General features: G+C 50.9%; 55 protein-coding genes and 1 other RNA gene (2 of these 56 cut by a window edge). 7 read left to right on the forward strand and 49 right to left on the reverse strand.

Going from position 1 to position 57,671, the window contains the following annotated elements; translation table 11 throughout:
* The 7 genes from MKY59_RS22075 to MKY59_RS22105 form a co-directional block, all read right to left on the reverse strand.
* Positions 1 to 1,685 carry the 5' portion of an ABC transporter ATP-binding protein gene (locus MKY59_RS22075; RefSeq protein WP_236416637.1) on the reverse strand. It extends 85 nt beyond the left edge of the window, so 1,685 of the gene's 1,770 nt are visible here — the first part of the coding sequence; the start codon lies at positions 1,683 to 1,685; its stop codon lies off the left edge, out of view.
* A gap of 17 nt (positions 1,686 to 1,702) precedes the next feature.
* The gene (locus tag MKY59_RS22080) at positions 1,703 to 2,617 is read right to left on the reverse strand and encodes an ABC transporter permease (RefSeq protein WP_236416638.1); all 915 of its coding nucleotides are present in this window, start codon (positions 2,615 to 2,617) and stop codon (positions 1,703 to 1,705) included.
* Between the two features lie 2 nt (positions 2,618 to 2,619).
* Entirely contained in the window at positions 2,620 to 3,552 is a 933-nt protein-coding gene (locus MKY59_RS22085) for an ABC transporter permease (RefSeq protein WP_236416639.1), read from the reverse strand.
* Between the two features lie 191 nt (positions 3,553 to 3,743).
* Positions 3,744 to 5,450 (reverse strand): peptide ABC transporter substrate-binding protein, encoded by a 1,707-nt coding sequence (locus MKY59_RS22090; protein ID WP_339273850.1) that lies wholly within the window; start codon positions 5,448 to 5,450, stop codon positions 3,744 to 3,746.
* A gap of 152 nt (positions 5,451 to 5,602) precedes the next feature.
* Positions 5,603 to 5,977, reverse strand: a complete 375-nt coding sequence (locus tag MKY59_RS22095; protein WP_236416641.1) for a DUF3397 domain-containing protein — start codon at positions 5,975 to 5,977, stop codon at positions 5,603 to 5,605.
* Between the two features lie 17 nt (positions 5,978 to 5,994).
* Positions 5,995 to 6,942, reverse strand: coding sequence for a 2-dehydropantoate 2-reductase (locus MKY59_RS22100; protein ID WP_339273851.1), 948 nt, complete (start codon positions 6,940 to 6,942; stop codon positions 5,995 to 5,997).
* A 143-nt stretch (positions 6,943 to 7,085) separates the two neighbouring features.
* On the reverse strand, positions 7,086 to 7,736 hold the full coding sequence (locus tag MKY59_RS22105; RefSeq protein WP_339273852.1) for an RsfA family transcriptional regulator: 651 nt from the start codon (positions 7,734 to 7,736) through the stop codon (positions 7,086 to 7,088).
* Positions 7,737 to 8,046: 310 nt separating this feature from the next.
* On the opposite strand from MKY59_RS22105, the gene MKY59_RS22110 reads away from it, so the two are divergent.
* Both MKY59_RS22110 and MKY59_RS22115 read left to right on the forward strand, forming a co-directional pair.
* Positions 8,047 to 8,283: a DUF2626 domain-containing protein gene (locus MKY59_RS22110; protein ID WP_095289941.1), complete on the forward strand. Its 237-nt coding sequence runs from the start codon at positions 8,047 to 8,049 to the stop codon at positions 8,281 to 8,283.
* Between the two features lie 199 nt (positions 8,284 to 8,482).
* Positions 8,483 to 9,562 carry a hypothetical protein gene (locus tag MKY59_RS22115; RefSeq protein ID WP_339273853.1) on the forward strand — a complete coding sequence of 360 codons (1,080 nt, stop codon included), beginning with the start codon at positions 8,483 to 8,485 and terminating at the stop codon, positions 9,560 to 9,562.
* Here MKY59_RS22115 and MKY59_RS22120 read toward each other — a convergent pair.
* Together MKY59_RS22120 and MKY59_RS22125 are read right to left on the reverse strand one after the other, a co-directional pair.
* A complete protein-coding gene (locus MKY59_RS22120) occupies positions 9,554 to 10,849 on the reverse strand; it encodes an extracellular solute-binding protein (RefSeq protein WP_339273854.1) in 1,296 nt (431 codons plus the stop codon). The genes MKY59_RS22115 and MKY59_RS22120 overlap by 9 nt on opposite strands.
* Before the next feature lie 226 nt (positions 10,850 to 11,075).
* Positions 11,076 to 12,410 carry a PhoH family protein gene (locus tag MKY59_RS22125; protein ID WP_236416647.1) on the reverse strand — a complete coding sequence of 445 codons (1,335 nt, stop codon included), beginning with the start codon at positions 12,408 to 12,410 and terminating at the stop codon, positions 11,076 to 11,078.
* Positions 12,411 to 12,562: 152 nt separating this feature from the next.
* Between MKY59_RS22125 and MKY59_RS22130 the strand changes: the two genes are divergently transcribed.
* Complete coding sequence (locus tag MKY59_RS22130) at positions 12,563 to 13,246, forward strand: YhcN/YlaJ family sporulation lipoprotein (RefSeq protein WP_339273855.1); 684 nt, start codon at positions 12,563 to 12,565, stop codon at positions 13,244 to 13,246.
* A 7-nt stretch (positions 13,247 to 13,253) separates the two neighbouring features.
* Here MKY59_RS22130 and MKY59_RS22135 read toward each other — a convergent pair whose 3' ends face one another.
* The 6 genes from MKY59_RS22135 to MKY59_RS22160 form a co-directional block, all read right to left on the reverse strand.
* A complete protein-coding gene (locus tag MKY59_RS22135) occupies positions 13,254 to 13,706 on the reverse strand; it encodes a pyridoxamine 5'-phosphate oxidase family protein (protein ID WP_236416649.1) in 453 nt (150 codons plus the stop codon).
* 198 nt (positions 13,707 to 13,904) lie between these two features.
* Positions 13,905 to 14,963: an LCP family protein gene (locus MKY59_RS22140; RefSeq protein WP_339273856.1), complete on the reverse strand. Its 1,059-nt coding sequence runs from the start codon at positions 14,961 to 14,963 to the stop codon at positions 13,905 to 13,907.
* Between the two features lie 88 nt (positions 14,964 to 15,051).
* The gene (locus tag MKY59_RS22145; RefSeq protein ID WP_236416651.1) at positions 15,052 to 15,348 is read right to left on the reverse strand and encodes a YlaH-like family protein; all 297 of its coding nucleotides are present in this window, start codon (positions 15,346 to 15,348) and stop codon (positions 15,052 to 15,054) included.
* A 299-nt stretch (positions 15,349 to 15,647) separates the two neighbouring features.
* Positions 15,648 to 17,495 carry a translational GTPase TypA gene (gene typA / locus MKY59_RS22150; protein ID WP_236416652.1) on the reverse strand — a complete coding sequence of 616 codons (1,848 nt, stop codon included), beginning with the start codon at positions 17,493 to 17,495 and terminating at the stop codon, positions 15,648 to 15,650.
* Between the two features lie 181 nt (positions 17,496 to 17,676).
* Complete coding sequence (locus tag MKY59_RS22155; RefSeq protein ID WP_236416653.1) at positions 17,677 to 18,177, reverse strand: hypothetical protein; 501 nt, start codon at positions 18,175 to 18,177, stop codon at positions 17,677 to 17,679.
* Between the two features lie 323 nt (positions 18,178 to 18,500).
* Positions 18,501 to 19,160, reverse strand: a complete 660-nt coding sequence (locus tag MKY59_RS22160) for a TerC family protein (protein ID WP_236416654.1) — start codon at positions 19,158 to 19,160, stop codon at positions 18,501 to 18,503.
* A gap of 105 nt (positions 19,161 to 19,265) precedes the next feature.
* Here MKY59_RS22160 and MKY59_RS22165 point away from each other — a divergent pair, with 105 nt between their 5' ends.
* Positions 19,266 to 19,967, forward strand: coding sequence for a TerC family protein (locus MKY59_RS22165; RefSeq protein WP_339273857.1), 702 nt, complete (start codon positions 19,266 to 19,268; stop codon positions 19,965 to 19,967).
* A 173-nt stretch (positions 19,968 to 20,140) separates the two neighbouring features.
* On the opposite strand, the gene thiI is transcribed toward MKY59_RS22165, so the two are convergent.
* From thiI to MKY59_RS22195, 6 genes are all read right to left on the reverse strand, one after another.
* Positions 20,141 to 21,382: a tRNA uracil 4-sulfurtransferase ThiI gene (thiI, locus tag MKY59_RS22170; protein WP_236416656.1), complete on the reverse strand. Its 1,242-nt coding sequence runs from the start codon at positions 21,380 to 21,382 to the stop codon at positions 20,141 to 20,143.
* 6 nt (positions 21,383 to 21,388) lie between these two features.
* Positions 21,389 to 22,537, reverse strand: a complete 1,149-nt coding sequence (locus MKY59_RS22175; protein WP_236416657.1) for a cysteine desulfurase family protein — start codon at positions 22,535 to 22,537, stop codon at positions 21,389 to 21,391.
* Between the two features lie 166 nt (positions 22,538 to 22,703).
* Entirely contained in the window at positions 22,704 to 23,480 is a 777-nt protein-coding gene (locus tag MKY59_RS22180; protein ID WP_339273858.1) for a lytic transglycosylase domain-containing protein, read from the reverse strand.
* Between the two features lie 206 nt (positions 23,481 to 23,686).
* Entirely contained in the window at positions 23,687 to 24,097 is a 411-nt protein-coding gene (locus MKY59_RS22185) for a hypothetical protein (protein ID WP_339273859.1), read from the reverse strand.
* Positions 24,098 to 24,132: 35 nt separating this feature from the next.
* Positions 24,133 to 24,351, reverse strand: a complete 219-nt coding sequence (locus tag MKY59_RS22190) for a DUF1540 domain-containing protein (RefSeq protein ID WP_236416663.1) — start codon at positions 24,349 to 24,351, stop codon at positions 24,133 to 24,135.
* Positions 24,352 to 24,518: 167 nt separating this feature from the next.
* Positions 24,519 to 25,025: a YpuI family protein gene (locus MKY59_RS22195; RefSeq protein WP_236416665.1), complete on the reverse strand. Its 507-nt coding sequence runs from the start codon at positions 25,023 to 25,025 to the stop codon at positions 24,519 to 24,521.
* A 288-nt stretch (positions 25,026 to 25,313) separates the two neighbouring features.
* On the opposite strand from MKY59_RS22195, the gene MKY59_RS22200 reads away from it, so the two are divergent.
* Complete coding sequence (locus MKY59_RS22200) at positions 25,314 to 27,209, forward strand: S8 family peptidase (protein WP_236416666.1); 1,896 nt, start codon at positions 25,314 to 25,316, stop codon at positions 27,207 to 27,209.
* 83 nt (positions 27,210 to 27,292) lie between these two features.
* Here the strand turns inward: MKY59_RS22200 and MKY59_RS22205 are convergent, their stop codons facing one another.
* Together MKY59_RS22205 and MKY59_RS22210 are read right to left on the reverse strand one after the other, a co-directional pair.
* On the reverse strand, positions 27,293 to 27,547 hold the full coding sequence (locus MKY59_RS22205) for a hypothetical protein (RefSeq protein WP_236416668.1): 255 nt from the start codon (positions 27,545 to 27,547) through the stop codon (positions 27,293 to 27,295).
* A gap of 86 nt (positions 27,548 to 27,633) precedes the next feature.
* Positions 27,634 to 29,166 carry a PLP-dependent aminotransferase family protein gene (locus MKY59_RS22210; protein ID WP_339273860.1) on the reverse strand — a complete coding sequence of 511 codons (1,533 nt, stop codon included), beginning with the start codon at positions 29,164 to 29,166 and terminating at the stop codon, positions 27,634 to 27,636.
* Between the two features lie 108 nt (positions 29,167 to 29,274).
* Here MKY59_RS22210 and MKY59_RS22215 point away from each other — a divergent pair, with 108 nt between their 5' ends.
* Entirely contained in the window at positions 29,275 to 30,504 is a 1,230-nt protein-coding gene (locus MKY59_RS22215; protein WP_339273861.1) for a PLP-dependent aminotransferase family protein, read from the forward strand.
* Between the two features lie 220 nt (positions 30,505 to 30,724).
* On the opposite strand, the gene rnpB is transcribed toward MKY59_RS22215, so the two are convergent.
* From rnpB to MKY59_RS22320, 21 genes are all read right to left on the reverse strand, one after another.
* Positions 30,725 to 31,133: RNase P RNA component class A (rnpB, locus tag MKY59_RS22220), an RNA gene on the reverse strand.
* 86 nt (positions 31,134 to 31,219) lie between these two features.
* Positions 31,220 to 32,335 carry a Nif3-like dinuclear metal center hexameric protein gene (locus MKY59_RS22225; protein ID WP_339273862.1) on the reverse strand — a complete coding sequence of 372 codons (1,116 nt, stop codon included), beginning with the start codon at positions 32,333 to 32,335 and terminating at the stop codon, positions 31,220 to 31,222.
* Positions 32,302 to 33,069, reverse strand: a complete 768-nt coding sequence (locus MKY59_RS22230; protein ID WP_236416672.1) for a class I SAM-dependent methyltransferase — start codon at positions 33,067 to 33,069, stop codon at positions 32,302 to 32,304. Before MKY59_RS22230 ends, MKY59_RS22225 begins: the two co-directional genes overlap by 34 nt.
* A gap of 180 nt (positions 33,070 to 33,249) precedes the next feature.
* The gene (rpoD, locus tag MKY59_RS22235) at positions 33,250 to 34,377 is read right to left on the reverse strand and encodes an RNA polymerase sigma factor RpoD (RefSeq protein WP_236416673.1); all 1,128 of its coding nucleotides are present in this window, start codon (positions 34,375 to 34,377) and stop codon (positions 33,250 to 33,252) included.
* A gap of 44 nt (positions 34,378 to 34,421) precedes the next feature.
* Positions 34,422 to 36,242 (reverse strand): DNA primase, encoded by a 1,821-nt coding sequence (gene dnaG, locus MKY59_RS22240; protein ID WP_236416674.1) that lies wholly within the window; start codon positions 36,240 to 36,242, stop codon positions 34,422 to 34,424.
* Between the two features lie 40 nt (positions 36,243 to 36,282).
* A complete protein-coding gene (locus MKY59_RS22245) occupies positions 36,283 to 36,756 on the reverse strand; it encodes a YaiI/YqxD family protein (RefSeq protein ID WP_236416676.1) in 474 nt (157 codons plus the stop codon).
* Between the two features lie 177 nt (positions 36,757 to 36,933).
* Positions 36,934 to 39,009, reverse strand: coding sequence for a glycine--tRNA ligase subunit beta (glyS, locus tag MKY59_RS22250; RefSeq protein WP_236416678.1), 2,076 nt, complete (start codon positions 39,007 to 39,009; stop codon positions 36,934 to 36,936).
* Positions 39,002 to 39,889, reverse strand: a complete 888-nt coding sequence (glyQ, locus tag MKY59_RS22255; protein ID WP_236416680.1) for a glycine--tRNA ligase subunit alpha — start codon at positions 39,887 to 39,889, stop codon at positions 39,002 to 39,004. Before glyQ ends, glyS begins: the two co-directional genes overlap by 8 nt.
* Before the next feature lie 354 nt (positions 39,890 to 40,243).
* Positions 40,244 to 40,996, reverse strand: a complete 753-nt coding sequence (gene recO / locus MKY59_RS22260; protein WP_339273863.1) for a DNA repair protein RecO — start codon at positions 40,994 to 40,996, stop codon at positions 40,244 to 40,246.
* A 33-nt stretch (positions 40,997 to 41,029) separates the two neighbouring features.
* The gene (locus tag MKY59_RS22265; protein WP_236416682.1) at positions 41,030 to 41,170 is read right to left on the reverse strand and encodes a YqzL family protein; all 141 of its coding nucleotides are present in this window, start codon (positions 41,168 to 41,170) and stop codon (positions 41,030 to 41,032) included.
* A gap of 101 nt (positions 41,171 to 41,271) precedes the next feature.
* Entirely contained in the window at positions 41,272 to 42,174 is a 903-nt protein-coding gene (gene era / locus MKY59_RS22270) for a GTPase Era (RefSeq protein WP_236416683.1), read from the reverse strand.
* Between the two features lie 44 nt (positions 42,175 to 42,218).
* Positions 42,219 to 42,635: a cytidine deaminase gene (locus MKY59_RS22275; RefSeq protein ID WP_236416684.1), complete on the reverse strand. Its 417-nt coding sequence runs from the start codon at positions 42,633 to 42,635 to the stop codon at positions 42,219 to 42,221.
* 22 nt (positions 42,636 to 42,657) lie between these two features.
* A complete protein-coding gene (locus MKY59_RS22280) occupies positions 42,658 to 43,029 on the reverse strand; it encodes a diacylglycerol kinase family protein (RefSeq protein WP_339273864.1) in 372 nt (123 codons plus the stop codon).
* A complete protein-coding gene (gene ybeY, locus MKY59_RS22285; protein ID WP_236416686.1) occupies positions 43,029 to 43,526 on the reverse strand; it encodes an rRNA maturation RNase YbeY in 498 nt (165 codons plus the stop codon). Before ybeY ends, MKY59_RS22280 begins: the two co-directional genes overlap by 1 nt.
* A gap of 36 nt (positions 43,527 to 43,562) precedes the next feature.
* The gene (locus tag MKY59_RS22290) at positions 43,563 to 45,815 is read right to left on the reverse strand and encodes an HDIG domain-containing metalloprotein (RefSeq protein ID WP_339273865.1); all 2,253 of its coding nucleotides are present in this window, start codon (positions 45,813 to 45,815) and stop codon (positions 43,563 to 43,565) included.
* A 16-nt stretch (positions 45,816 to 45,831) separates the two neighbouring features.
* A complete protein-coding gene (locus MKY59_RS22295; protein ID WP_236416688.1) occupies positions 45,832 to 46,803 on the reverse strand; it encodes a PhoH family protein in 972 nt (323 codons plus the stop codon).
* A 6-nt stretch (positions 46,804 to 46,809) separates the two neighbouring features.
* Positions 46,810 to 48,003 carry a sporulation protein YqfD gene (gene yqfD / locus MKY59_RS22300; RefSeq protein ID WP_339273866.1) on the reverse strand — a complete coding sequence of 398 codons (1,194 nt, stop codon included), beginning with the start codon at positions 48,001 to 48,003 and terminating at the stop codon, positions 46,810 to 46,812.
* Positions 48,000 to 48,293 (reverse strand): sporulation protein YqfC, encoded by a 294-nt coding sequence (yqfC, locus tag MKY59_RS22305; RefSeq protein WP_236416690.1) that lies wholly within the window; start codon positions 48,291 to 48,293, stop codon positions 48,000 to 48,002. Before yqfC ends, yqfD begins: the two co-directional genes overlap by 4 nt.
* 173 nt (positions 48,294 to 48,466) lie before the next feature.
* A complete protein-coding gene (locus MKY59_RS22310; protein ID WP_339273867.1) occupies positions 48,467 to 49,066 on the reverse strand; it encodes a hypothetical protein in 600 nt (199 codons plus the stop codon).
* Between the two features lie 19 nt (positions 49,067 to 49,085).
* Complete coding sequence (floA, locus tag MKY59_RS22315; RefSeq protein ID WP_339278453.1) at positions 49,086 to 50,093, reverse strand: flotillin-like protein FloA; 1,008 nt, start codon at positions 50,091 to 50,093, stop codon at positions 49,086 to 49,088.
* A gap of 160 nt (positions 50,094 to 50,253) precedes the next feature.
* Positions 50,254 to 51,609: an NfeD family protein gene (locus MKY59_RS22320; protein WP_339278454.1), complete on the reverse strand. Its 1,356-nt coding sequence runs from the start codon at positions 51,607 to 51,609 to the stop codon at positions 50,254 to 50,256.
* 204 nt (positions 51,610 to 51,813) lie between these two features.
* On the opposite strand from MKY59_RS22320, the gene MKY59_RS22325 reads away from it, so the two are divergent.
* Positions 51,814 to 52,299 (forward strand): helix-turn-helix domain-containing protein, encoded by a 486-nt coding sequence (locus tag MKY59_RS22325; RefSeq protein WP_339273868.1) that lies wholly within the window; start codon positions 51,814 to 51,816, stop codon positions 52,297 to 52,299.
* A gap of 84 nt (positions 52,300 to 52,383) precedes the next feature.
* Here MKY59_RS22325 and MKY59_RS22330 read toward each other — a convergent pair whose 3' ends face one another.
* The 5 genes from MKY59_RS22330 to MKY59_RS22350 form a co-directional block, all read right to left on the reverse strand.
* On the reverse strand, positions 52,384 to 52,827 hold the full coding sequence (locus MKY59_RS22330) for a GatB/YqeY domain-containing protein (protein ID WP_236416694.1): 444 nt from the start codon (positions 52,825 to 52,827) through the stop codon (positions 52,384 to 52,386).
* A gap of 16 nt (positions 52,828 to 52,843) precedes the next feature.
* Complete coding sequence (gene rpsU, locus MKY59_RS22335) at positions 52,844 to 53,017, reverse strand: 30S ribosomal protein S21 (RefSeq protein ID WP_005547957.1); 174 nt, start codon at positions 53,015 to 53,017, stop codon at positions 52,844 to 52,846.
* A 107-nt stretch (positions 53,018 to 53,124) separates the two neighbouring features.
* The gene (locus tag MKY59_RS22340; protein WP_236416695.1) at positions 53,125 to 53,484 is read right to left on the reverse strand and encodes a histidine triad nucleotide-binding protein; all 360 of its coding nucleotides are present in this window, start codon (positions 53,482 to 53,484) and stop codon (positions 53,125 to 53,127) included.
* Positions 53,485 to 53,629: 145 nt separating this feature from the next.
* On the reverse strand, positions 53,630 to 53,977 hold the full coding sequence (locus MKY59_RS22345) for a hypothetical protein (protein ID WP_339278455.1): 348 nt from the start codon (positions 53,975 to 53,977) through the stop codon (positions 53,630 to 53,632).
* 364 nt (positions 53,978 to 54,341) lie between these two features.
* Positions 54,342 to 57,671, reverse strand: the 3' portion of a protein-coding gene (locus tag MKY59_RS22350; protein ID WP_339273869.1) for an SbcC/MukB-like Walker B domain-containing protein. The gene runs 87 nt beyond the window's last position; the window shows 3,330 of its 3,417 coding nt (coding positions 88-3,417); its start codon lies beyond the right edge, outside the window; the stop codon is at positions 54,342 to 54,344.

A 57,671-nucleotide genomic window follows, 5' to 3' on the forward strand; every position in this document is an offset into this window, starting at 1 on the left:
CCGCCCGAAGCATTCTGAATCGGTCCGGATTGTTCGTCCGGAAGCAAAATGCGGCGTTTGCTGCGTTCCACCTCGGGATCCGGAACCGGAATCGCCGACAGCAGCGTTTTGGTGTAAGGGTGCACCGGATTGGAGTAAAGCTCTTCGCTTTCTGCCAGTTCCACCACTTTTCCCATGTACATTACCGCAACGCGGTCACTGATATGTTTAACCATGGAAAGATCATGCGCAATGAACAGGTAAGTCAGGCCAAGACGCTGCTGAAGTTCTTCCAGCAATTTGACGACCTGAGCCTGAATTGAAACGTCCAACGCCGACAACGGCTCGTCACAGATAATGAATTTAGGGTCTACGGCCAAGGCGCGTGCAATCCCGATCCGTTGTCTTTGACCACCCGAGAATTCGTGCGGGTAACGCAGCGCATGGCTTGGATTCAACCCGACCAGGTCAAGCAGCTCCTCTACCCGTTTTTTCCGTTCTGCTCGGCTGGAAGCCAAACCGTGGATATCCAAAGATTCACCGATAATATCCATGACATTGAAACGCGGGTTCAACGATGCATATGGATCTTGGAAGATCATTTGCATGTCTTTGCGCATTTCTTTCATCTTGCGGGGAGACAGCTTATAAATATCCGTTCCGTTGAAGTTTACGTTTCCGCCCGATGGTTCGTACAAACGCAGAATCGTACGGCCGGTTGTCGATTTACCGCAACCCGACTCGCCTACAACGCCCAGCGTTTCCCCTTCGAAAATGTCAAAGCTCACATCATTCACGGCTTTCAGGATGTTGCCTTTGCCCAGATTGAAGTATTGTTTGAGGTTTTTAACCTGCACGAGAGGTTTATTTGCCCCTTTAACAATGCCTACCGGAGTCGGTTTTTCCTTTTTAGGCTCATCCAAACGCGGCAGGGCGTTCAGCAATTTAATCGTGTATGGATGCTGAGGATTGCTGAAAATTTCATCGGTTGTACCTGTTTCGACAACCTCGCCTTCTTTCATGACCACGACACGGTCACACATACCTGCTACGACGCCAAGGTCATGCGTAATCAGCATGATGGAAGTGCCGAGCTTTTGCTGCATGTCTTTCATAACATCCAGAATTTGAGCCTGGATCGTTACGTCAAGCGCTGTAGTTGGTTCGTCCGCGATCAGCAATGATGGGCGGCAAGCCAAGGCAATGGCGATCATTACACGCTGACGCATACCACCTGAAAATTGGTGCGGATAGTGCCCCATCCGGATTTCCGGGTTTTTGATGCCGACAAGCTTGAGCATTTCCAGGGCGCGGGCTTCCGCTTCCTTTTTGGACATGTTCTGATGCTTGCGAAGCACCTCGGTAATTTGTTTACCGACTTTGATCGTTGGGTTGAGCGATGTCATCGGATCTTGGAAAATCATACCGATATCTTTACCGCGAATCGCTTCCATTTCTTTATCCGTTTTATTCAATAGGCTCTGACCTTGAAAAACGATCTCTCCATTTTTAACGATGGAAGGCGGGGAGGGGATCAGCTTCATGATGGTCTGAGCGGTAACGCTTTTACCACTACCGGACTCACCAACGATTCCCAGCGTTTCTCCTTTGCCTAATTCGAAACTAACATTTTTTACGGCATCAAATACCCCCGAGCGCGTTTTAAACGAAACGCTCAGATCTTTGACTGTTAAAATCGTCTCCATAATCCCACCTCCTATTTCTATTTACGTAATTTCGGATCCAGCGCATCCCGGAGTCCGTCGCCGAGCAAGTTGAAAGCAAGCATCGTCAATACCATCAGGCCGGCAGGGAACCACATCCGCCAAGGATACAGCGTCCAGCCTGTAAGAGCGTCATTGATCATCGATCCCAGGGAAGATCTCGGAGCGGATACACCCAGACCAAGGAAGCTCAGGAACGCTTCCGCAAAGATCGCATTCGGGATAGACAATGTCAGTGTAACGATAATCGGGCCAACCGCATTAGGCAGCAAATGACGGAACAACTGGCGTCCCGTGCTTGCACCCATCGAGCGTGCGGCGAGAATAAAATCTCTGTTTTTCAGCTGCATGATCTCCCCGCGAACGATCCAGGACATGCTGATCCAGCCGGTAATCGTCAATGCGATAATAATGGTCGTCAAGCTTGGCTCCAGAACGACCAGCAGCAGGATAACAACCAACATATAAGGAAGAGAGTACAAAATTTCGGAGAACTTGTTCATGATTCCGTCTACGCGTCCGCCGTAAAAACCCATGATCGCACCATAAATGACCCCGATCACAAGGTCAATCAAGGCAGCCGCCAGACCGACCGTCAGGGATACCCGTGCACCGACCCAAGTTCTTACCCAAATATCACGGCCGAGTTCGTCCGTGCCGAACCAATGCTCTGCGCTTGGCGCCATATTGGCGTTCAACAAATCATTGGAATAATAGTTGTAGCTTGTAAAGATCGAAGTTGGACCAATGATCGAAAAAAGAACAACAAGGATGAGAACGCCCAAGCTGATCATCGCAACTTTGTTGCTTGCCAGCCTGTACATCGCGTCTTTCCACAGCGATACGCTTTCCTGCGATTTTACCGCCGGGGCAGCATTCGCCGTTTGTGCATTTTTATTATTTGAGCCAGACAACGTTATGCCCCCTTCTTGCTTTCCAGCTTAATTCTAGGATCAACCAGTACATAGGCGATATCTGTCAAGAAACGAGCGAGCATCAACAGAACGCCGTAAAAGATCGTGATCCCCATAATCATCGTATAGTCACGGTTAGTAATACTTTCGACAAACACTTTACCAATACCGCCGATGTTAAAGATTTGCTCGATAACGACCGAACCGGTGATGATGTTTGCAGTCATTGGACCCACATAAGTTACGACCGGCAAAATACCGTTACGCACAACGTGTCTGAACATGATAGCAGGCCATTTCAAACCTTTGGCTTTCGCTGTTTTGATATAATCCGCATGCAATACTTCCAACATGCTAGAACGAGTCAAACGGGCAATGAACGCGATCGGGGATGCCGACAGCGCGGCTACCGGGAGAACGTAGTCAAGCGGGCCATCGAAGCCCATGACGTTGAACCATCCCAACTTGTAGGCAAACACGTACTGGATCAGCGACGCCAGCAAAAAGCTCGGCACGGCGATCCCGATGACGGCAAGTACCATCGTAATATCGTCGATCAGCTTGCGGTGGTAGACTGCCGCCAACAAACCTAGCAGTACCCCCACGACGATCGAAATGATGATCGCAAAGATGCCGAGACGCAACGAAGCCGAAAACGTTTGAACGATCATATCGGAAACGTCCTGATTCAGGTATTTCATGGAAACGCCGAAATCACCCTGCACGATCCCGCCCATGTACTTCAAATACTGCTCAAACAGGGATTTGTCCAATCCGTATTTCTGCTCGAGCAATGCCCGGATTTCAGGAGACACCTTTTTCTCGGAGGTAAAAGGGTCTCCCGGAATGGCTTTCATCAAGAAGAATGTTGCCGATGCCAGTATGAAAAGCGATAGCAGCACGAATAGCAGTTTTTTCAAAACATACTTAACCAACCCTTGCACACCTCCAAAAACAATATTTTGTATACAAATCGATTGTAGAATTAGACAATGCGTCTTGTCCAATCCAGTTATCGGAAATTTCAAGAATTATAAGGAAAATCGGCTCACATACAAAAAAATCGGGATATATATGGAAAACCACATATATATCCCGAAGCATTCATATAGACTTCAGAACAACTTTACTTCGCTTCCAAATATGCGCGAGTGAAGTCGATCGCTCCACTAAAATCAAGTTGTACGCCTTTCAGGTAAGGCTTAGTCAAAGATACGTTAGTGTAATAGTAGATTGGCAGAACCGCCATGTCATCCTGAACCAGGACTTTTTCAGCGTCAGCAAATGCAGCCATACGCTTAGCAGGATCAGTTTCTTTCACAGTTGCTTTAACGTCTTTATCGAACTGTTCGTTGCTGTATTTAGGATCATTGTTTGTGTTGCCAGTTGTCCACATTTCCAAGAAGTTGTACGGATCGTTATAGTCTGCAGACCATCCCGCACGAGCGATTTGGAAGTTTTGGTTTTGGCGGTTCTCAAGGAATACGCCCCACTCTTGGTTTTCCGTTTTCACGTCAACGCCAAGGTTTTGTTTCCACATATCAGCGATCGCCAGAGCAATTTTCGCATGACCGTCACTTGTGTTGTAGATCAAAGTAACTTGCGGCAAAGTTGTGTAGCCTTCTTCTTTCATACCTTCTTCAAGCAATTTTTTAGCTTGTTCTACGTCTTCTTTGAAGTAGTCGTCTTTGTGCTCATCACGGAATTCGCCGTTTTCACCGCGGATACCTGGAGGAACGAAACCGAATGCCGGAATTTGTCCGCCTTGCGTTACTTTGTCAACGATCAGTTGACGGTTGATCGACATCGCGAAAGCTTGACGGATTTTTTTGTTGTTGAAAGGTGCTTCATTTACGTTAAACAAATAGTAATACGTACTTGCAATACCTGTAGCTTTGAACTCGTCCGGCAGTTCAGCTTTTACAGACGGGATTTGATCCGTAGGAACTTCACCGTTAGGTGCACCCGTGTAATCCAATTGACCGGATTTGTAAGCTTGCAGTTCGGAAGCGCTGCTGCTAGTCAGGGACATGTTGATTTCAGACAGTTTGATTTCGCTTGCAGCATGGTAAGATTCGTTTTTCTTCACAACGATTTTTTGACCTTTAAGGAAAGAATCCATTGTGAACGGTCCGTTAACGATCATGTTTTTGTAATCCGTAAAGAACTTGTCGTTTGTATCAGCAGACTTGTGTACCGGGTAGTACGTATAGAATGCTGTCAAACCCAAGAAGTAAGGCGTTGGGTTTTCCAAAGTTACTTCCAGTGTATGCTCATCGGTAGCTTTCACACCAACTTGGGAGAAATCAGTGATTTTTTCACCTTTGAACGACTCATCAGTGCTGCGGTTGAAGCCTTCCGCACCTTTAATGTAGTAAAGCTGATAAGCGTAAGGAGATGCTGTTTCCGGTTTCAAAGCGCGTTCCCAAGAACGAACGAAGTCTTCCGCAGTGATTGGATCGCCGTTGCTCCATTTCGCTTCAGGGTCCAAGTTAAACACATATTTCAGGCCGTCTTCAGAAACCTTCCAGTCTTTAGCAACGCCTGCAGCTTCTTTGCCGTCAGCGTCAATGCGAACGAGGCCTTCATACAAGAATTTCAGAACCGTGTTGGTTTGGCTGTCTTTTGCTTGTGCCGGGTCCAACGTAGGAGGTTCAGCTGTCAGGTTAATTTTGAGCACTTGGTCTTTTGCAAGACCGGCTTCTTCGCCTGCAGAACCAGTTCCTGTGTTGTTGTTGCTGCTTGTGCCTTCATTTTTCGATCCGCACGCTGCAAGTACGGTACCGAACGCCAAAATCAGCGTCAAAAGGACTAATAGACTTTTCCTTTTCATCTAACACTTTCCCCCTAAATTGATGTGGTTTATGTTTATAGATTATACAACCACCGGTCAAAAAAATCTACATTACTTTTTCAGAAAGTAATGTTTTTTTTCACTTTTCGACAAATTCGACACCGTTTTCGAAGTTTTTGTGTTATGTATGCTCACATGATATTGATAAAATATCTAAAAAGCCCAAATACAGTAAATAGAATATAAGAGAAACTCATCACGACGAAAGCCATGCGCCAAACGACCCGGAACATTCGAACCCCATCGACCCTGCCCTTAAGCCTATTTTGGGCTCCTCCGATCAGTCCCAGCGCGATTAGTATGAGGAGAAGGGTCAAATAAAATCCAAATTGCGTATCAAATGTCAAATTGAATAATGCCGAGACCGAAAAAATCAAAAATAGAGTCGTTACGTCCATTGCGACTTTGAAAGCAGCCCGCTTGTTCTTCTTCCATGCAACCATGGCCAAATACGTAATGATAAACGGGAAAAAGGGCAGCACGCTCAATCCGATGAAAATTCCCATCAACTCACTCCTTCCGTTTACATGCCTTCAATCAGGCGATACATCGTTTCATGCATCGGAGCCGGCAAACCGTAACGCTGGGCAAGCATGACGAACTGACCGTTGATCGATTCAATTTCAGTGCGGCGCCCGGATTGAACATCTGCCAGCATCGAAGAGGTATTGGAAGCCGTCGATCGACATACGGAAAGGATCTGTTCCCACCAGTCCGGGTCCGTTTCGATTCCTGCTGCAGCAAGAATGTTCATTCCTTCATCATACAGCTGGCGCATGACAGCAATGCGTTCCTCACGCGACAGCAGTTCACCGTTCGGTATTCTCCACAATGCCGTTAGCGGATTGATGACCGCATTGATCATCCATTTTCTGTGAACCATCCTCTCGATTTGATTCGACGCAATCCCGTCAAATCCTGCCTGACACAGCATCAGGGCTACATCCGCCGCCGAACTTCGGCCGACATTCGCCGACTGATTTCCACGGGCATCCTTGCTTTCGCCAATCCAAGTTTGGCCATGCCCTGCATGATGCACATCCCCGCCATCGCGTTTTGCCCCTTCGGTCGTGACTGCGCTGAATATTCGCCAAGAAGGAAACGCCTTTTCCAGTTTTTCGATATGTCCCAATCCGTTCTGAAAACAAACTACGTTCACCGGCTTGGTTTGTAGACCGTCCATGCTTTGAATCGCTTCATCCATTCCCGTCTGCTTGACCATTAGAAACAGCCAATCGCCCGGAGCACGATTCCATTCATCAAGAAGCCCGGAAATCGGCTGTGCTTGGACGTTTTCCGGTGAAAGCACGTGCACGGCGCCGCCAGATTCGAGGGCCCGAATTCCTTGAGCGCGCAGCTGCTTCGACTGCTCTTCCGTTCTTGTCCAAAACCGGACTTGGTGCCGTACGGCTTGGAGCTTGGTTCCAAACAGCAGGCCTAGTGCCCCAGCCCCGATAATATCAATAATCATGCGACACCTCTTTTTTCGTTCATCATGCCTTTCTTCTATCTATAATAGAACAAAAATACGAAACAAAAAACCCGTCTGATCCGCCGTTTGTAACGGAGATGTGACGGGCTGGCTCAAATGAGTAGTCCAGAATCATTCACGAACTACTCAATCCGCTCCAAATTTCCATTGGCATCCATTTTGAAGCGAGTCTTGATTTCTTCTTCTTCTTCGGACAAAAAAGCAAGCCTGCGCGCACGATCCATGATCTGAATCAATGCCTTGTAATCGTCGTTCACCACACGATAATCGGTCTGTACTTCACTGACTTCTTTGGACAGCCTGTCGTTCTCCAATCGAAGCTCCATTAACTCGTCTTCTTTTTCGCGCAGTTCCTTCTCCAACATCTTCAACTGGCGGCTGGTTTCCTGAACTGTCCCTTTCCATTGCCTCAAGTAACGAATGACTGCATCCATCGATAGGGATTCTTCGGATACTCCATCCGTCTGATACGCATTCTCTTCCGTATCCATCGGCGCTATTGCGGCCACTTGCGGGCCATGCACGGCAGGCTGTTTCCGGAGATAGCTCCGTTTCTGGCGCTGCGCCTTGGCATTGCTGATGGCAGACTCATATTTCTTGCGCACACAGCTGTTCCAGCGAAATCCGCAAGCGGCAGAAGTCCTGCCGATTTTTTCGCCCACTTCCTCAAAAGCTGCAAGCTGGGTACTGCCTTCGCGAATATGCCGCAGCGTCACCTCCGCCAAGATCAAATCATCTTCTGTACTCCACGCATCCTGTCTAACTGCAGTCATGCTATATACCCTCCTAACAACATCCATAATAACCATTCACCAGCCGATGCCCGTCGTGTGAATTCAGACATAAAAGCTGCTTTACTCATTCATATGCCTCTCATAGAGTTCATAGAATTGATTTCATACTAAAATGTATTTCCACATTTATTAGCCTCCATACGTAACATATGAAAACAGGGTGAAATATAACTTGTCACCGACCGAAAAGAATTCGCTTTCATGCCCGTTTAGGTTTACACGAATTTCCTTTAACGGTATAATGTTGAGGAAGTATATCTATGAACGTACATAGAGAGGAGGACTAACCGTGGCACGCATGTTTCGGGTACTCGGCTTCTTCACGCTGACTATTGGCCTCATGGCCTTTGCTGGAGATCTCGTTGAAATGGCTTTGCTGTTTTTCCTGCAGACTGCGTTTTTCGTCATTTTGGGATATTTGAAATTTACCGAGAGAACATACATCTTGCTCTTCTGGGGATATATGATCGTAACGTTCACCGGTTTCAGCTATTGGACCGTATTCCAGATGGGACTGCCGCTTTAATCCGCCATCATGCAAGCAATCCGGCTGCTGCCGGATTGCTTTTTTGCCGTTTGTTGACGTACGTTTAGAATATTTCCATATCATCGCTACGAAGCAGCCAGCTTTTATTGAGGATAATTCCGCTTTCGGTTTCATATATTGTTCTCAGGACTTGAAGCTTGTACGATGAAACTATTCACACAGAGAGGAGAATGAACTGGTGAAGGGTCGATCCGCCATTGCTGCCCTGGTCTGTGCCTTGTTATGCATACAACTTACATCGACCTATGTTTATGGAGAAGATTACTCCCCTGAGGAAACTCGCGCCCTGCTGCAAAAAAGCCTGTCGATCGTCGAGATTGACCATGAGATTGAACGGATCGAGGAAAGGCAGCAGCAGCTCGGCAAGGAGCAACAACTACTGCAGGTTCAGCTTCGGGAACAGGAAAACGAGATACATATTCAACAGGATCGGGCCGGGGAAGTGGTCAGGTCCTATTATATGGGGGAACGCGATAGCCTGCTTATGGCCGTCTTGGGTGCCAGATCGCTTAAGGATTTATTCGTATTATATGATTATTATCAGATCATTATTGGCAGGGATCGGGCGGTTCTTGACAAATACCAGGAAAGGTATGACAGCATGCTGCAAACCTCCCTGCGGATTTCCGAAACCACCGACGAATTAAACGTTTTAAAAGCCGGTTTGCAGAACCAGCGGAAACGCGTTGCCGCGCTTCAAAACGAGGTGGATGGCGAGTTGGCCAAAAGCGATAATGCTGCGGCCATTCAGAAGCTGATGGAGGAATTGACGAATTACTGGGAAAACATCGGCATTTATGAAGTCAAACGTTACTTCAAGGCGCTCGCAGCGGCCATGCAAAATCTGCCGCAGTTCATCCAAGAGCAAAATGGGGGGATCTCCACGACAGGAACGACGTATACGATTCGAATCGGTCAGGATGAACTTAATGCATTTTTGCGCGAACAAGATCCGATTTTTGAAAACTTTGCTTTTCAGTTTGACGAGAACAAGATTACGGCCGCGGGACAGCGTGACGAACTGCAGTTAAGCATCGAGGGTCATTACACGGTTGAAAACGAGCCACAAAATTCCATCCGATTTCATGTGAACAAACTGGTATTTAACCAGTTCGAACTGCCCGATACAACCCGCCGCATGTTGGAGCGTGAATTCGATCTTGGTTTCTATCCCCAGAAGATTCTATCCTTCGTCAAAGCCACGGATGTATCGACCAGCAAAGGCGTTCTTGAAGTGAAGCTCGCCATCTCATTCTGACCCGTTCGCGTGAATTTCCAAAATACGTTTCACGTACTGTTCGGCCTTTAGTTTTCCCCGGAACAGCTGTTCCATACTCGTACTGTAATCGTGCAGCTGGGATTCGCCGATTTCGTGCATGCTTTCTCCCTTGCCCCATGTTTCTCCGTTCGTTAACTTAAATTGGTTTTCGAGCATTTCCATTTCTGCATCCAATTGCTCCTGCCTGGCAGGCATTCGGCCTGTACGGCTGGACCATTCGGCTTGAATGATAACGGATGTCATGCCTTCAATCCATTTGCTGGCATGTTCGGAAACGGATGAACCGGCTGTAATTACGAAGCTTCTGGAATGAACCATGGCAAGTCCGGCCAGCGTGACGGACGCCTTGGAATCCTGGCTTCCCAGGATTCCGCCCCCCTTCTTGGACGCTTCGCTCCCTTTCTTCCACTGTGCCAATGATGTGACAACCATCGGAAGCTGATCCGGATTCGCTGCAGTTGCTGAAGTTTCGTTTCCATCGAAAGCTGCAACATATTTTGGCATCGTGTTTAATAATTGCAGCGCTTCCCGTTCTTCTTTGTTGGGTTCGGCCCAGTTGGCAGGATTCATCCGAGTCGGAACAAGCTTTGGATGGATCTGATTCAGCCACGCACTGATCGCAAATGGATCGCTTGCATCCAATCCGAGCAGCTTTTCCTGGCTCGATGCCCCCCTTCCTTTTACAAATGCATTCCATTGCTCCGCGGTGAGCAAGGGGGAATCCAGTCCTGCTTTGTTGATAAGGAACGGTCTGGATGCCACAACATATGCATCAAAATCAAAAGGCATTGCCCATTGATAGCCATTCCACTCGGCACTCTTCCTAAAGCGCAGAACGGTGTCTCCCGCCGATTTGGCCAAAGACGTGCCATTTAGAGGATATAAATTCCCCCGTTTGGCATAATGCTGCACCTCTGCATTGTCCATCAAAATAACGTCTCCGCCTTCTCCCAGCGCAAACTCTTGATTTAAAACCTGTTTATATGTATCTGGTTCTACATTTCGGAGCTGAATCTCTACATGCTGCAATTCCGCAACCTGCTTGGCGATTTCTTGAAATGGCTTGAAATCCTCTGAAGACATGGAAACAACGATTTCTACCGGTGCTTGCTGCTCCTCGTTTCTGGATGAGGACCCTGGAAAAGAATCTTCCTCCTGTTTCTTTTCCGGATTCAATGGCGTACCTCGAAAATCAAAGCTCGGGGACAAAATAGTCAGCGACAGCAGCAGTACGGCGAACAAAACCACTTGATGTCTCCGCTTCATTAAATATTCTCCCCCTCAATGCCTAGTTTTTCCTGCAACATTCATTGTAACAAAAAAATGATGCTATTGTCCTATTGATGCTAAAAAACAGCCTTCCGGCTTTTTGCCATACTTTGAGCATAACGCGTTCTGTCCAATATCCATTCGATCTTTTTTCAGCAAAAAACCGGCTCTAGGAGCCGGTTTGGACCAATCATTTTCCGGGAAATAGTTCCATGTCATCCGATTACAGCAGATCAGCAGCGAGTTGGGCCAGCTTGGAGCGCTCTCCTTTTTCAAGCATGATGTGCCCGCTGATTCCCTCCTGTTTGAACCGTTCTACTACATACGTCAGTCCATTGCTTGCCGAATCAAGATAGGGGTGGTCAATCTGTTCCGGATCCCCCATCAGTATGATTTTGCTGCCTTCGCCGACGCGTGATACGATCGTTTTCACTTCATGCCTCGACAAGTTCTGTGCTTCATCCACAATGATGAACTGTCCGGGAATGGACCGTCCGCGAATATACGTTAACGCCTCAACTTGGATGCTGCCAAGCCCCATCAATATTTTGTCGATATCGCCGGCTTTTTTGGTATCGAAAAGAAATTCCAAATTATCATAGATCGGCTGCATCCATGGACGCAGCTTCTCTTCCTTTTCTCCCGGCAAATAACCGATATCCTTGCCCATGGGAACAACGGGACGAGCAATCAACAGCTTTTTGTATTTATGGTCATCCTCCACCTTGAGCAATCCGGCTGCCAAAGCGAGCAGCGTCTTCCCTGTTCCCGCCTTGCCGGTAATGGTTACCAGAGGAATATCGTCGTTCAAAAGCAATTCCAGGGCCATGCGCTGTTGTGCATTTCGGGCCACAATTCCCCACACATTATCATTGCTCAAATACAGCGGTTCAAGCCGGGTTCCTTCTCCGTTCACTTTAAGCAACGCCGATTTGTTGGTTCCCATCTCGTCCTTGAGAATCACAAACTCGTTGGGATATAGCATATAAGGCAATTGCAGCGGCTTAATCGGCAAGAAACGATATGTGTAAAACTCATCGATTACCGACGGATGGACTTTAAGCGTTGTATAACCCGAATAAAGCTCGCTCGGCCCCGCTGTCCGATCCGACAAGTAATCCTGAGTGACCAGTCCGAGTACATCGGCCTTGATGCGAACAAGCACGTCTTTGCTGACCAGGACCACCTGAGTCTCTGCATTCTCCTTTTCGTTTTCTTCGAGCTGATAATTCAGCGCAACCGCCAAAATCCGATTATCGTTGGATATCTCGCCGAACATTTCCTGCACCTTAACGAAGCTGCGATGATTCAGTTCCACTTTGAGACTGCCTCCGCTGCCAAGCGGCACCCCGCTATGCAAGTGTCCTAACTCGCGCAAACCATCCAGCAACCTGGACACGTTTCTGGCATTACGGCCAATTTCGTCAGCATTTCTTTTTTTGGAGTCAATCTCCTCAAGCACAACCGCGGGAATGATGACCTCATGTTCCTCAAAGGCAAATATGGCATTGGGGTCATGCAAAAGCACGTTGGTATCCAATACAAAAATCTTTTTCATTCAATCCCCTCCAAAGCGGCGTCGTTAAAGGCGTAGATCGGTTGATCTTTCAGCAGCGGCATGGACAATCATCCTCCCATACATAAATGTATTCGTGTAGGACAAAATAATTGTCAACCATTCTGAAAAACTACAGGAAAGGATGAACATTCATGAAAGGTTGGATTTGCGCGCTGCTTCTGATCTTTATACTTACAGGTTGCAGCACAACCACACGCAGTGCTTCGCAGGAGAACAACACGAATACCCGTGAACGTGCAGCAACTCGGCAAGATCTCCAGGGAGGAGCCCACAGTCTGAATACTGAAAATCGTCGGATGGAATCCGCAAACACGCACCGTGCCAATGAAAGGTCAGGCCAAACCGTTCGTGAGGCCGAAAACGTAAACCAAACGGGCAAAATGCCCCACGAACAACGCATCACTCATCTGAAAACGTTGGCCAAGAAGGTCGAAGGCGTACGTGATGCCAATTGCGTCATTTTCGGCAATACGGCCATTGTCGGCATCGATGTGGATGGCAAGCTTGATCGGGCACGGGTCGGTACGATTAAATATTCCGTGGCCGAAGCATTGCGCAAAGATCCGGAGGGCGTCGATTCCATCGTAACCGCAGATGCGGACGTCTCCGAACGAATCAAAGAAATCGGAGAGCATATCCGCAAAGGCAATCCGGTATCCGGTTTTGCATCAGAGCTTTCGGACATCGTCGGCCGAATCATCCCCCAATTGCCCAAAGACGTCAAAGTACGCCAAAATCCGAATGAAAACGTCAATACGGAAAGACATATGCAGCAACTGCATTCTTCTGACAGAAAGCAACAAAAAGCCCAGTGATCTCTCACTAGGCTTTTTTCATGGCAGCAAAGACCTGCTGATCGAGTTTCTCTGCAGCTCTTTGATCATATATTTTGACATATTGAGGTACGGAGGCCAATTCGGCTCCATAAAAAAGAGCATTACGTACCGCTTCGATGGAAATGTCGAAACAGCACATGTTGAACGGAACCTCTTGCAGCGGATCTTGTCTCACCGAGGCACGACCGTTGATGGCGTATATCGTGCTTTCTCCAAAAACGGTAACGGTAATCGCCGGGTTGCGGATGATATTGTTCACCAGACGGGAACGATGGTCAAGGGCAATACGAAGCGTAGAAGCATTCTCCGCATAAATCCAGGAGATTACGCTTGACGTGGGTCCGCCGGATTCCGCATCAACGGTAGCCAGCAGCACAAACGTCTCGCTTTTGAATTGCTGCAAAAGGGATTCAGTCAATTGTGTGACAGCTTCAGACATCGAACCAGCCTCCCCAACCTCATCATGCCATGCTTTGTTCATTTCATTGTAGATTTATTCCTATAGAGCCCGTGCTAATAGAATCACGTTAGGCCACTTCAAATGATGCAGATGTGCATGTTGCAAGTGCTTTGGAGCTTGATGATTAAAGATATTATAACATACGATAGATCAAGCTTCCAATCCCTACCGTGCAGTCTATTCCGATTTCGAAGCGGCGGTCACCTTGCCTTCAAGGGTATCTTTCAAGGCTTGTTTGGCATTTGCCAGCTCCGTCTCATTGATATAAACATAAGGGCTTTTCCATTCGCCGGTCACCGGCGTGTAATGCACGTCTTCTTTGGAAATATTCCAGTAGGTTGCAATCAGATTTTTCATCTGGTCGGATTCCACGTCGGTGGTCATGTTGTTATCGATCGCACCGATCACTTTGCTAATCTTCGTTATGCCACCTAACGATTTCAGCTGGTCAAGCATGGAATTCAGCACCTGGTTTTGACGTTGATTGCGGTCAAAATCATTCGATTCCGCCGTTTTCGGGCTGCAATTCGATTTCCGGTAACGTACAAAATCCAGAGCCTTTTTGCCATCCAAATGTTGCGGGCCTGCCACGAGATTAATATCCGTTCCATCTGCCGTATCGCGGTAACACATGTTTTTGTCCACCGTGACATCCACGCCGCCAACCGCATCCACGCCATCCCGAAATGCCTGGAAATTCAAGACTGTTGCGTAATTGATATCGACATCCAGATATTTGCTCATCATGTCCTTCATCTGGTCCTCGGCCTTTTTGCCGCTTGTTTTTTCCTGTGCCTTGAATCTTGGATAATAAGCATTCAGTTTGTTGCTTTTATATCCATCCAGGACGATGCGTGTATCGCGAGGCAGGGAAACAATGGTGGCCGTTTTGGTAGCCGGATTCATCGCTGCAACCATCACCACGTCTGACAGATAGGTTCCGGTCTCCGGGCGATTATCGGTACCCAGCAGAAGCATCGTCAACGGTTTGCTTTGAGCTTCCATGCCGGAAGGCACAGGTTTGTCAATTCCGGTGTGGGCAACTTGATTATAGATCCAATACAAGTACCCTCCTCCTGCAATGATGCAGATGAAGAGCAAACTCAATATAACTTTGGCAAAGGTACGTTTCCGTTTCTTCTTGGGCGGCTTTTTCTTTCCGTTATTCGATCCGGAAGGGCTTGTTGTTCCGGCTGCCTTCCTTCGCGGAGGAAGCCCGTTCGAATTCGAGTTCATTTCCTCAACACCTTTATCACATCTGTTTTTTGCCTTTAAAAAGACAACCGTTTCCCCGAAGGAAAACGGAAGTATATACGGGCATATGTCATGAATTACGTGCGGTGGATTCCGCTTTTTTCTTTTGTCGGCCTTCGATAAAATACCTGATCCGCACAAGCAGCATCAATCCTACGGCCACAAGCAGGCACTGGATGATCGGCAGCTTGTCGATCTGAAAAACAAGAAGCATGAATGTGCCCATCGCCATCAAAATATACAGAAAGATTTCCTTAACGAGCGGTAATTTCTGACGAACCCGAAACACCTTGTTATACACGTAAGTAATCAGCACAAAGATGACGATGTAGGCTACGATCGGGTGTGACGCGAACCATGCTTGCATGCATAGCCAGCTCCTTTCGCAAATCATGCTTGGGTGATATAAGTTAAACACATTGCTGATGAGTCAAAACCCGGTGCATCTGCCTGCCAAGTGGCCGTTCCGGTTGCGGGTCGTTCTTCCGACCTTCGTTATCACCGGATTTTTTTGATCAACATACATAAGGAGAAAATCCGGTGATAAAGGCGGACGCTTTGCTTCTACAGAATCGATCCCGCCCCCTTCACTACTTTTGCAGGAAGAAGCACCTTCTTTTTGAACCCACCATCAAACATTAACTTATTATTTTATTTTGGTCAGGCTTAAGCGTTATTTTGTGCCATTTTGCGTTGTTTCTCGGCACGCTCGCGCTCGCTCTTATTCAAGATCTTTTTGCGCAGACGAACAGATTTCGGCGTAATTTCACAATACTCGTCATCGTTCAAATATTCAAGTGCCTGCTCCAGGGAGAAGATCATTGGCGTCTTCATTTTAACGGTATCGTCTTTGGTTGCGGAACGGACGTTGGTCAATTGTTTTTCTTTGCAAATGTTAACCACGATGTCGTTGTCACGCGTGTGCTCACCGACGATCATGCCTTCGTAAACCTCGGTTCCCGGCTCCAGGAAGAGCGTTCCGCGATCTTCGACGCCGATCATGCCGTAGAACGTCGTTGTACCATTCTCCGTCGAGATCAATACGCCTTGGTGACGGCCGCCCACTTGACCGCCGATCAGTGGAGCATAGCTGTCGAACGCATGGTTCATTACGCCATAACCGCGAGTCAGCGTCAGGAAGTTGGTACGGTATCCGATCAGGCCGCGTGCAGGAATCAAGAATTCGAGGCGAACTTGACCGTTGCCCGTGTTGACCATGTTCACCATTTCCGCTTTGCGCGAGCCCAGGCTTTCCATAACGGCACCCATGCTGTCTTCCGGAATGTCGATCAACAGGCGTTCAACCGGCTCCATTTTTTTGCCGTCGATTTCTTTGACGATAACTTCCGGTTTGGATACTTGAAGCTCATATCCTTCGCGGCGCATGTTTTCGATCAGAATCCCCAGGTGAAGCTCACCGCGTCCGGAAACGACAAATGCATCCGGACTGTCGGTATCTTCAACGCGAAGGGACACGTCGGTTTCCAATTCTTTGAGCAGACGTTCACGCAGTTTACGGGAAGTCACCCATTTACCTTCGCGGCCGGCAAAAGGACTGTTGTTCACGAGGAACGTCATTTGCAGGGTCGGCTCATCGATTTTCAGAACCGGCAGCGCTTCAGGTTGGTTTGGATCTGCGATCGTTTCACCGATATTGATGTCCTTGATCCCTGCGATCGCAACGATATCCCCTGCTCCGGCTTCTTCGATCTCAACACGTTTGAGGCCTTGGAAACCGAACAGTTTCTCGATTCGCGCAGATTTGCTCTTGCCGTCACGCATAATGACGGTAACCGCTTGGCCTTGCTTGATCACTCCGCGGTTCACGCGGCCGATCGCGATACGGCCCAGGTATTCGTTATAATCCATCAGTGTAACGAGGAATTGCAGTGGCTCTTCCACGTTCTCCGTTGGGTAAGGAATGTGGCTTACGATCGTATCGTAAATCGCCATCATATTGTCATCTTGCTTGGCAGGGTCATCTTCCATGCTGGATGTACCGTTCAATGCCGAAGCATAAACAACCGGGAACTCCAGTTGATCGTCGTTCGCGCCCAGCTCGATGAACAGGTCAAGCACTTCATCGATGACTTCCGCCGGACGTGCGGCAGGACGGTCGATTTTGTTCACGATGACGATCGGCGTCAAGTTGTGCTCCAGCGCTTTGCGCAAAACGAATTTCGTTTGCGGCATGCAGCCTTCGTAAGCATCTACAACGAGCAGTACGCCATCGACCATTTTCATGATCCGCTCTACCTCGCCGCCAAAGTCGGCGTGTCCAGGCGTGTCCACGATGTTGATGAGATAGTCTTTATAAGTAATGGCTGTGTTTTTGGCCAAAATCGTAATACCGCGTTCGCGCTCCAAGTCGTTGGAGTCCATGGCGCGCTCCTGTAACGTTTCATGGTCACGGAAAATACCGGACTGTTGCAGCAATTTGTCGACAAGCGTCGTTTTCCCGTGGTCGACGTGGGCAATAATCGCAATATTGCGAATGTGTTCTCTTGAATGCATGGTTTGTATCCATATCCTTTCCAAATTCAATTCTTTATCTTATCTACTAAACTTCCCACAGGTTCGCAGGTTACTCACAAAATAAGCGTCGGTGATGTCCCGACGCGTGTCCTAACCCTTTTATTATAGTTGATCATAAGTAAAAATCAAGATATTTCGCCTTCGCCATCCCTGTGAATGGCTACCAGCCTTTTCGCTGCCTTCCGTTCCCGCGACCGAGCAGCAACCATATTCCACCAAGGATGAGAAGCATGGCAAGCACATAGATGATTCCGGAATGCAGCAAAGTGAATGCCAGCAATATGATGGATATACCGCCCAGGATAAAAGCAGCCGTGAGCACTTCCGGCGGTCTGCGGCGATCAACCATCGCATACTCCAGCAATCCGATCGCAATGCCGAGCAGCAGGACGGGCCACAGTCTTCCCATCAACCCCGCACCCCACGTATTTGTAACTCCAAACAATAGGCCATACACCGTCAGGGTCCCTGCCGGAACGAGTGACCAAGCTGGGGCTAGGCGCATGTAATACATGGCATGCAGCGCGATTCCCGGCAACAAAATGAGCAGCGGCCAGAAATGCCGGCCAATGAATCCAAAAACCCCCAACTGCCCTAATAAAATAATGAGACCTGCAGCAACAATGAATATACCGATCGCTTTTTCGTTTCGCTTTTTCAACCAATATCACCTCTTGTCCCGTTTGATGCATGTAGAAATGTAGAGCAACCGATGTTCCATACGTGACCAAAGCACGCAGCTTACTATAAGTGTAGCTCATGTTTGCGCAAAAAACTATACCGCATGTCGCTAATGGTGGCCTCTTTTGTGTTCATTCCTCATCCTTTTCAAATTTTATCCATATGGATCAGGATCCCTTTTACAATCGATTTTTATACATTTAGAAAGCCGCCCGTGTTGGGCGGCTTGGCTTTCCTACGATATACCGAGGACACAGGGCAGCATATATTTTATTCTGCTCTACGGCAGAATGACATGAGGAACTATACATTTTTCCGTACAAAGCGGTGAGCTCCTCCAATCGCAATAACAAGGCAAGCCATGGCGACCGGCAGCAGCGTATGTGCTTCTGCAGTCAATCCGTGTAACCACTGTCCCAGCTTCGGATCGCTCATCACCATTTCTCCGGCGGTATAGGCCAGAATGCCTGAACCCGCAAATACCAATATCGGATATCGTTTCAACAACCCCACAATCAGGCCGCTGCCCCAGATTACGATCGGAATGCTGATCGCGATCCCGATAACCGTAAGCGCCAGATCACCGTCCGAGATCGCCGCGATGGCGAGCACATTGTCCAGGCTCATGACAAAATCGGCAACCAGAATCGTTTGAATGGCCTTCCATGTCGTCGAGGCCCCCTTGACTTCCACTTCATCTTCATTTTGCAGGAGCAGCTTCACCGAGATCCACAACAGCAGCAGCCCTCCTGCTGCTTGAATGAAAGGAATGCCTAACAGCATGACCGCCACAAAAGTCAATGCACAGCGTAGAATGACAGCGCCGAACGCGCCCCACCATACTGCCTGTTTACGCTGATTCAATGGAAGGTCTTTGCTGGCCATGGCTATGACTACCGCATTATCTCCGCTTAATACCAGATTGATCATCAATATTTCCATCAGCATCCACAATGTATCCACGTCTCTCATCCCCCCACTTAACTTGTATGTTAAAGTTGTCCATGCTATTCTTATCGATTGAACAAGCTTAAGCTTAGGGATGGATTAATCGAAGGAGTGACGATGATGGAGCTGTTTAGTCCCGCATTTTGGCTTGCATTGTTGAATGTTGTGTTTATCGATCTGATTCTGGCGGGCGATAATGCCATCGTCATTGGGCTCGCTGCTCGAAATTTGCACCCTTCCGTGCAAAAAAAGGCGATTCTTTACGGAACGGGCGGAGCCCTTCTGATACGTATTTTGGCAACGATTGTTGTATTATGGCTGCTGCAAATTCCTTGGCTGCTGCTGATCGGCGGACTAATGCTCATCTGGATCGCTTATAAATTGCTGGCAGACCAAGGCGAGGAGCATGCCGACATCAAAGCCGGAAGCTCCTTATGGACTGCCGTCCGAACCATTATCATCGCCGATGCCGCCATGGGTCTGGACAACGTGATTGCGGTAGCCGGTGCCGCCCAGCAGCATCTGGTGCTCGTCATTATGGGTTTGCTGATCAGCGTGCCCATTGTCGTTTGGGGCAGTACGCTGTTCATCAAGCTGATCAACCGATTCCCTTGGATCATCTATCTCGGAGCCATCGTGCTTGGTTATACGGCTTCCAACATGATCACGGAGGAACGCCGGCTTGAAGCGTTCTTTGCGAAGCACGCCGTACTCAGGGTGCTGTTCATCATCATTGTGATCGCAGCCATTGTCTTCGCAGGATACCGCAAACGGTCAAAAGGACCCAAACGGGAGGATGAAAGACAGCATTCCTATTCCTGACATCAAAACACATTTGCAAAGAACGTTGGCAGCATTTGTAGAATGGACGCAAAAAGGACTGGTCGACATCATGTCGATCAGTCCTTTTTTTCGTGCTGCTTTATTTTACATCATTCGACTCGGATAACATAACGTTCGTTATGTCGATGCGTCGGGCAGTTCTACCCTAACGGTCAGAACCACTCTTCCTTGATATCGGACGACGTGTCCGCAGAACCGAATGGAAGCGGTTCGCCGGCACGCAGCACTAACGTTTCCGTCTGGGCCACAGCCTCATCCACCCATTCCGGAAGCTCCGTCAACGACTCTTCGATTCGCTCCACAATTCGCAAATTCGGATTCGTCGTCGGCGATTTGGGCACAAACAACGTGCAGCAATCTTCATAAGGCAAAATGGAAATATCGTACGTTCCGATTTTTTTGGATAAACCGATAATTTCCTCCTTGTCCATCATGACCAGCGGCCTGAGCAGGGGCAAATCGGTGGCCCGCCCGATGACGTTCATGCTTGGCAGCGTTTGGCTGGCTACTTGTCCCAAGCTGTCTCCCGTAATCAGCGCAAGCGCTCCTTCGCGCTCTGCCAGTTTAGTGGCGATGCGCAGCATGGAGCGACGCATCAACGTAATGATCAACTTGTCCTGTCCGACCTGGGTAAATGAGGTCTGAATTTTGGTGAAAGGCACCAGATGCAGCTTAATGCTTCCCGCATGTCCTGCCAGGGCGGCTGCCAGTTCAATGACTTTTTCTTTGGCCCGCTCGCTTGTAAACGGGTAACTATAGAAGTGAACGCACTCCACCTCCAGCCCACGTCTCATAGAGGACCAGGCAGCGACCGGACTGTCAATGCCGCCGGATAACAGCAGCATTCCCTTGCCGTTCGAACCAAGCGGAAACCCTCCCACTGCCGGGATCACTTCGTTGAAGATATAGGTCCCCTGATCCCGGATCTCCACGCGAAGCTCGATATCAGGATTGCGCACGTCGACACGGAGCTGCGGGAATTCCCGCAGGACGGGCGAACCCACGATGTGATTCATCTCATGCGAAGAATGGGGAAAAGCTTTCCAGGCGCGTCGGGAGGTCACTTTAAACGTTGTGCCTTCTTTAAACACTTCTGAGCGTTCATGCATGAAGGCAACGGCGGCCGTCACAATTTCATCCTTTTCGGAAGAGGTCACAATGACCGGACTGATCGACACTACGCCGAACACCTTCTTGAGCGCATCAATCAGCTCGGTGTGAGGCTCGCCCCCCAGATCCACGTACAATCTGCCGAATTCTTTGCGGAGCTGTGCAGCCGGGTAGGGCTTAAGCAGCGAGCGCACCTGATTGATAATCGTATTTTCGAAACGGGAACGGTTCTTCCCTTTCAGCATGAATTCTCCGAAACGGAGAAGCAGCATATCGTATTTCATCGGTTATTACATCCGCCTTTCCAATGGACGCAGCTGCGCCACCATCTGTTTCAGGGCCTGTGCAAGCACGGCCACGTCTTCTTCTGTATGTTCGTCTCCCAAACTGATACGCAATCCTCCGGCAGCCGTCGCATGATCTCGGCCCATGGCCAGCAGCACTCTGCTCGGTTCGGCTGAACGCGAGGAACAAGCCGATTGCGTAGACACGGTTACTCCGAGCTGCTCCAAAGTGTGCAGAGCAACTTCCGCTTTCATGCCCGGGTATGAAAAATGAACGATATGAGGTGCTCCATCCTTGCCACTGTTCAGCACAAATTCCGGAATGCTTTCGATCGTCTCCATGATCCGATCCCTCAGCACGGTCGTTCGTTTGGCAAAATCAGCCTGACGTTCGGACGCAAGGCGCATCGCTTTGGCCATGCCGACAAACAGCGCCACATTTTCAGTCCCCGCCCGTAATCCCCGTTCCTGCGAGCCTCCGGACAGAAGCGGAGTCAGTTCCACGCCGCTGCGGACATACAAAAGGCCCGCCCCTTTGGGGCCGCGGATTTTGTGGGCGGACAGACTGTATAGATCGACTCCCCATGTCGCAGGGACGGCTTCGATTTTTCCAAAACCCTGAACCCCGTCCACATGGAACAATACGCGCGGCGCCTGCTTTTTGAGCAGCCTGCCCACTTCGGCCACGGGCTGAATGGTTCCCGTTTCGTTGTTGACATGCATCAAGCTGACCAGCACCGTATCCGGTCGGAGCGCGTCCAGAATGTGCCGAGGATTTACTTTTCCTGCCGAATCCACCGGGATCCAGCTGACCTCCCAGCCCCAATCCTGTAATTGCAAAAAGCTTTCATATACCGACGCGTGCTCCGTTGCCGTGGCAATGATATGTTTGCCGCGCGAAGCATAGTGCAGCGCCGAGCCTTTAATCGCAAGATTGTTGCTTTCCGTGGCTCCGGAGGTAAGCACGATCTCGTCTGCTTTGACGCCCAAGGCATCGGCACAGACCGTTCTTGCCCGGCGAAGCAGCTGATGGGCCTTTTCACCAAAACCATGGATGGAGGAAGGATTCCCGTAATGGGCTCCCATGATCTCTGCGATCGTTTGCACCACTTCTTCATAAGGCGGGGTGGTTGCCGCGTAATCGAAATATTTCAAATGAGGGCGAACCTCCCTTTTCTCATTATGGCTATTTTTCTACAGTCTGCATTGTAACACGAACCTGTCCCAACACAAAAAGACCAAGCAGGAAAATGGCGCAATTGCCAACACTTCCCGCCTTGATCTTTCGGAACCAGCCTTCTGCTGCCTGTTATGAGAACATCTATGCGATGTATTTTTGGCGCGCCTTTTCCACCTTTGCAATGTACGCCTGCGTCTCGGCTGGCAAGCGGCCGATCACGCTCATCAGCTCGCTGTCGGTGGACACGCCCAGCTTCGTCACACGCCCTGGTCCTGCGTTGTAGGCGGCAAGCGCCATGTTCACCTGACCGCCGAAACGTTGGAGCTGAAGCGAAAGATACTTCGTTCCGGCATCGATGTTCTGCGCAGGGTCGAACGGATCGCTGACTCCCAGTCCGGCTGCCGTTCCGTCCATAAGCTGCATCAATCCTTTTGCGCCAGCCGAGGAAACGACATTCGGATTGAATGAGGATTCCGTATCGATCACCGCTTTGATCAAGGATTCAGGCACTCCGTATTTGGCGCTTACGGCCGCGATCAGCGATTCGAAATCGGTAGGCACGGAAGAACCGGAACCGGAATCGGCCGAACTCACATTCGTCGACGCATTTAATGAAACTTCCGGGCTGTTGGCGGAGGCGTATGTGTTTTCGTATGTACCCGCATCCGCAGCATATGCACTTCCCAATTGCAGCCAGAGCAAACCGTCAAGAGATCTGTTCGCAAGCGGAGCTTGCGAAGAATTGGCCGAAGGCATCGAAGCTGGGGAAGCACTCGTTCCCTTCCCAAGCAGTCCGTCCATCAATTCGGCAAAATCGGAGACGGTATCCGACGTTCCTTCCGATCCGATCGTTTGACTCAGAACATTGGACAATTGCGTCTCCAACAGTTTCCGTGATGCGCTTGAATCAATCTGCATGTATTCTCTCCACTCCCGTGTCATATATCATCAACTTTCTGCCTACATTCTACATGGTTTTACAAAATACTGCCATCGTTTTCAGAAAAATTATTCCAAACCTCCTGTCTTTTGCGCAAACATGAAAAACCCTTCTTCCGATATCGGAAGAAGGGTTTGCTCTGCGTTAATCAGGAAGGAGCAATGCAGTTCTCCAAGCCTTCGTTTTAACGGGCAAACGGAATCATGAAAAAGTAACTCAACGTGGCGACAATGCCAAGCCCCATCGACCATGCTCCAGACGTTTTATGTCCGTTCGCATAAGCATAATACCCCAACACTGCAGCGGCCGGCCCCAAAACGATGGACCACATAAACAGCGAAGCGATCCCGCAGGCCAAACCGACATATCCGGATACCTTCCCGCTGGATTCCGCAACACGATCTGCCTCGTGTTTTACCGGAACGGCTTCCTTGCGTTTGACTTCTTCTCTCCGGTATGAGGTAGGCGGAGCCACCTCTGCACCATACTCTTCACGATGTGCACGTCTCGGGAAATCAACGCGTTTCCGATCTACCGTGTCATCGCTTTTAGGCTTGGATGAAACTTCATCATTGCGGTCATGTTCATCTTTCATTTCAGTACACCTCCGTAGATGAATGGAATGAGAGCTTATTTAGGCCTAAATGTATGACAGCAAGTGGCCGAAGAAGTGCTGGCTTGATCTTGGTGCTCGGAATCAAACATCTCGCCGGCGAATTCCTCAGCATAATGACTTCTGGCATGCTGATCGATGTCAATCATGATCGCGTCTGCATGACAGAAATTGTTTTCTCCCCAAAAGTGGCAATTCGATACGCTACATTTGACGATTGGCTTGTTGTCACTCATTTGTTTTATCACCTCGAAGCTATTGTCCCCGCTGCCCGATTCGGCTATTCCGCCTGCGGAATGCCAGATGATGTCATGCCGATGCCAAGGCAAACATGAGACAACGCACAAAAAAACCGCCGAAAATCGGCGGTTAGTTCTTCATGTGTATCGGGTATGCCATAATGCTAAGCGTGATTACGCTGATTTTGCATCCGGCGCTGAGTCAGATAATCGCTCTCATAATAAGCCAGATCATCGCGCAATTCTTCGTAGGTTTTGGAAATTTCCAAAACGACGTCACGCACGGCGCGAACGGGCTTGTCACGGAAACGGATCGCGTCTTGCCCGGTATAGGCATATCTTCCATCTTCGGAATAACATTCGTTTTTGGGATAGAAGAAGCTATTGATGCATTGGTGGTACGTATGATAAAGAGCCTTTTCGGCAAATTCGACATCGAAGTTGGCACGACGCAGCACAACGCCAAGTTTTTCGTAAGAAACTTCAGAAAAAACGAGCAGATGACGGAGATCCGATAAAAATCCTTTGTAAAACGCCGTCGATTCTTCCGTCTGATTCTGATCCAATTCAGGCAAGGAATGTTGATTCAAAAATTGTTCGATCCGATCAATAGCTGGTTTTAACTTTTCCCTCGTTGACTCACAAATTTTTTGTACATTGGCTGCTGTCATAAAGATAGCTCCCCCTTAGATAAGTCCTTACATATAAATCGGCCACAAAAATGTTTCGTTTGACCGTGAATTCTCAGCTACTATCCTACCATAAAAAGGTGCCAAAAGGTATCCCTTAATCTTCCTTATTATTTCCAGCCTTTCACAACGACATTTCTGCAACATTTCTGTGCTGTTCTGCATAAAAATATGTCCTTCTCCTAACGATAACACCAAGCGCGGACAACATGGAATCGGCATGAAGCGATGATTGCTGTCCAGACCAACAGAGGAGGTATGGTTTCCCCCATGTCGAGACCGAAATGGAAAAATTGGACCCTTGCCGCAGGCGTTGGCGCACTGACCTTGGTTCTGCTTCTTCCCACAATGTATCGCCCGGACACGAACCAAAGGAATCAAGCGCTTCCCCAGGCCCCACGCGAGCACCAGGAACAAGCCAGTAAACAGCGCCTCAAAGTACAGGATGTTAAAGCAACCGATATGCTGACACGCATGGATGCCAAGCAGCATTTAGCCGCTTTGCTGGATAAAACCGCCAAAATGTCCGAAGCGGATCTGGCCCGGTACATGAACGAATTGCAGCTTTCACATGCACATATTCGGTCTGTGGATATTGTCGACGCCAAAGGATCCATCCAAAAGCATTACGGCAAAAAGCCGCAGGATGGGAGCACATTGGAGCATCAAAAGCTGGAGCATTCCATGAGCCTGGCCAAAAAAGCGGTAATGGACCGCAAAAGCTTTGAATCGTCATCCTTTTCCGTAGGAAATGATAAATATTTTGTCATGGCGCTGCCCTCCAAAGAAGGCAAAAATTCCGTGATCGCCCTGTTTAATCAACAGATCCTGAACTCGGTGGAACAGCACCAGCGCAGAAATCTGCGTATGATTCCCTATCCACGCGAAGGCAAATTCCGCGTTGAATCGGTACACCCCGATACGTTGAACGAAATCACCGTGAAAACGGGACACGACAATGCCAATGCCAGCCATTTTTATGAAAATGAAATCGTGGTCCGGTTCAGGCAGGACCCGGGAGAACGGGACATGCGCATCATCCGTGCTGACCTTCATGCCTCGAAAGCACGCAAACTGGGGTATACCTATGTCTTCCGCTCCGAGCAAATGAGCTACAAACAGCTTCATGACTATTTCGAGCGCAAGTGGAATCCCTTGTACATGGAACCCCACTACATGTATTTAACCAACGAAACCGCCGTTGAACAAACGGATGTACCGGTTCCGAACGATATTTTGTTTTCCGATTATCAATGGAACCTTCCCGTCATCGAAACCAATCGAGGGTGGAACATTACGAAAGGAAGCAAAGACGTCATTATTGGCGTTGTGGACACGGGCGTGGACCTGGACCATCCCGACCTGAAAGGCCGGGTGCTTGAAGGATACAACGTGATCGACCCTTCCAGCCGCCCTCTGGACGATGTAGGTCATGGCACTCACGTAGCCGGAATCATCGGAGCCACCGTCAACAACAACGAAGGTGTGGCAGGCATGAGCTGGTACAACAAAATTTTGCCTGTCAAAGTGCTGGACAACTCGGGTTCGGGCACTACTTATGCCGTCGCCGAGGGCATCATTTGGGCAACCGATCACGGCGCCAAAGTCATCAACATGAGTCTGGGCAATTACGCAGACGCACAGTTCCTTCATGATGCAATCAAGTATGCTTATGATCGTGACGTCGTGCTGATTGCGGCCACAGGGAACGACAATACCGAGCGTCCAGGATATCCTGCCGCTTATCCCGAGGTGTTTGCCGTATCCGCCACCGATCCGGATATGAACAAAGCTTCCTACTCCAATTACGGAGATTACGTCGATGTCATGGCTCCTGGCACAAGCATTGCCAGCACCTATCCCAAGAACCAGTATGCCGCGCTGTCAGGCACATCCATGGCCAGCCCGCATGTGGCGGCTCTTGCCGGGTTGATCCGTTCGCTCAACCCCGACTTGACCAATACGGAAGTGATGGATCTGATGCGCCAAAGCGTCATCGACCTCGGCGACCCGGGACATGACAAATACTACGGTTATGGGCAGATCGATGTTTATAAAGCGCTGCAAGCCGCTGCAGGCAAAAGCGCCCCTTTGCAATTCTGGCCGCAGCATGTACGCGAGCAGATGGACAATATTTTGAAAAAATACACGGAATCTTCGAAATAGGCAAAAATAAAAGCAGCAGCGCCCCGGGGGCGTAATGCTGCTTTTTGGTATGCGTAATGGTTCCCCGGGGCCTTAACGCTGCTTTAGCGTTTGCGGGAAGACGTACGGGCTTTGCCTTTGTTCTTCCCTGCTTTTTTGCTGCGGCGGCTGGACACGTATACCGGACCCTGCTCTTTAACGACTACCGGATACACATGATGCGGAACAGGAACGCAGTGGTGCTGATTAATGACTTCAACCGGGTGAATAATCGGCTGTACTTGCGGGTGATAAAAATCATTCACGACTTGAATCGGATCACAAACGATAGGATCGAGCTCAGGACAACAATGTCTCATCTCAAAACCAACTCCCTTTCAAGTGATACTATAGAGTATTGCGGAAGGACGAAAGTGGATTGGATGGATGTCCTGACTCCGACGAATTAAATCAGCGGCAGCCTGTCCGCTGTTGTCCTTCCCCCATGGGGAAGCATCGCGCGGATCGCCTCGCATAGGATACGAAGGCCTTCCCTCAGCGGCTCGGGACCCGTTACGGTAAAACAGATACGAAGACTTGCGTCATCCATCTCTCCCGCATAACAGGCAGAGCCCGGCAAAAAGGAAACACCAGCCGCGTGCGCTTTGCGATGTAATTCATGCATGTCGATCCCGGCCGGCAACTGCAGCCACAAATTTAGCCCCCCTTCGGGCAGTATCCAATGCACGCCGTCCGGCGCATGCCTTTCGAGAACGCCCGCTGCAGCCTGCAGCCTGGCGTACAGCTCCTTCCGCAGTCCTTGGATATATGGTTCATATTGATGTTGGATGAAAGACTGCAGCGCTTTCTGGGTAAGCAGCGGACTGCCGAGGTCTGCCGTCGATTTGGCCGCCACCAATCGGGTAAGCACGCTCCCGTCGGCGATGGCGCACGCCACGCGGCATCCCGGAGAAAGCACTTTGCTGAAGCTTTTGATGTATACGACATGTCCAGACCTGTCCAACGATTTGATCGAGGCTGGCGGAGGGGCATGAAAATGCAGATCGGCGAACGGATCGTCCTCCAGAATGAGGCAATGGTAGCTCTGGGCCAGATTCAGCAGCTCCGCCTTTCTTTTGGCGCTCATCGTAATGCCTGTCGGATTGTGAAAAGTCGGGATCGTATATATGAGTTTGGGCGGGTAAGAATCGCACAGGCGGGTAAGCAGGTCGATGCGCATGCCTTCCTGATCCATCGGAACGGTGATGATTTTCGCGCCTCGGCTCGTAAAAACATCGATGGCGCCGGTATAGGTGGGAGCCTCCATATATACCACATCTCCGGGTCCCACAAACGTTCGGGCTACAAGATCGATCCCTTGTTGGGTTCCGCTTGTGATCAACATCCGTTCCGCTGATGCTTCCAGCCCTCTCGCAGCAAAATGCTGCATAAAAATTTGCCGAAGTTCACGGTCTCCCTGGAATGAACCATAGTAGGCCATGCGTTCCGGATGGTCCGAAGACAAACGATATGCGCTGTCGATAATATCCCGAGTGGGCAGCAGCTCAGGCTGGATGGCAGACATATGAAACTCGTAGCGGACCTGCGGGGAGGCGTCGAAATGGCGCCAGAGCTGGGCACGCGGCAAATAGTCCACTAACGCCAACTGCCAGTTCAACTCTGCGCTGACCTGACCCTGTCGATGCACGTTTTGGTGTTTTGGCTGCCCCCCGTTTCCGACTTGTTCAGCTTCGTCTTTTTCAAGCGCTCTGACATAACATCCCTTCCCCTGCGAGCAAACAATCAGTTGACTGGACTCCAATTCTGCATAAGCTTTGGACACGGTAACCAGGCTGACGCCAAGGTCTGCAGTCAATTTCCTTACGGACGGCAGGCGGGTGCCTGGCGCAATAAGCCCGGATCGGATGCGGTCCGCGATCGTTAGGGCGATTTGCATGTACAGCTTGGTGCTGCTCCCCCGCTTCAATTCAATGTGCATCATCATGGCCTCCAACTGTTATGATTCTCGCTTTACTGTTATACAGCAGACCGAGTATAATAGCGAATAATATAAGTATAACAGTGAATAACAGGAGATGAGAACACGATGAATATCCCTTGGTCCAACATGGCACAAAACACCCCGTCCTCTGTCGTTCGCGACATGCTTCAGGCTGCGCAGGCACCTGGAATGATTTCGCTTGCCGGAGGCCTTCCAGCCCAAAGTTCCTTCCCGTTGGAAGCCATCCGCGATGCATATGCCCGAGTTTTCGCCGACGGCCCCGCTGCCCTTCAATACGCGGAAACCGAAGGCTATCGGCCACTGCGTGTCAAGATCGCTGACCGCCTCCAGTCCAAGGGCATTCCGGCTTCGCCGGACCATCTGCTCCTGACTACGGGATCGCAGCAGTCCATTGACCTGGTATGCCGCATCCTGCTGAATCCGGGTGATCATGTGCTTGTTGAATCGCCGACGTATTTGGCCGCACTGCAAGTCATCCAATCTTACCAGGCCCAATCCCATGGCGTTGCTTGCGATGACGAAGGCATGCTTCCCGAATCCCTTGAAGAAAACCTGAAGCTATACCGTCCAAAATTGGTTTACATTAATCCAACGTTCTCCAATCCGGCAGGTAAAGTGTGGAGTCGTGCTCGCAGGCAGCAGGCGGTTGACCTTTGCCGAAAATACGGCGTGCTGATCCTTGAGGACGATCCTTACGGTGAGATCCGCTTTAATCCGGAGCAATTGGATGCACCTGCCCTTGCTGAGCTTGATGCAGAAGGTTATGGCAGTCCATCCAACGTTATCTATACCAGCACCTTCTCGAAAACGGTGGCTCCCGGCCTCCGCACAGGCTGGATCCTGGCTGCGCCGGATGTGATCAAAATGGCAGCCCGCTCCAAGCAGGGGGCAGACCTCCACTCCAGCAGCATTGACCAAAGAGCGTTGCATGCCCTGATGGAGTCCTTCGATCTGGATGGACACATTCGTCAAATTTCCAACGACTATAAACAGCGGATGCAGAAGATGACTTCGTTGATGTCGGAAAAATCATGGGAAGGCATTACGTGGAACTCCCCGCAGGGAGGCATGTTCTTATGGTTGGAGCTGCCTGAATCGATGTCTGCAGCTACATTGTTCACCTACGGCATTCAGGAAAAAGTATGTATCGTGCCGGGCGATTCCTTCTATGCCGGCACCCCGGAAACGAACCGCATGCGCATCAACTTTACGCATACCGATCCCGATCAGCTGCCCGAAGCGGTTGAACGGATGGATCGCGCCATCCAGCGCTGGCATGCGGCTGTGCAATCCGACACGGCCGTTACGCTGTAATCATCTTATCCGGCCAAATTCTCCTGGAAGAGTTTGGCCGGATGAAATATTTATATTCATAACAAAAAAGGCGGCAGTCTCCGTATCACGGATTCTGCCGCCTTTGTGCATGTATGGCGATGAGCTGCTCATCACTTGCTTCAGCATCGTTCGTAACCGCGAAGCGATGCAACATAGCGAAAAAAAATTAAAGAAATTACATGATCCACGTTGTTGCAGTTAGGAAAGCTTACCGTAAGCCGGGTTCTGTGCTCGTCGTGGTTCAGACGGGAACTACCCTCCCACCATAAGCGACAATCATCTATCTAGGCCATACATTGCTGCATGGCTCAAGCGACCAACCTAGACACACCTCGGGCTAAGGCTGCCTAATCCGAAGATCAGGCCGTGTCCCATTAGGTCTTGCTCCAGATGGGGTTTACCAGGAACGAAGTCACCAGCGTTCCTCGGGGTCTCTTACACCTCGGTTCCATCCTTGCCTGTGCCGGAAGATCCGGCCATCGGCGGTCCATTTCTGTGGCACTATCCTTCAACTCGCGCTGACTGGACGTTATCCAGCATCCTGCCCTGTGGAGCCCGGACTTTCCTCTCGTGGCAACAAGGCCACCAGCGATTGTCTGTCAAGCTTTCCGAAACAACATTATATAGTATACAGGGATTCCTTTTGACATACAAGCCTAATGTTATTGGAAATGCTGCCTCCACAACCTCCATCTTACATGAATTGGAATACTTCCGTGTTGATTTCGGAAGCGGTCACCTGAGTAGAATAGCGTTTTTCCTCCAAATGGGTCCGCAGCCAGTCCGCCGTTTTCGCTTTCATGATTTTCTCGGCATTATGGCCTACGTCAATGATGCACATACCGGCCATCAGCGCATCGTGCGCCGTATGATAATCGATATCCCCCGTGACAATAGCGTCCGCTCCTTTGAAACGGGCGGTAAGCACGTAACGGCTTCCTGAACCTCCAAGCACGGCTGCTTTTTTGATCGGTTTAGCCAAGTCGCCAACAACGCGCACGTGGCGCACGTTCAGTTCTTTTTTAACGACCTCTACCAGTTCACCCAAGGTCTTTGTCTCCTGAAGAGGTCCCAAACGCCCCAGACCCAACGTACGGCCTTTTAAATCCATCGGATACAGGTCATAAGCCACTTCCTCATAAGGATGGGCCTTCAGCATCGCCTGAATGACCTTGCTGCGCAGGCTTTGCGGCACGATCGTCTCGATCCGCATTTCTTCCACCCGCTCCATTCGGCCTTGTGCACCGATAAACGGCTGGGTCCCTTCGCCTGGCACAAACGTGCCTGTGCCTTCCGTGTTAAAGCTGCACTTCTCGTACTTGCCAATGCTTCCTGCCCCGGCTTCCAGAATCGCCTGCAGCACTTGTTCATGATGCGTGCGAGGCACGAATACCGCCAATTTGAACAGCTGGTCCGTATGTACGTCCTCCAGCGACTCCTTGCTGTTGATGCCGATGGCCTCGGCCATCCAGTCATTCATGCCGCCTTCCGCCACATCCAGATTCGTATGACTGATATACACCGCAATATCATGTTTGATCAATTTCTCGTACAACTTGCCCATCGGCGTATCCGTGCTCAACGATTTGACAGGACGAAAGATGATCGCATGGTGCGCAATGATCAGGTTGGCGCCGATACGAATGGCTTCATCGACGACTTCATTGGTGACGTCGAGGGCAACGAGCACATGGTTGATTTCTTTTTGCAGACTGCCCAGCTGCAGTCCGATTCGATCATCCGGGACAGCCAGATGTTTGGGAGCGAGCTGCTCCATCAGTTGAATGACGGTTTGACCTTTGGCAAACATGTAAGAACCTCCTTCAGACTCGTAATCAGTCGTTCCACCTCGGAAGCCTTGTCCCGGGCAGTATCGGAATCGGATCTGGCGATGGAATCGGCAACGCCTTGCAGTTTGGCGATCTCGCTTTCCCATTTTGCAAAAAACACTTCGTTCGGACGATCGACCAAATACGGCCCCATGCGCAGCAATAAATCCTGCGTCAACTCGATCCCGTTTCCAAGCGGCCGCGGGCGATATACTTCTTCATTGGCGATCGGGCTTTGCGATTGCGGCATAGCCGTAATGATTTCGTAAATTTTTCCGTCTTCCTCCAGCAACCGCTCAGCCACGACGACCCAGCCGTGTTCAAGCAGCCAGCGTCGCAGAATGTCCTCGCCTACGTTCGGCTGCAGCACAAGCAGGCTGACCTCGTCCAGTTTGTCGTACCCACGGTCCAAAATGGAAGCGATCAAAGCCCCTCCCATACCCGCAATCGTGATAACGTCGACCTCTCCCTTGGAAATGACCTCAAGGCCGTCTCCCCGGCGCACCGTGATCTGCCCCTCGAGAGCAGCATCGCTCACCTGCTTGCGGGCAGCTTCATAAGGTCCCTGATTGACCTCCCCCGCAACGGCCAGTGCCGCTCGTCCGCTGCGGACGGCAGCGACTGGAAGCAATGCATGGTCTGAACCGATATCTGCCAGACGGCTGCCCTCCGGAATTTGGTCGTGAATTAACTGTAATCGATTCGAAAGTTTCATGAACACCTACACCATTCATTAGTTTTGGATTTGCATTAGGCAGCGAAAAGCGATAAAATAAAAGCCAATCAAACATTTCAAGGATTAATTTCCAAAACCAAGAAATGAAGACTTTAAAATTAAAAACAAAGGAGACCCCGCCTTCGCCTCAGCTTTTGCGGAAAGTCTCCCATGATCATGTTATTCGAGGAAATCTTTAAGACGTTTACTGCGGCTTGGATGACGCAGCTTGCGAAGAGCTTTGGCTTCAATCTGACGAATACGCTCACGCGTCACGCCAAATACTTTGCCCACTTCTTCCAATGTTCTAGTCCGTCCATCATCAAGTCCGAAACGCAAACGCAGTACGTTCTCTTCACGCTCGGTCAACGTATCCAGAACGTCTTCAAGCTGCTCCTTCAGCAGTTCGTAAGCGGCCGCATCCGCTGGTGCAAGCGCTTCTTGATCCTCGATGAAGTCACCCAGATGAGAATCGTCCTCTTCACCAATCGGTGTCTCAAGGGAAACGGGTTCCTGAGCAATTTTCGTAATTTCGCGTACTTTTTCCACGCTCAGATCCATCTCGGCTGCAATCTCTTCGGGCGTCGGTTCGCGGCCCAATTCCTGCAACAGCTGACGGGATACCCGAATCAGCTTATTAATGGTTTCAACCATATGCACCGGGATACGAATCGTTCTCGCCTGGTCGGCAATGGCACGCGTAATGGCCTGGCGAATCCACCATGTCGCATACGTACTGAACTTGAAGCCTTTTTTGTAGTCGAATTTCTCTACGGCTTTGATCAGCCCCATGTTTCCTTCCTGGATCAAATCAAGGAACAGCATTCCACGTCCTACATACCGCTTCGCGATGCTGACAACGAGTCTGAGATTCGCTTCCGCCAAACGCCGTTTGGCTTCTTCGTCCCCTTGCTCGATCCGATTCGCAAGTTCAATCTCATCGTCCGCAGACAACAAAGGTACACGACCGATTTCTTTGAGATACATCCGGACCGGGTCGTTGATTTTGATCCCTGGAGGCAAGCTCAGGTCATCATCAAAGTGGAATTCGTCGTCCGAATCCCGCCCTTCTCCCTCTTCCCCGGGCCGAACCTCTTCATTATTTTCATTCACCACATCAATGCCAAGATCGCTCAGTTGTTCGTAAAACTCATCCATTTGTTCCGGATCCTGATCAAATGGGGAGAGCTTCTCGATAATTTCTTTGTAGTTCAATGACGATCTTTTCTTGCCTTGTTCAATCAATTGATCCTTAACCTGATCCAGCGTCATTTCTGTTTCTAGTTCAGTATGCTGATCATTCGCCATAACTTCGACTCCCTCCTCCCTAGAAACATCCAACCTGCAGACGTTCACTGTCTCTCTAGGGCAATCATTTCAATTGCGATTTGTGCCGCGCGTACAGAATCACCCGCCCGCTCTGCAGCAATCATTTCTTCCTTCTTCAGGTCATACTGCTTCATCCGAGGATATTTCAATATTTCCCTGATGCAATCGTCCAGCACCTGAATGCTCCATTCGCCCGGTCCCTCCATCATGGAGATGGAGCTTACCGTTTTCTCCAGGCGGTCATCATGCAACGATGACATGAAACGGCTTGTATCCGGCGGTTTTCCTTGTGCATAATAGGCGTATAGATAAGCAGCGATCGCTGCATGATCCTCCAAATTAAAAGCTTCACCAAGATGCTCATTCACGTACTGGGCCGCTTCTTCATCCAAAAGCATCCAAGCAAGCAATTTCCGCTCAGCCACATGATAAGCGGGCAACAGGTTAGGTGTTGGCACATGCCTATTTTGTTGCCTACCATTATTCCACCTTTTCGGGTTATTATCCCCGAACTCCGGGTTATTTTTCATGGCTTCGCGCTGTTCGTTGCATTCCTGCTTGAGCGTTTCGAATGAAACGTCGACCTCGGCAGCCAGCTCACGAAGATATACCTCGCGCTCTGTCGGCGAAGGCAGTGGGGCAATGAGCTTCACCGCTTCCTTCGTATAGGCAATCTGCCCGCCGCCTTCTAGCAGTATATGGTTTTTTTTCAGGTTTATAAGCTTAAATTTTGTGGTTGTTACAGCACCTTCAACAATCTGGTTCCGGAACCGTTCGCCGCCATGCTTGCGAATGAACTCGTCCGGATCCAATCCTTCCGGAATTAGCGCGACCTTCACTCTCAGTCCGGCTTCTTCCAGGATCGGAAAGTTTTTCATTGCTGCAGCCTGTCCAGCCCGGTCGCCGTCATAACAGAGGATGACTTCATCGCACATGCCTTTAAGCATTAAGGCCTGATTTTCCGTCAGTGCCGTTCCCATTGCGGCTACGCCGTTCTGTATGTCTTGATCCCAAGCAGAGATCACGTCACCGTATCCCTCGAACAAGATGGCCTGTCTTTGTTTGCGAATCCCGTTTTTGGCTTGATGCAGATTATAGAGGACACGACCCTTGTGAAAAAGCCGGGTTTCCGGCGAATTCAAATATTTCGGCTGTCCCTCTCCCAAAATGCGGCCTGCAAAAGCAATGGGCTTCCCGTTTCTCCCATGAATCGGAAACATGACTCTATCGCGGAAGCGATCGACGTATCCTTCGCCCTCATTGCGCTCGGACAGAAGCCCGCCGCGTTCCATCTCCTTCAGGGAAAACTCGCGTTTCTCCAGAAACTGCACCAGCGTATCCCAACGATTCGGTGCATAACCAATCTGGAACTGGTCGATCAACTTGTCGTTAAAACCACGCGAACGCAAATACTCCATAGCCGCCTTGCCGTGCTCGGTATTTTTCAGTAAGAAATGATACAGCTTCGCAGTAAGCTCATATGCTTCCAGCAAACGTGCCGTTTCCGGATTGTAATGAGCAGATTCGCGCCCCTGCCAATCTCCCAGCGAAATATGACTTTCTTCCGCCATCGACTTGACGGCCTCGGGAAAAGATAATCCTTCGATTTCCATCCTGAATTTGATGGCATTTCCGCCCTTGCCGCAGCCGTAGCAATAGAAAATCTGTTTCTCGGGAGTGACTGTAAACGAAGGCGTCTTCTCGGAATGAAAAGGGCAGAGGCCTTTCATGTATTTCCCCTGCTTGGTCAGATGCACAAATCGGCTAACCGTGTCAACGATGTCGTGCTGCTGTAACACCGATTCAATGATGCTTTCGGGTATACCGCCTTGTCCGGTACTCATCTCAACCACCTTCATCTCTTTAACACGTAGATATAATTCGCTAAATTTGTACGTTCTCCTGCAAATCTTTTAAAAGTTTTGTCAGTTTATGTTGAAAAATTTCACGATCCTCCGCTGTGAAAGGCTTCGGCCCTTTGCCATAGCGGCCTTTCCTGCGTTCCTTCGCAGCGGTATGACGCGAATCCAGCATAAAGTCGATGTCACGATCCGTGAAGTTACGGCCGCGAAAAGATAAAACGTAACAACGTTTGCCTAGCGCGAGTGCAGCCAATCCGTAGTCCTGCGTAATAACCACATCATATGCCTTAACATGATTGGCAATGTACAGATCCGCACTCTGGCTGCTTCGATCTACCTGTACGATGCGCACGCCGTCTCCACCCTGCAGCTGATGATCGAATGAAGAGACCAACAGGACTGGAATATTGAAACGCCGTGCCGTATCGGCAATCTCGGCCTTGACCGGGCAAGCATCACCGTCCACAACGATGTGGCGCACATTCAACTCACTCAAATCAGACCACCCGACTTCATAAAATAACTGCATAATGTAATATACGACCCGAGCCAGGAAAAATCCTTCTGGCAAGATCATGGAAATGCAAGGACAAAATACGGAACGGTTGTTCAAATGATTCGACAACGCGTTCCGTATATTTATACCCTCATCTATCCTGCTTTAATACTCGAATTACCATACCAGCTTGGAGAAATCGGCAAATCCTTTCAGGTCGCGATCAATGGCCGCGAGCAGCGCAAGACGATTCGCCCGAACCGCTTCGTCTTCCGCCATAACCATGACGGAATCGAAAAATGCCGTAATGGCTTCTTTCCAGCCCGACGCAATGGCCAGCGCCTCGGCAGCTTCATGACGGGACAGAACTTGACGGTACTCGTCGGCGGTTCTGTTCCAGACCTCGTGCAGCTGACGCTCCCCGTCTTCCGTAAACAGTTCGGGATGAACGGCAACGGCAGAAGCTTTCGCAGCCAGATTGCCTACGCGGTTAAAGGATTCCACCGTCGTTTTGAAAGCATCCCCGGTTTGAACCGCGGCCATCAATGCTTCACCTTTCGGAACGATGGCGCCGATATCGTCAAAACCGGCGGCAATGACCGCATCGACGACGTCATAACGCACGGTGTCGGACAGAAGCTTTTTCACGCGCAAGCTGAAAAAGTCTTGTAAATCCTTACGAACTTCGTCCTCGGTGCGTTTCAAAAGATTCATCTGTGCATGAACGTCCAGCGCAATGCCGAAAACTTCGGACAGCGTCAAAGGCAGATTGTGATCGAGCAGGATTTGCACGATGCCGGCTGCTTGACGACGCAGTGCATAAGGGTCCTGCGAACCTGTTGGAATGATGTTGATCGAGAAACATCCCACGATGGTATCGATTTTGTCTGCAATGCTCACGATTGCACCGACAAGCGAGGCAGGGGATTGATCTCCTGCAAAGCGCGGCTGGTAATGTTCGAATACCGCTTTGGCAGCTGCTTCTTTTTCTCCAGCCTTCCGGGCATAATCCTCACCCATCACGCCTTGCAATTCAGGGAATTCACCAACCATGAGCGTGACCAGGTCGAATTTGCAAATGTCGGCTGCGCGGCTTACGGACTCGGCATCGTCTGCAGGCACGTCCAGTTTCGACGCCAGGCTGTCGGCAATTTTACGAATGCGGCGTACCTTGTCTCCAACCGTTCCAAGCTCTTCTTGGAAGACGATGCTCTCAAGTTTGGACAATGCATCCTTGATCTGCAATTTCTGATCTTCCTCATAGAAGAATTTTGCGTCGGACAGGCGTGCGCGCAATACTTTCTCGTTCCCCTTTGCGATGACGTCTAGCGAATCGCTTCCTCCGTTGCGCACCGTCACGAAGTAAGGCAGCAGCTGCCCGTTCTCGTCCAGTACAGGGAAATAACGCTGATGTTCGCGCATCGACGTAATCAGCACGTCCTGCGGGATGTTCAAGAACGATTCGTCGAACGTACCGAACAGCACGGTCGGCGTCTCCACCAGGAACAATACTTCTTCAAGCAAATCCTCTTTGATCGGCACGTTCCAGCCTTTTTCGGCGGCAAGCGCCTGAATCTGGGAAACGATCATTTGCTCGCGTTCCTTAATATCCGCAACTACATGTTCGGAACGAAGAAGTTCCACGTAAGAGCCCGGATCGGTGACAACCGCTTCCTGCCCCAGAAAACGATGTCCGCGGGTAACATTGCCGGATTTGACGCCAGCAACTTCCAATTCGATAATCTCGTTGCCCAACAAAGCAACAATCCAGCGGATCGGGCGAACGAATTTGAAATCGTACGAAGCCCAACGCATGAATTTCGGGAAAGTCATCGCATGCAGCACGGACAGCAGACCTTCGCCGATGACCGAGGCGGTTTCAACCCCTTTGCTGCTTTTCGTTGCGTAGATGTATTCCACGCCCGCAAGCTCTTTGAACGTAAACTGTTCAGGATCGACGCCTTGACTGCGTGCAAACCCGAGCGCGGCCTTGCTCCAGTTTCCGTTTTCGTCCAGCGCAATTTTGCGGGAAGGCCCCTTTACTTCTTCCTCGACGTCCTCTTGTTTTTCGGCAACGTCACGAATAAGCACGGCAAGTCTGCGCGGAGTCGCATAAGCCTCTACTTGGCCAAACGCAATGCGGGATGCATCCAAAAACTTGACAACCCGTTCCTGAAGCTGTTCAATGGCTCCGCGCAAAAAACGCGCAGGTACCTCTTCCAACCCGATTTCGAACAGTAAATCCTTAGACATGCTCGGCTCCCCCTTTCTTGATCAGCGGGAAGCCCAGCTTCTCGCGCTCTTCCACGTATGTTGCGGCTACTTGGCGAGCCAGATTCCGAACGCGGGTAATGTATCCGGTACGCTCGGTTACGCTGATTGCGCCGCGTGCATCCAGCAGGTTAAAGGTGTGCGAACATTTCAGCACGTAATCGTATGCAGGGAATACCAAGTGTTGAGCCATTGCTTTGTTTGCCTCTTCCTCGTACATGTTGAAAAGGGTGAACAGCATCTTGACGTCAGATACCTCAAACGTATATTTGGAATGCTCGAACTCGGGTTGCTTGAAAACATCGCCATACGAAATGCCTTCGACCCATTCCAGTTCAAATACATTTTCTTTTTCCTGAATATAGGAAGCCAGACGTTCCATGCCGTACGTAATTTCTACCGCGACCGGATTGGTCTCGATGCCGCCGACTTGCTGGAAGTAGGTGAACTGGGTAATTTCCATGCCGTCCAGCCATACTTCCCATCCCAAACCCGCACAACCAAGAGACGGGTTCTCCCAGTTGTCTTCCACAAAACGAATGTCATGCTTCAGCGGATCGATGCCCAAACGCGCCAGGCTTTCGAGGTAAATTTCCTGGATATTATCCGGCGAAGGCTTGATAATGACCTGGAACTGATGATGCTGATACAAGCGGTTGGGATTATCGCCGTAACGACCGTCCGAAGGCCGGCGGGAGGGCTCCACATAGGCTACTTTCCACGGCTCAGGCCCAAGAGAACGCAAAAAGGTCATCGGGTTCATCGTACCTGCGCCTTTTTCCGTGTCGTATGGCTGCACAATAATGCAGTTGTGCTCGGCCCAGAATTGTTGCAGCGTTAGAATCATCTGCTGAAAATTCATGATCATGCTCCTTTTCGATGGTTTGATTACAAGCCCAGAACGGCAGCCAAAAAAACTCCCGCCCTACGCCTGATGTACAGACGTAGGGACGAGAGTTATTCCCGCGGTTCCACCCTACTTGGCCTGCGTAACGAAGGTTAAGCAAAGCCCACTTTTTCCGTGTCCATTCATGCTCCCGAGTGCCGTTTCGCAAACCGACTCAGCCAGGCTCTCACCATCCCCGGCTCGCTCAATGATTCGTCCTGAATGCTACTCTCTCGTTCTACGCATGACTCTAAAAAAGAGAAATTACATTGATAATATATAATTCCTATTAAAAAGTCAAGAACATATTTTTTTTCAAAAACGAGCAGTTCAAATCCCGTACTTTTCCATCTGGTCCAGGAAAGAACGGGATTTTAAATGAAGCCCTAACTGGTGATCCATGAAGGCTCGCATGATTCGTTTAAGTTCGGCCCGGGTGTCTTCGCTGACCGATATGCTGCCCAATCGTTGCAGATCCAGCTGAGCAAACAAACGAAGCAGCTTAAGCGCCTTCGGGCCCACACTCATCGCCGGCGGATCAAAATGCTTGCAGGCCCTGCAAAGCACTCCGCCCAGTCTTGGACTGACGAACAGCTGCTCCTCCGGACGCTCGCGTCCGCAGGAAATGCATTCGTCCAGAGCCGGGCCGTATCCTGCGGCCTGCAATATTTTCATCTCATACAGACCGGTGATGACCACCGGGTCTTTGTCTTCCTTCAATGCCTGAAGGCACGCCTTTAGTTGTTTGAACCAAAATGCACCTGTTTCCTCTTCCTGCAGCACCCGGTCCAAAAGCTCGCAAGCATAGGCAGCATAAGCAGCCTTGACCAGGTCTTCCCTCAGCTCATGGTTGCTTTCAATGATCTCGCCTGCGTTCAGCGTTCCCAGACCTTTGTTGCGGAAGTATACATATTGGCCGTACGTAAAAGGCTGTACCAGCGCAGCATGTCTACTCTTGGGCTTTTTGGCGCCCTTGACAAGCACCCCTACTTTTGTTCCGCTTTCGGTGCAAAGCGTAACAATTTTATTTCCCTCGCCGTAATCCATGCTGCGGATGACAATCCCTTCCACCCTGTATAGCATGCCTCGTCACCTAACCATTCCCGAAGATGCCAATCAACTCTCGGCTTCTTCATCTTCGATTCCTTCCCCTGAAGCTTCCGACTCCGGTTCCAATGCATTACACGCCTCGGTATATAGCAAATAAGATTCTACATCCCCCGTCATCGTAAACACCTTCCACGAAAAATCTCGCACTCGGAATTCATCCTCTCTTCGGAAATGACGTCTGCTTCTACCCGATAGGATGGAGTTTTCCAAGGGAAACTATGTGTTGCAATTAATGGATACTCGCCGGGTCAGGCATCACGATGGAAGCCCAGGTCGCGCAACACACGTTCCTGATTTCTCCAGTCTTTCTTGACTTTAACCCACAGATCCATATAAATTCTTGAGCCAAGCAAATTCTGTATATCCGTTCGGGCGCGCTTGCCTACTTCTTTAAGCATGGCGCCCTGTTTGCCGATGATGATGCCCTTCTGGGAATCCCGCTCCACAAAGATAACCGCCGAAATATACACCACGCCGTTATCCTGCACCTTCATATCCTCGATGGTTACGGCGATGGAATGCGGTACCTCTTCACGCGTCATTTGCAAAATTTTCTCCCGGATCAGCTCAGCGCACACAAATTGCTCGGGGTGGTCCGTGACCTGGTCTTCGGGATAATACTGCGGGCCTTCCGGCAGGTATTTGCCGATCTGCTCGAGCAAAGTCGAAACATTGTTGCCATGCATCGCCGATACGGGAACGATCTCCGCAAAATCATGCAGTTTGCGATATTCCTCAATCAGCGGAAGCAAGGCTTCCGGCTCTACTTTGTCGATTTTGTTCATGACCAAAATCACCGGAGTCCGCACGTTTTTGAGCTGCTCGGCAATATAACGGTCTCCGCCGCCCATACCTTCCGAAGCGTCGATCAGGAACAGCGCCGCCTCGACTTCGCCAAGCGTGTTCAAGGCCGTTTGGTTCATGAAATCGCCCAACTTGGATTGGCGTTTATGGATTCCCGGGGTATCCAAAAAAACGATTTGCTGTTCGGCAGAGGTGTATACGCCATGAATCTTGTTGCGCGTCGTCTGAGGCTTATCCGACATAATCGCGATTTTTTGCCCGATAATTTTGTTCATCAGCGTGGATTTGCCCACGTTCGGACGGCCGACGATGGCAACAAAACCCGATTTGAATGCTTGTTTTTTCATATGTTCCTCCTCAGGCGCCTAGGCCTGGAATGTGTATTTTTGCATTACTGTTTGGTCGATTTTTCGAGATCAGCCGGTCCAAACGCCCATGGCAGCAATTCGGCCACGGTTGTTTCCTGAAGATCTCCTTTCAGATTGCCCAAAAAAACGGGCATGTCCGGCTCGCAAAGCTCGAACAATACCTGACGGCATACCCCGCAAGGCGCGATGGGACCTTCCGTATCGCCCACAACCGCAATCGCTTTGAAGCTGCGCGGCTTCTGCCCGCCCGCAATGGCGCTGAACAACGCGGTACGTTCAGCGCAGTTGCTCGGCGTATAAGCCGCATTCTCGATATTGCACCCATGATGAACGTTGCCCTCATGGTCCAACAATGCCGCACCAACCCCGAAATGGGAATAAGGAGTGTACGCTTTCGTACGTGCCTTGATCGCTTCCTGCATCAATCCCTGTTTATCCATCTCTAATCACTCCCTTTATTCCTCATGACAACCCCAGCCATCGCAGGACCGGCTTCGCAAAAACGATGCATCCCACGATGACGGCGAACACCGCAGCCAGCAAAACCGCACCGGCCGCGGTGTCTTTTGCCGCTTTGGCCAGCGGATGAATGTTAGGCTCAGCCAGATCCACCGCAGCCTCCACGGCCGTGTTCATCAACTCGGTGACCAGCACCAGAAAAATGGCGGTAAGCACAAACAGCCATTCCATTTTGGAAATGCCGAAAAAAACTCCGGCTGCACACATAAGGAAGGCTGCTCCTGTATGTACCCGAACATTGCGTTGGGTCCGCAGCCCGTATACGACTCCCTCCGCCGCATTGCGGAATACCAACCCCCAGGAGCGCCTTTTCATTATCGTGTCAGCCCGGCACGTGCCAGAACCGCTTCCTGTTTGCCCATCATTTCGGCTTCGCTTGCTTCATCCTGATGGTCATACCCCAGAAGATGCAGGAAACCGTGCACAAACAAAAAGCCCAGCTCACGCTCAAACGAGTGTCCATATTCTTCGCTTTGCGCAATCGTGCGCGGAACGGAAATAATGATATCGCCGAGCACCTCGGGCATTTCCTCCAGCTCTTCATCCTCATCCAGCTCATAGATGATATCGAGCTCTTCGTCAACGGATTCATTCATCGCAAAGGACAGTACGTCCGTCGGACGGTCAATGCCGCGATAGTCGCGATTCAATTCATGAATTTGCGCATCGTCAACAAAAGTCAGGGCTACCTCGCCCTCCTCGATGCCTTCGGCTTCTCCGGCAAGCACGAGCAATCGCTCCAGCATTGCAATCATGGATTCCGAAATTTCTTTATCCTCTTGTTCATTATTCCATGCCAGGTTAAGGCTCATTCTTTCTAGCTCCTGTCTGCTCATAATAAAATCGGTTCAACCTGCTTCCGGTGAAACCGGCTTCGATTTTTTGATTTCCTCCGGATATTCGATCCGGGAATGGAAAATGCCCATCACCGTTTCCTGCAGCGTTTTGGCTATGATGTCCAGCTCGCGCATCGTCAAGTCGCATTCGTTGAACTGATGATCGTCAAGCCGTCCCTTGATGATTTTTCCGATCATGGACTCCACCTGTTCGACCGTCGGTTTACGCAGGGAGCGAACTGCGGCCTCCACACTGTCGGCAATGCCGACAATCGCGGATTCCTTCGATTGCGCCTTCGGTCCCGGGTAACGGAAATCCTCCTCCGTAAAGTCCGGTTCCACGCCGGCTTCCTCTGCCTGGCGCAAGGCCTTGTGGTAGAAAAAGTGAAGGAATGTCGTCCCGTGATGCTGTTCCGCGATATCCCGGATCGGCTTCGGCAGCTTATAGTCCTTCTGCATCTCCACCCCATCCCTGGCATGTGCGACGATGATCGACTTGCTCAGCTTCGGATCGATGGAATCATGGGGGTTTTCCATATTGTTCTGGTTTTCGATAAAATAAATCGGACGCTTCGTTTTGCCTATGTCATGATAATACGAACCGACGCGACATAGCAATCCATTGGCGCCGATGGCTTCAGCCGCAGCCTCCGAAAGATTCCCGACCATGACGCTGTGATGGTATGTTCCGGGCGTTTCGGTCAGCAGCTTGCGCAGCAGCGGATGATTCGGATTGGACAGTTCCACCAGTTTCAGCGCGGACAAAATGCCAAAAGAGGTTTCGAAAAACGGCATTAGCCCCATGACTAGAATCGCAGTCAGCACACCGCCGGCAAACGCAAACCCGATGCCGTATAACGTTGTCGTCCGGCTCCATTCTCCCGAATCCATCAAAGCCACGGTAAAGACCGCAAGCGAACCGAACAGGCAGACCATGATCGCCCCTTTGATGATCGTGGAGCGCTGGCTGGCGCGGTGCGTGGCAAAAATGGCCACAAAGGATACCAGTACGGCAAAAAATCCGAATTCGAAATCGAACAGCTGACCCTGATGCGTATTCAGGATGATGCTGGACAAAATGCCGATAATGATCGAACAAACAAATGCAAGCGACGTATCCAGCAAAAGCGCAATCATCATCGCGCCGATCGCCACTGGTGCCAAATATCCGACGTAGGATTGCTCATTGGTCTGAATGATCGCCGTCACATGCATAACCACGATCGTAATAATAAATATTAAAACAAGCATCAACAATTGGGCATTATTGTACTTGAAATGTGTTCCGCTGCACTGCTGAATGTACATCAGCACCGCTGCCGATAACAGGCAGGACAACATGAACAGCCCCAGCTGCGGCCAGTAGTTCACTTCGTTCTTCAACAGATCATTTTCGTCCAGCAGCGAGTACAGCTCCGGCGTAATCATCTCGCCTTTGGAAACAAGCGTTTCCCCTTGCTTGATGAACACCGTTGGCGTATTTTCCCGTGCCTGCACTTTGGCTTCCTTGGTTCCTTCCTCGTCATAGAAACGGTTGGCCGTTAATACAAGCCGGGCAAGCTCCTGAACCACTTCGCGTTGCGTGCGTTTGCCAAGCGAACTGACGCTGACCATTTCAGCCACCTTTGCACGAGCAATGGTCGCATCGCTGATCTGGTCCGTCATCAGCCTGGAAACGATATCCCGGGCAACCGGCTTCATCTCCTGAATGTCATCCGAGGTCAGGCGGGAAATCTTGATGTAGGTTTCCTCCGGAATACGGTAACTTTGCTCCTGCACCACATTTCGCACTTCCTCAAGCAGTGTTTCCGAGTATGTACCCGCTTTTCGGTTGTTGTTGATGAAATTGGAAACAAAATCTTTTTGCCGCTGCGGAATTTCGTCCCGATAAATATCGATTTTGTCCTGGCTGGAAATCTGATCATCCTGGTTCAAACGGTCAATCCGGTCAAGCAGCGTTGTCATCAAATTTTCATTACGCATTTGCACAATCTGATATATCGGTTGAACCCGCTCAGCCGCTTCTTCCTGGGCTTTCAGCGTAGCCTTGTTATTCGGAATTTGCATCGGAGCAGCGATATTCACCTCGCTCCGCGTGCCCTCCTGAATATCGTAACGCTCGGGAAGCACCCGCGACGCAAGACTGACATAAAAGACCAGCACCAGAAACAAAAACAGAAGATAGCGTGCCCACACGCTATACTTCCATCCTGTTGTTCTATTCTTTTGAAAAGATTTGCCTTTTGACGTTTCCTTCGAAGTCACGATAGACAATCCCTTTCTACACTTGATTTTCCGCGGCTTCGTTGTATGCGACGATGATTTTCTGCACAAGGGAGTGACGTACGACATCCTGTTCGGCAAAATAAACGAACCCGATCTCCTCTACATCGCCGAGGATCGTTTTGGCATCCACGAGCCCGGATTTTTTGCCCCGCGGCAGATCAATTTGCGTAACATCCCCGGTAATGACCATTTTTGAACCAAAACCGAGACGCGTCAAAAACATTTTCATCTGCTCGGGCGTGGTGTTCTGCGCTTCATCCAAAATGATAAATGAATCGTCCAGCGTCCGGCCGCGCATGTAGGCGAGCGGGGCGATTTCGATCAGCCCGCGTTCCAGCGCTTTGGCAACCTGTTCCTGGCCCATCACGTCATACAGCGCATCATAGAGAGGACGCAAGTACGGATCGACCTTTTCCTGAAGATCGCCTGGCAGGAAGCCGAGACTTTCGCCCGCTTCAACCGCAGGACGCGTAAGCACGATTCGTTTGACGCTGCCTTCCTTGAGAGCCGCAACCGCCAACACGACGGCCAAATACGTCTTGCCCGTTCCAGCAGGCCCGATGCCGAATACGACATCGCGTTTCTTGATTGTGGTTACATAGTGCTTTTGCCCGATGGTTTTGACTCGGATCGGCTTTCCGCGGTATGTCGTTGTAATCTCGCCTTTAAACAGATCCAGAAGCTGGTCGGCGCGCAAATCTTTCGCCAGCTCGATGGCATACAGGACATCCCTTTCGGTCAACGCATATCCGTTGCGGACCAATTGCAACAGCACGTCAAATAATTGTTCTAGTGATTCCACGTTCCGGATACCGCCATGAATCACGATTTCCGCTTCGCGGGATGCAATCTGGGCCGGAATTTCATTCTCAATCAGTTTCAGAAAAATATCCTGGGGGCCAAAAAGAGCCTGGCCCTCTCCCGCGCTCTGCAGGGAGATTCGTATGCTGCGTGTTTGCTCTGACAAATAGCCTCATTCTCCTTGACTAGGGACTAACGGAAGTTCTTCCGCAATGCTTTCTTCCACTTCAAATAGTACTTTCATATAAACTTTACCATTCTCTTCACGCTCATGCAAAATTTTTTCACTCAAAATTTTCGTGCCTTTGCCATTTTTCGCGATAATGTCGTTTCTGGCCCCTTCCAGTCCTTTTGCCCTGGCCCATTCTTCCGTATGCTGCTCCTGTCGATCCTGCGTCTCCAAGTCGGTTTCGGTCAACCACCCGAACGGAAGGGTCAGAGAACGCCAGGTGAGCGGTTTATGGTCGCTCTTTGTGTCATACGAACGAAACGGGGTGTCCCCATACCCCCACAGCTGCACGGCCCAATTGCCCAGCACGACGTAAAAACGTTCCTTGCTCTCCCCGGTCATCGTGTGATGCTTTTGCACAAGAGGCACCTCGATTTCGTACTCGCGCCATACAAGGCCCTTGACCTCTCCTTTTGCGACAACAGTCCGTGTATTTTCTTCATCGCCCAATATGCCCGAAATCAGAACCTGTCCCTTTTTTACGCGCATGTCTTTCTGAACGACGGGTCGCCCTTGTTCAGCGTATATGTTCGTAATTACGGCGTCCGTTTTGCTGACCAGATGCCGAGGATTCAACAAAGGTTCCGGCTTGGGCTGAGCGGATTCCACGATCTGGATCGTAACGGTCGTTCCTTCCTTGCTGACACCAACCCAAGTCACGTCAGGCAATGCAAGCGCCAGCTGTTTGGAGAGCTTGTCCTGGCTCTGTAACCGGAACCCCCATTGAAAAGGATACAGCCCTTCTTTTTTGGCTGCAGCAAGCACAACGTCGGAAGGTATTTTGACATTTCCCTTTACTTCCACGCTCCAGACCATGGAAGACAACGCAAACAGTGCCACGATGAATAACAACATTCCGCCGAGAAAAAACTTTCTCTTCCACAGTCTATCCAAAAAAAAGGGAAAACCGTTGCGCTTCGTTACCCGCATACGACAGCCTGTCCGTTTAAGCAAGGGACGCAACCTGAAAAAATGCGGCAGCAACACGTTCATTTCTGCCGTGTGTGCGTCCCGGGCGCGCAAGTCCCAAATCTCCACCCCTTGCTCCGTCAACAGGTTGATCAACGCTTCGATCTTCTCCCCAGTAACCGTAATGCGGACGTTTCCGCGCAGTTTGTACAGACTGGGCTGCTTCATCCTTTTCCCTCCACTCCATTCATGTGAATATCCAAAATGATGCCTTCTACCGCCACTTCATCAGGCATAATATTGCGAATCATCAGATCTGTCCCCTTGATTTCCAGTTGACCTTGCGACAAGGCAAGCACGATTCGCTCAGGGGTAAACTGGATGACTCCACGATGATTTTCAATATACAATTGCTTGCTGCCGATCAGGGTTAACCGTGGCATATCATAAAGCACATCCTGCGGCAGATCCAGCACTTCGCTGGTCCATCTCCGCAGCTTGCGGCTGATCCGGGTCATTCGAAGGTCTGCCCCCTTCCTATACATTTCAACTTATGCGATGAGGGAAACAAATATGAGAACTATGCGCAAGGAGGGCCGAGCAAAACAAAAAGAACCGTTTTCCGGCGAACAATCGCCAAAAAACGGTTCTTCATTTGTATTATTTCGTCATAAGATAGCCTACTTAAAAACTAAAGCTTTCCGCGGGTCCCGAAGGGTTGCTTAGAGCGCGGCGGACCCAATACTTCCGCCCACAATACGCCACTGCGAATATCCTCCCGGCGCAGCACGGACCGCCCTGCTTCGGCGTCGGAGCCTTGCTCATCCGGAAGCGGGCTAACGGCAGCTGTATTCGCGGAGGAAATCCGATCCATCCGCTCTTGAATAAGACGCTGCTGACGTTCTACTTCCAGCATCTGCTCCTGCAGTGACGCTCCCTTACCCTCCGAAAGATGGCCTCCAAAATCATCGGCACGGTTATTGGTGGCAGCAGGCTGATCGTGCTGCTCTCCACGGTGGTCATCGTACCACTCATCCTCATATCGCTCATCTTCATCGCGTTCGTCCTCATCATTCGCGCCTCTCGATGAATGAGGTCCCGCAGCCTGCTGAGGAGAATTCTGCCGATTCCAATCCGGTTCTCCCCCACCTCCAAAGGTGGGCATCCCGGTATGGGTACCTTTCTTTTTGGGGTCGCCAGCCTTGGCTGCTTTTCCGATGAAGGAAAACAATGCAAAACCAATGACTGCTACAATGTACAAATTATCGAATACCCAATCCAATAGGCTCACATGCACTCACCGCCTATCCTCAGTTTTTCGAGCCATCCTGATTGCCGGAGCCGGAATTGTCGCCAGGTTTGCCCAAACTGGTTCTCATTTGGGTATCTGCCTCGATGTTTTTCAGGTTCATGTAATCCATCACGCCGATTTTGCCGCTGCGGAGCGCTTCGGACATCGCCAGTGGAACTTGGGACTCGGATTCCACCACTCGCGCTCTCATTTCCACGACGCGGGCCTTCATCTCTTGTTCTTGGGCAACCGCCATGGCGCGGCGTTCTTCCGCTTTAGCCTGCGCGATGCGTTTATCCGCCTCGGCTTGCTCGGTTTGCAGGAATGCACCGATGTTTTTACCTACATCCACGTCTGCGATATCGATGGACAGAATTTCGAAGGCTGTTCCTGCATCGAGCCCTTTAGCCAAGACTGTACGGGAGATCAGATCCGGATTCTCCAAGACGTCTTTGTGGGAATTGGAAGAACCGTTCGTACTAACGATCCCCTCGCCGACACGGGCAATAATGGTTTCTTCACCGGCACCACCGACCAAACGGTCAATGTTGGCACGTACAGTTACACGAGCTCTAACTTTAACTTCGATACCGTCTTTGGCAACCGCAGAAACGATTGGTGTTTCGATGACGCGCGGGTTAACACTCATCTGTACGGCTTGCAGCACGTCGCGTCCAGCCAGGTCGATCGCTGCAGCCCGTTCGAATTCCAGCGGGATGTTCGCACGTTGTGCAGCAATCAGGGCGTTGACAACGCGGTCTACGTTACCGCCTGCCAGGAAGTGACTTTCCAGTTGGTTAATCGTCAGTCCAAGACCCGCTTTCGTTGCTTTGATCAACGGGTTCACGATTCGACTAGGCGTAACGCGTCTCAGTCTCATTGCCACCAGAGTAATAATGCCGATCCGTACGCCGGACGCGAGTGCCGAGATCCAGAGCATGACCGGGAAGAAGCTGAAGAACACGCTCAACACGATAATGGCAACAACCGCGATGAGCAACACAGAGATCAATCCAGGTTCCATAATGTAAGTTCCTCCATTTTTCCTTAGTTTTATGAACAAAAATCATAACACACCTTGTGAATCTATGCTGCGTTTTACCGAAAAACACCCTTAAAATGGTGCATTCGTTAGCCATACGGCTATGTACCGTGCCAAAGCTCATCACTTTGGCACGCATTTTGAATTAAACGGGAAGAGCTTGTTGTACAACAATTCGCGTTCCTTCGGCCTTAACCACAATGATCGGTGTATCCACAGGGATGAAACCTCCGTCGGTCACCACATCCACACGTTCACCGTTAAAGAGCGCCGTTCCGGCCGGCCGAAGCGGAGTCAGGCTGATTCCTTGCATGCCAAGCAATTCCTTGCGCTCCGTTGCAGAAGAATAGCCTTTGTCTGCAGTCATTCTGTCACTCAGAATAAATCGTTTCCAGACACCTCTGTCCTTGAACACAATAACCACGATGGCAATCACCACGAGCGCTGCCGCAAAAGCAATGCCGAGCGATACAAAGGCGTCGCTGGTGTCATATGCAGCCCGTACAACGCCCGCAACCAACGCAATCGAGCCGAGAATACCCAGTATGCCAAAGCTCGGAATAAACATTTCCAGAATCATCATAATCAGCCCTACGGTAAACAGAATCCATGTCTCCGCTCCGGCAAACCCGGCAATGTAATTGCCGGAAAAATAGAGGACAAAGCTGACGATGCCCACAATGCCAGGCACGCCGAATCCAGGTACAATCATCTCAATGACCACGCCTGCAATACCCAGGAACAAAAGCACGGTCATGACGACCGGATTCGTCAGAAACGTAGAAATGTTCTCCGCGGTTGTCCGCTCCATCGTAAACACGTCATTGTTCCCGTAACCGAGCCATGCTGCAGCTTCCTCAGGAGTACTGCTGATATGGTCGGCATAACCCACCTTCAGCGCTTCCTCGGCGGACAAAGCAATGATTTCCCCTTTTTGCTTCGTTTTGTTGATTTCCGGCATTTCCACAACGACGTTTACGTCAGCCATGCCGGCAGCGATGTCCGGGTTGCGGCCGCTTTTTTCGGCGGCCCCTTGCATTTTGCTTTTCCAGAAAGCAACCAGCTTAGGATCGTCCACATGTTTACCAGAGCTGTCCACCATCGCCGCCGCGCCAATCATGCTTCCTGGCGACATCACGATCTTATCTGCATTCAACGCCAGAAAACTTCCCGCAGAAGCTGCGTCCCCACGCACAAAAGCCACGGTCTGCACAGGGCTTTCCTTGATGAGCGTTCCCAGCGCTTCCGCGGTATCCACTCGCCCGCCGGGCGTATTGATATCAAGTACAATCAACCCGGCCCCCATGGCCTCCGCTTCCTTGAAACCACGCTCCATGAATTTGCCAAGCCCCTGCTCAATCGGTTTGTCAACCGGAATGATGTACACCGACCCGGTCTTGTTTTCAGCGGCGTAAGCAGAAGATCCGCCCATGAAGACAGGAAGCGTCAGCGTTAACAGCATGATAAGCATCAGTGGCACCGCAAGCCACATTCGACGCATTCCTTTCACAAATAATCCCCCCTTTTCCAATATCGTTATACAGTCCAGCTTATGGTATTTATTACGTAGAATGCAACATTGCGTTTCATAAAAGACAAAATTAATTTATGCCATTAAAGATGTATTTCCAAACAAAGCAGCTCACCACATGGAAATTCCGCAATATATGAGAACCAGGGCCGTCCTCCACCAAAAGGAACGATCATGAGCTTCGCCGAAGTGACGGGCATTAGCATAACGATGCTGGGTCAGATCGAACGTTGCGAATCCCACCTCTCCATTGCAACGGTGTGGAAAATCGCCAACGGCTTAAAGCTGTCCATCACGGCCTTGATCAGCGAGCCCGTACAAGATGCATCGGTCATTCCGTTGGATCGGGTTCGCATGTGGACGGAAGATGAGGGGCGGATTCGGATATATCCCCACTTCTCCATTGAGGATGGAAGACCATTTGAGACATACATGATGGAAATGGATCAATACGGAGTGCTTCGGGCGGCCCCCCATAATAAAGGTACGGAGGAGTTCATTTGGGCTTTTGAAGGAGAGCTTATCGTTCGGGTGCATGATCAGGAATATGCCGTCCCCGCAGGCGCGGCTATCCGGCCCAAGGCAGACAAACCACATGCCTACCAGCATGCCGGATATGCAATGACTCGTTTAAGTATGGTCATTCATTATTCACACTGAAACGGAATATCAAAAAATGATAACCGAGTCCAGTGAAAGAAAAAACACCTCCTGAGCATTCAGGAGGTGTTTACCGTTTTTGCTTTATTGCAGAAATTGTTGGACTGCTTGATTAACCAGTTTGCCATCCGCTTTGCCTTTGACTTTCGGCATCAGGGCGGCCATGACTTTCCCCATCTCGGCTTTCGAAGAAGCACCGGTTTCCTGGATGGTCTGCTGTACAATAACTTTAATTTCTTCTTCGGTAAGCTGTGCAGGAAGGTACTGACTAATTACATCAATTTCCGCTTTTGCATTAGCCGCGAGTTCATCGCGACCGGCTTTGTCAAATTCTTGGAGGGCATCTTTGCGCTGTTTGATTTCACGACTCAGGATATCAAGCACTTCGTTGTCATCCAAAGTTCTTTTCAAATCTATTTCAAGATTCTTGATCGTCGAACGAATCAACCGAATGGTGGAGAGTCTGAATTTATCCTTACTCTTCATCGCTTGCTTCATATCTTCGTTCAATCGTTCGCTAAGATTCATGGTAGTTCAAATCCTCCTAAAACTTTCTCTTACGAGCAGCCTCGGACTTTTTCTTGCGCTTCACGCTTGGCTTCTCATAATGTTTACGCTTCTTCACCTCGGCCAGGACGCCATCTTTTGCGATGGAACGTTTAAAGCGACGAAGTGCAGCATCAATAGTCTCGTTTTTGCGAACTTTAGTTTCAGACACCAGTTTTCCCTCCCTCCGACCAGACCGTCCAAGAGCAACAACACGGTTCATCACCTTTCATTATAGGCGAAAGACAATCAAGGTGTCAACCTTAAAGGAATTGTCGATTATTTGTGTGAATCGGATAGACTTGTCAGGGCGCCGATGCGGGTCCCTCCAAGCAGGTGATAGTGCAAATGGTTCACTGACTGTTCCCCATCCTTGCCGCAGTTGTTGATCAAACGATATCCGGAATCTTTGACGCCCAAACGCTCGGCAGCCTCCTGCACCGCCAGGTGCATCTCTCCGATCAACGGCAGATCCTCCGGCGTTACCTCGTTCATGGAAGCAATATGCTTCTTGGGAATGATCAACACATGGGTAGGCGCCGCAGGCTGGATATCATGAAATACGATCACGTGTTCATTCTCCAATACTTTGTTGGAGGGAATGCTGCCCTCGACGATTTTGCAAAACAAGCAATCCATAGTGGATACCCTCCTTTAATTGATATGTTATGTATATCCTTCTTTATCATACCGGAACTGAAATCTCACGTCCAATTTGAAAAAAAACAAGCCTCCCATCTCCCAGGATCTTGAACTCAAGGGAGTTGGGAGGCTGTTCACCGCCTCAATAATAAGGCAGCAGCGACAAGGCCACGAGCCCGAACAACGGCAGCACAAGTCTGTTGAAACGTCTGCGCCCATAGCCATAATAAGGATATGGATATGGATATGGCTGCGGGTATCCATATCCCGGATAAAATCCACGCATTGGCGTGATCGGCATGTTGGATGAAGGCATCACGCTTGGTGCCTGATTCGCATAAGGTACAGCAGCCTCAGGACCAACGGGGACTGCCAGATAAACCATGTCGTCATCCACGTGTTCCACGATCCCATCAAAAAGATTCCCGTCCTCCATCTGGATGCATACATACCGATGCAAATGATCCATGCATAATTTCTTTGCTTCCATTTTTTCCACGTTGCTGCGCCTCCTCAATTAACCTCTGTTCCTGATCCCATCGTATTCAGTTCTGGGCGAATTGACACTATGGGGCACGAAACCCCTACATTTTTTTGGGCGGCAGCGCCAGAGCAGACATTCAATCGCGGACAAACCCCAACATCAAATGGATAAAAAAAGAAGCACCCCATGAGCATCTTCCCAGTGGGAGACACTTCCGCAGACGTCTATTCAGGAACATTCCTGATCAAACGTCTGCCAGGGTACTTGTAAATAAGAATTGTCGGCTTGACTGTAGTATAACAGCAGGCTGAACCTGTATCTGTGAGAAAGCTCACGTTCATCGGCAGCCTGCTTTCCTCGTAATCTGGGGTTATAGCGTTTCCAGCATAACTCTGGAACCGCCACCCGCCTCGTTCGCCGGGACGACGATCAATTTGCGGGCAAGACGAGCCCGCAGTTCCGGCACATGGCTGATCACGCCGACGGCCAATCTGTCGTCATGCAGTTTTTCCAGGGAAGTGATCACCGTATCGAGCAGATCGGGATCGAGCGTGCCAAAGCCTTCGTCCAGGAAAAAGAATTGCAGCGGATATTGCCCCCGCAGCTGAATCTGCGCCGACAACGCCAGCGCCAGAGACAGGGAGGTCAGGAAGGTTTCTCCGCCAGACAGGGTGGATACCGGCCGTTTGACACCGCCATTGGCATCGTCGCAGATGACAAAGCCGCCACCGGAATCAACCTCCAGGGAGTAACGCTGCTTGGTCAGGAAACGCAAGCGCTGCGAGGCTGCCTGGCTCACCTGCATTAACTGCTCTTCCGCAATGTATTCCACGAAGGCATTGCCCCGGAACGCCGCTTGCAGCTTGCTCAGCAGCTCTCCCTCTTCGCTGACCTCAAGCCGTTTGTTTTCCAGCTCGGTCCAGCGTACATGCCGCTGCTGCACATCCTCCAAATCCCGCTCTGCTCTGGCTTTCGCTGCAAGTGCAGCTTCATCCTCCGCCCGTCTGGTTTGAAGGAGAGTCATGCAATGCTGCCACTGTTCCTCGGTTACTTCCGCACCGTTCAACTTCTGCTCCAGCTCGCGCAGCAGGGATGCCAGCTCGCGTTCCCGTTCGCGGTGAAGACGAATTTTTTCCGTCAGCCGCAGAACCTCGGTTTCTTCCACCTTGGCGAGTTCCACTTCATGATCGGTTTCAAACGGGGAATGCGCCAGCGATTGCCGCCAATGCTCCATGGCCTGCTCCAGCTGCTGGGCCGCGGACTCGGCAGCTTGACGAGCCAAGGCGTCGTTTTTGACAGACTCTTGCTTCAAGGCATCCGCTTCCTTATAACGCCGGGAAGCCTCTTCGGCAGCCTGTCGCAGCTCGCTTAACCGCGCCTGGGCCGCCGCGATCAGTTCCTCGACGCGCTGTTCACCGACCCATTTGCGCAAACGTTCTTCTTTCTCGGCGAGCTGTTTGGTGTTGCCTTGCCATTCCGTCCGCCACTGGATCAACCGTTTGTCCAGCTCGACCAGCTGCTGATGGAGCGTCTGGATCAGCCGCTCCTTCTCTTCAAGGAACGTGACGCTTTTGCTAAGTCGTTCCTTGATGTCTTCGGAGCGTGCATCGCGCTCCTGCATCGCCTGCACCATGGCTTCAGCCTGCTCCGGGGCGATGCCCGGCAGTTCCGAGGCCCAGCGGGCTTGCAGCGCAGCCGCTGCGGCCTCGCTTTCGGCCAGCCGGCGCTCCGCCTGCGCGAGCGCGGCACGGCCGGCCTCTTGCGCAGCAGCGGCCTCGGCGCGCCGCTGCTGCGCCTCCGCCGCCGCCTGCGCAAGCGCGGCGGCTTCGCCCTGCAGCGGCGCGGCGGCGTCAGCCAGCGCCTGCGCGGCCTGGCGCAGCGCGGCGGCACGCGCCGCGAGCTCCGCCGGAGAGCCTGCGTGCGCGGGCTCCCCGGCGGGCTCTTGCGCCGCTGCCGCAGGCGCGGCTTCGGCGGCGGCTGGGCCGGCCGCCGCGCCGAGCTGCGCCAGCAGGCTGCGACGCTCGTGCAGCTGCTGGCGCAGCCCAAAGCGCAGCTCCTGCAGCTCCGCCTGCAGGCTGCGCAGCAGTTCGAGGTCCGCATCGCCTGCGTGCGGACCTTCTTCCGGCGGCGGCGCCGGGAGCGGGTGGTGCGCGGACCCGCACACCGGGCAAGGCTCGCCGTCGCGCAGCTCTGCCCGCAGGGCAGCGGAAAGGCGGTGCAGCTCCTGCTCACGCAACGCGCCCTGCAATTGTTCCTCCGCCCGGGTCAGCAAGCGCTGCTCAAGGCCGATATCCTGCTCGCAGGCGGCCAAGGCTTCTACGTTTGCAATGGTTTGTGCAACCAGCAGCTCTTTTTGCCTAGCCTGGCGTTCTTCCTGCAAGCTCACCGTTTTCTGCTTGGCATCCGCTTGCTCCAAGGCAAGCTTGCCCGCATCCGCCTCGGCTTGATGGCTACGACGCTGTTCGTTGATCGCCTCCAGGCGATGGCGCAGCTCCAGCGCAATCTGCAGCTGCCTGCGTTCGTCAGCTTTCACCTCGCTGACCTTCAAGTCCTCCTGCAGCTCTTCCCGCCGCTTGCGCCCGCGCTGCTGCAGTTCCCGTTCCTTGTCCAACTGCTGGGAAAGGGCAGACTGTTCCGCTTCCCCTTGCTCCAAAAGCCGGGACAAGCGCTGCGTGTCGCTTTGCAAGCCGTCCCGCTCTTTTTGCAGTTCTTTGGCCTGTTCCAATTGTTCCAGACGCAATACGAGCCGCGGTTCTTCCTCAGCCAGTAGGGCACGGGTCTGATCCGCACGGCTCGCCGCCTGCGCGGACAACTGCTCATGCATCGCCGCCTGTTTGCTCGCCGTCTCGGCCGCCTGCTGCCGCAGCTTGCTTGCGCTGTCGGCATCCCGCATCGCCTGCAATGCAGGCAGGATGGCCTCTGCAGCAGCCGCCAGTTTCAGCCGTTGTTCCTCCGCCTCGATCAACGGTTCCTGTGCCTTCAAGTTTTGCTGCTCTGCCTGACGTGCCTGGCGTTCAAGGCCAAGTTCACGCACTTTGCCAAGCCGCTCCGCGGCCTGCATCGATTCTTCCAACGCTTTGCGGGAAGCCTCCGCTTGCTTCGTCGCGGCCTGAACGGCTTGCCCGGCTTCCTCCAACGTCTCGCGGCTTGCATTCCCCAGCCCCTGCTGCTCAGCGGCAATGGCCTGATGCTGCACGTCGTTGTCCTTCACTCTGCGGCTAAGCTTGATGGCAAGCTGATCCCCGTATTTCTCCAGATGGAACAGCCGCTGCAGCATTTGGCGCCGCTCGCTGCCTTTCAGGGACAGAAATTCGGCGAATTTGCCCTGCGGCAGCACGACGGCGCGAGTGAAATCATCCATCTTCAGCCCGATGACATCCTCTACGCAACGATTTACGTCGGACACCTTGTCGGCAATCACGTCCGGCTCGGCATCTTCGAGCACTTCTATAAAACGGCTCTTCGTATTGCTCACGGTGACTTCGCCCGTCCGTTTAAACGTACGGTCCACGCGGAACCTGCGCGGTCCGTGGGCCGCAGCCAGCTCGAACTCGAACGAAACCGACAACGAATCTTCCGCATGGTTCATAATGCCCTGGGTGCCGCCTACGGCGCGTTCCACCTTGCCGTACATGGCCAGAGTAATCGCATCCAGCAAGGAGGACTTGCCGCTCCCGGTCGGTCCGAATATGCCGAACAG

It is taken from the genome of Paenibacillus sp. FSL W8-0426 (assembly GCF_037969725.1).
Classification (GTDB): Bacteria; Bacillota; Bacilli; order Paenibacillales; family Paenibacillaceae; genus Paenibacillus; species Paenibacillus hubeiensis.

Coding starts and splice junctions, on each gene's coding strand:
- MKY59_RS22090 (WP_339273850.1), bottom strand. CDS start 5,450: ATGAAAAGGAAAAGTCTATTAGTCCTTTTGACGCTGATTTTGGCGTTC.
- MKY59_RS22095 (WP_236416641.1), bottom strand. CDS start 5,977: ATGGGAATTTTCATCGGATTGAGCGTGCTGCCCTTTTTCCCGTTTATC.
- MKY59_RS22100 (WP_339273851.1), bottom strand. CDS start 6,942: ATGATTATTGATATTATCGGGGCTGGGGCACTAGGCCTGCTGTTTGGA.
- MKY59_RS22105 (WP_339273852.1), bottom strand. CDS start 7,736: ATGACTGCAGTTAGACAGGATGCGTGGAGTACAGAAGATGATTTGATC.
- MKY59_RS22120 (WP_339273854.1), bottom strand. CDS start 10,849: ATGAAGCGGAGACATCAAGTGGTTTTGTTCGCCGTACTGCTGCTGTCG.
- MKY59_RS22125 (WP_236416647.1), bottom strand. CDS start 12,410: ATGAAAAAGATTTTTGTATTGGATACCAACGTGCTTTTGCATGACCCC.
- MKY59_RS22130 (WP_339273855.1), top strand. CDS start 12,563: ATGAAAGGTTGGATTTGCGCGCTGCTTCTGATCTTTATACTTACAGGT.
- MKY59_RS22135 (WP_236416649.1), bottom strand. CDS start 13,706: ATGTCTGAAGCTGTCACACAATTGACTGAATCCCTTTTGCAGCAATTC.
- MKY59_RS22140 (WP_339273856.1), bottom strand. CDS start 14,963: ATGAACTCGAATTCGAACGGGCTTCCTCCGCGAAGGAAGGCAGCCGGA.
- MKY59_RS22145 (WP_236416651.1), bottom strand. CDS start 15,348: ATGCAAGCATGGTTCGCGTCACACCCGATCGTAGCCTACATCGTCATC.
- typA (WP_236416652.1), bottom strand. CDS start 17,495: ATGCATTCAAGAGAACACATTCGCAATATTGCGATTATTGCCCACGTC.
- MKY59_RS22165 (WP_339273857.1), top strand. CDS start 19,266: ATGGAGCTGTTTAGTCCCGCATTTTGGCTTGCATTGTTGAATGTTGTG.
- thiI (WP_236416656.1), bottom strand. CDS start 21,382: ATGAAATACGATATGCTGCTTCTCCGTTTCGGAGAATTCATGCTGAAA.
- MKY59_RS22180 (WP_339273858.1), bottom strand. CDS start 23,480: ATGCAGATTGATTCAAGCGCATCACGGAAACTGTTGGAGACGCAATTG.
- MKY59_RS22185 (WP_339273859.1), bottom strand. CDS start 24,097: ATGAAAGATGAACATGACCGCAATGATGAAGTTTCATCCAAGCCTAAA.
- MKY59_RS22190 (WP_236416663.1), bottom strand. CDS start 24,351: ATGAGTGACAACAAGCCAATCGTCAAATGTAGCGTATCGAATTGCCAC.
- MKY59_RS22195 (WP_236416665.1), bottom strand. CDS start 25,025: ATGACAGCAGCCAATGTACAAAAAATTTGTGAGTCAACGAGGGAAAAG.
- MKY59_RS22200 (WP_236416666.1), top strand. CDS start 25,314: ATGTCGAGACCGAAATGGAAAAATTGGACCCTTGCCGCAGGCGTTGGC.
- MKY59_RS22205 (WP_236416668.1), bottom strand. CDS start 27,547: ATGAGACATTGTTGTCCTGAGCTCGATCCTATCGTTTGTGATCCGATT.
- MKY59_RS22210 (WP_339273860.1), bottom strand. CDS start 29,166: ATGCACATTGAATTGAAGCGGGGGAGCAGCACCAAGCTGTACATGCAA.
- MKY59_RS22215 (WP_339273861.1), top strand. CDS start 29,275: ATGAATATCCCTTGGTCCAACATGGCACAAAACACCCCGTCCTCTGTC.
- MKY59_RS22225 (WP_339273862.1), bottom strand. CDS start 32,335: ATGTTTGCCAAAGGTCAAACCGTCATTCAACTGATGGAGCAGCTCGCT.
- MKY59_RS22230 (WP_236416672.1), bottom strand. CDS start 33,069: ATGAAACTTTCGAATCGATTACAGTTAATTCACGACCAAATTCCGGAG.
- rpoD (WP_236416673.1), bottom strand. CDS start 34,377: ATGGCGAATGATCAGCATACTGAACTAGAAACAGAAATGACGCTGGAT.
- dnaG (WP_236416674.1), bottom strand. CDS start 36,242: ATGAGTACCGGACAAGGCGGTATACCCGAAAGCATCATTGAATCGGTG.
- glyS (WP_236416678.1), bottom strand. CDS start 39,009: ATGTCTAAGGATTTACTGTTCGAAATCGGGTTGGAAGAGGTACCTGCG.
- glyQ (WP_236416680.1), bottom strand. CDS start 39,889: ATGAATTTTCAGCAGATGATTCTAACGCTGCAACAATTCTGGGCCGAG.
- recO (WP_339273863.1), bottom strand. CDS start 40,996: ATGCTATACAGGGTGGAAGGGATTGTCATCCGCAGCATGGATTACGGC.
- era (WP_236416683.1), bottom strand. CDS start 42,174: ATGAAAAAACAAGCATTCAAATCGGGTTTTGTTGCCATCGTCGGCCGT.
- MKY59_RS22275 (WP_236416684.1), bottom strand. CDS start 42,635: ATGGATAAACAGGGATTGATGCAGGAAGCGATCAAGGCACGTACGAAA.
- MKY59_RS22280 (WP_339273864.1), bottom strand. CDS start 43,029: ATGAAAAGGCGCTCCTGGGGGTTGGTATTCCGCAATGCGGCGGAGGGA.
- ybeY (WP_236416686.1), bottom strand. CDS start 43,526: ATGAGCCTTAACCTGGCATGGAATAATGAACAAGAGGATAAAGAAATT.
- yqfD (WP_339273866.1), bottom strand. CDS start 48,003: ATGAAGCAGCCCAGTCTGTACAAACTGCGCGGAAACGTCCGCATTACG.
- yqfC (WP_236416690.1), bottom strand. CDS start 48,293: ATGACCCGGATCAGCCGCAAGCTGCGGAGATGGACCAGCGAAGTGCTG.
- MKY59_RS22320 (WP_339278454.1), bottom strand. CDS start 51,609: ATGCGTCGAATGTGGCTTGCGGTGCCACTGATGCTTATCATGCTGTTA.
- MKY59_RS22325 (WP_339273868.1), top strand. CDS start 51,814: ATGAGCTTCGCCGAAGTGACGGGCATTAGCATAACGATGCTGGGTCAG.
- MKY59_RS22330 (WP_236416694.1), bottom strand. CDS start 52,827: ATGAATCTTAGCGAACGATTGAACGAAGATATGAAGCAAGCGATGAAG.
- MKY59_RS22340 (WP_236416695.1), bottom strand. CDS start 53,484: ATGGATTGCTTGTTTTGCAAAATCGTCGAGGGCAGCATTCCCTCCAAC.
- MKY59_RS22345 (WP_339278455.1), bottom strand. CDS start 53,977: ATGGAAGCAAAGAAATTATGCATGGATCATTTGCATCGGTATGTATGC.